Source organism: Sphingomonas phyllosphaerae (assembly GCF_029623345.1).
Classification (GTDB): Bacteria; Pseudomonadota; Alphaproteobacteria; order Sphingomonadales; family Sphingomonadaceae; genus Sphingomonas; species Sphingomonas phyllosphaerae_C.
The window spans coordinates 108,487-164,246 of record NZ_JAPYKH010000005.1; the positions used below are offsets into that span (position 1 = coordinate 108,487).

Sequence of the window (55,760 nt, forward strand, 5' to 3'; positions counted from 1 at the left end):
CCTCGCTCAGCGGCATCCGGTGCGAGATCAGGAACTCGGTGTCGATCTTGTCCTCGAGGATCGCCTGAAGCAGCGCGGGCATGTAATGCTGGACGTGGGTCTGGCCGGTCTTGAGCGTCAGCCCCTTCTCCATGAAGGCGCCGAGCGGCCATTTGTCGACGAACCCGCCATACACCGCCGGCATCGAGACGCGGCCGCCCTTGCGGCAGGCGATGATCGCCTGGCGGTTGGCATGCGCGCGATCGGTGCCGAGGAAGGTCGACGCCTTGATCTGGTCAAGCACGTTGTCGACGTAGAAGCCGTGCGCCTCGAGACCGACCGAGTCGATCACCGCATCGGGGCCGATCCCGCCGGTCATCACCATCAGCGCCTCGTAGACCGCGGTCTCCTCGAAGTTGATCGTCTCCGCGCCGAACCGCTTGGCGAGCGCAAGCCGATTGGGGAAATGATCGATCGCGATCACGCGCTCGGCGCCCATGAGGAAGGCCGATTGCACGGCGAACAGGCCGACCGGGCCGCAGCCCCACACCGCGACGGTGTCACCCGGCTCGATGTCGGCGTTCTCCGCGGCCATCCAGCCGGTGGGCAGGATGTCCGAGAGGAACAGCACCTTATCGTCCTCGATCCCGTCGGGGATGACGATCGGGCCAACGTCGCTGAACGGCACGCGGACATATTCGGCCTGGCCACCGGCATAGCCGCCGGTCATGTGGCTGTAGCCGAACAGGCCGGCCATCGGCTGGCCGTACAGTTCCTGCGCGATGTCCTGGTTATCTGCGGGGAGGCCGTTGTCGCAGGCGGAATATTGGTGCTTCGAGCAATGGTAGCAGCTGCCACATGAGATAGTGAAGGGCACGACCACGCGCTGCCCCTTCTTGAGGGTCGACTTGGGCCCGATCTCGACCACCTCTCCCATGAACTCGTGGCCGAGCACGTCGCCCGACTGCATCGTGGGGATATAGCCGTCGTAGAGGTGCAGGTCCGAGCCGCAGATCGCGGTAGAGGTCACCTTGATCACGCAGTCGCGCGGGTTGACGATCCCGGGATCGTCGACCGTGTCGACGCGGACGTCGTGCTTGCCATGCCAGGCGATCGCCTTCACAGCCCCATCTCCTCATATTGCTGGCGGTTCATCGCGGGGGTGGCGATCTCGCCGGTCTCGAGCAGCTGCTTGAGCCGGCGCAGGTCGCGGCGTGCCTGGATCGCGGGTTCGCGCTGAAACATCTTGGCGATGAGCTTGCCGATCACGCCGCCGGGCGGATCATACAGGATCGTCGCCACCACGACGGTGCCGCGCGCACCCGCATCGTGAAACTCGACGCGGCCGGAATTGGGCACTTCCGCGCCCTCTTCGCTGGTCCAGGCGAGCAGGCGGTGCTCTACCTCCTCGGTTATCCGCGCATCCCACTCGACCGTCCCGCCGGCGGGAGCCTTGACCACCCAGTGCGAGCGGCGCTGGTCCAGCACGTCGATCCGCTCGACATTCTCCATAAACCCGGGGAGGTTCGCAAAATCGCGGAAGTGCGCATACACCTCCGCGACGGGTCGGTTGATCGTCACCGCGCGCGCGGTGATCTGCGTTCCCGTCGCCTCCGGGACCGATCCCTTGGCGCGCTGTATCGCGTCGCGCTGCTTGGAGGTGGCGAGGGGGGCGTCGTCGTTCTGCTGGTGAAGCAGCTGGTCTGCCATCGAACGGGCTCCTTAATGCCTGCTGCTCCACCAAGCGCGCGCTGTCGTGATCCGTTCCTCGCGATTCCAGCTGGTTAACCTGGCTCAATGACCTTGGCTCAAGGGTTGCCCTTGCCGCCGTGCGCGCCCACCGCGGTACCGGTGGAGAAGCTGGTGCCGTCCTCGGCGAGTGCGACGTACAGCGGAGCCAGCTCGGCCGATTGGCCGGCGCGGCCGAGCGGTGTGTTTTGGCCGAACTCGCCCATCTTGCCCGGCAGCTGGCCGCCCGCGACCTGGAGCGGGGTCCAGATCGGTCCGGGCGCCACCATGTTGACGCGAATGCCCTTCTTCGCGAGCTGCTTGGCCAGCCCCTTGGTGAAGATCAGGATCGCGCCCTTGGTGGAGGCATAATCGAGCAGCTCGGGTTCGGGATCATAGCTGTTGACCGAGCCCGTGTTGATGATCACCGAACCCGGCGGCATCGACGGAATCGCCGCCTTGGCGATGCGAAACATCGCGAAGATGTTGGTCTCGAACGTCCGGACCATCTGCTCGTCGCTGATCTCGGAGATATCCTCCTTGCTCTGCTGGTAGGCGGCGTTGTTGACGAGCAGGTCGAGTCCGCCGAGCCCCCGCACCGCATCCGCCACTAGCTTGGTGCAGGCGCGCTCGGTCCGGATATCCGCCGGCAGCAGCACCGCCTTGCGCCCGGCCTGCTCGATCAGCGCCTTTACCTCCTGCGCGTCGGGCTCCTCGGTGGGATAGTAATTGATCGCAACGTCCGCGCCCTCGCGCGCGAAGGCGATCGCGGCAGCGCGTCCCATGCCGCTGTCGCCGCCAGTGACGAGCGCGCGTCGCCCGGCTAGCTTGCCCGAGCCGCGATAGCTGGTCTCGCCGCTATCAGGGCGCGGGTTCATCTTCGACTGGAGCGCCGGCCAGGGCTGGCGCTGCTCGCGGAAGGGCTGGTTGGTGTATTTGGTGCGCGGGTCGCTGAGCTTGGCGGGACCGGACGGCTGCGCGCCGCTGCCCTGCGCCGCCGCGGTGGTGGCGGTGAAGGCGAGGCCGGCGGCGGCACCGCCCAAGATGGTGCGGCGCGTCGTGCCCTGATCGTCCATGTCGCTGATCTCCAGAGAGTATTCCCGTCGAACGGGTGAGCGGCTTGGAGGTTCAGGGGGCAGGGCGACGACGCGCGAATGTTGCGCATGTTGCGTCGCTGGCGCGTTTGAACATGGGGCGATTTGCGGCAGGGGGACGTCGATCATGTCAGGAGCGGCCGCCAGGATAGCTCGATCCCCGCCAAGTAGCGGAGTGTGAGATCCTCTCGGCGCGCGGGAGGATCTGGCGCGCGGCCGAGCTTAGCTCGCCCTCCTCACGGCCCGTTCGCTGCCAGCTCCGCAAGCCATGCCTTGGCCGTGCCGTCCGAGGGCGCGCGCCAGTCGCCGCGTGGGGACAAAGCGCCGCCGGCCGACACCTTCGGCCCGTTGGGGATCGCCGAGCGCTTGAACTGGCTCGTCTGGAAGAAGCGGACGAGGAAGCGCTCGAGCCACAGCCGCACCGTGTCGAGTTCATAAGCGGTGCGCGCGGTCTCGGGGTAGCCGATCGGCCAGCGTCCCTGCTCGGCGTCGCGCCACGCGTGCCAGGCCAAGAAGGCGATCTTCGACGGCGCGAGCCCGTGGCGGATCACGTAATGCGCGAAGAAGTCGTTCAGCGCGTAAGGCCCGATCTTGCTCTCGGTGCTCTGCAGCTCGTCGCCCGGTACCAGCTCGGGCGAGATCTCCTGCGACAGGACGGCGTCGAGCACCGCGTTGGTCGGCGCGTCATACTGCCCGGTCGCGATCGCCCAGCGGATCAGGAACTGGATCAGCGTCTTGGGCACCCCGGCGTTGACCGCATAATGGCTCATCTGGTCACCGACGCCATAGGTGCACCAGCCCAGCGCCAGCTCGCTGAGGTCGCCGGTGCCGACCACCAGCCCGTCGCGCTGGTTGGCGATGCGGAACAGATAATCGGTGCGCAGCCCCGCCTGGACGTTCTCGAAGGTGACGTCATACACTGGTTCGCCGCGCCCGAAGGGATGGTCCATGTCCGCGAGCATCCGCGTCGCGGCGGGGCGGATGTCGATCTCCTCGGCGGTGATGCCGAGCGCGTCCATCAGCTTCCAGGCGTTGCTCTTGGTGCCCTCGCTGGTGGCGAAGCCGGGAAGGGTGATGCCGATGATGTCCGCGCGTGACCGTCCGAGCCGGTCGAGCGCCTTAGCCGCGACGATCAGCGCGTGCGTGCTGTCGAGCCCGCCCGACACGCCGATTACCAGCCGCCGGGCGTTCGCCGCGACCAGCCGCTTGGCGATGCCCTCGACCTGGATGTTGAAGGCCTCGTAGCAATCCTCGTCGAGCTTGGCGGGATCGTTGGGCACGAACGGGAAGCGGCGCAGCTCGCGCTCCAGCCCGACGTCGGTGAAATCGGGCCGGTGCGCGAAGCCGATGCGGCGGAAGCGTGTCTCGGGATGGCCGAGCAGCGCGGCGCTGTCGTTGAACGTGCCGTTGCGCAGCCGCTCTAGCGCGAGCCGCTCGAGATCGACGTCGGCGATCACCAGCTCGGCCTCGTGCGCGAACCGGGTCGATTGTGCCAGCAGCTCGCCGAGCTCGTGGACCGTGCCCTGGCCGTCCCAGGCGAGGTCGGTGGTGCTCTCGCCCGGTCCCGCGGCGGAATAGACATAGGCGCACATCGCGCGCGCCGACTGCGACGCCGACAGCATCATCCGCTCGCGCGACTTGCCGATCACCACGTTCGAGGCGGAAAGATTGGCGCACACCAGCGCGCCGGCGAGCGCGCCGAGCGTCGAGGGCGGGGTGGGGGACCAGTAATCCTCGCAGATCTCGGCGTGCACGACGAAGCGCGGCAGATCCTCCGCGGCGAAGATCAGGTCAGTGCCGAACGGCACCTCCTCGTCGCCGACGCGGATCGTCAGCCCGGCCAGCCCGGCGCCGCTCGCGAACCAGCGCTTCTCGTAATATTCCCGGTAGTTGGGAAGGAAGGTCTTGGGCACCACGCCGAGCAGGCGCCCGCGCGCGATCGCCAGCGCGCAATTGTACAGCCGGCCCTCGCGCTCGAGCGCGGCGCCGACCAGCAGCACGGGGCGCAGCTCGACCGAGGCCGCCACCACGCGTGCGATCGCGTCGCGCGTGGCGCGCTGTGACGCCGCCTGGAGGTGGAGGTCGTCGATCGCGTAGCTGCTGAGGTTGAGCTCGGGAAAGACGACGAGATCGACCGCGTCCGCGTGCGCGCGCCGCGCCAGCGCGATCGTCTGCTCCGCGTTGAAGGCGGAGTCGCCGACGCTGGCGGGCGGGGTGGCCGCGGCGACACGCAGCAGGCCGTGGTGATGGATCGAGCGGAAGGGCGGGTTCATGCCACTGGCCTAGCCGCCCGCGCGTCGCCTCACCACCCGGTGCATCTTAACTTCTCTCAGTCGCCGCACCGCGCTAGGCTGGTGGACGCGATGAACCCAGCGCTAACCTCGGCGAGCGACCCGACTTTACTGTTCGCGCATGGCGGCGAGATGGGCCAGCGGATCCTCGCGCACGACTGGTCGGGTTCGCCGCTCGGCCCGATCGCCGGCTGGCCCGGCGAGTTGCGCAACGCGTTGGCGCTGGCCCTGCCTGCGCGGGTCGAGATCGTGATGTTCTGGGGCCCTGACTATGTCGCGCTCTACAATGACGCGTACGCGCCGACGATCGGTGCCAAGCACCCGCACGCGCTGGGACAACCCGGCCGGGTGGCGTGGAGCGAGCTGTGGGACGATCTCGAGCCGCTGCTCGCGCACGTGCGCACCACCGGCGAAACCTTCGCGGCCAAGGACCGCCCGTTCTACATCGAGCGCGCCGGGCTGGGCGAGACGGTCTTTTTCGACGTGAGCTACTCGCCGGTGCCGCTGACCGACGGCAGCGTCGGCGGGGTGCTGTGCATCGTCTCCGAGACCACCGCGCGGGTGCGCGCCGCGCGCGCGATGGCGGAGGACCGCGAGCGGCTGCGCGAGATGTTCGACCAGGCGCCCGGCTTCATCGCGGTGCTGCGCCAGCCCGGCCATGTCGTCGAGCTGGCCAACGCGTCCTACCGCCGGCTGGTGGGCGGGCGCGATGTGGTCGGCCGCGCGCTCGCCGAGGCGGTGCCCGAGGTGGCGCAACAGGGGTTGCTCGAGAAATTGGACTCGGTGGTGGCGACGGGTGTGCCCTACCGCGGCAGCGACGTGGCGCTGCTGCTGCCGCGCAACGGCGGCGCGGCGGAGGAACGGCGGCTCGACTTCATCCTCCAGCCGATCACCGATACGAGCGGTGCCGTAACCGCTGTGTTCGTCGAGGGGATCGACGTCACCGGGCGTCATCGCGCCGAGCGCGCCCTTGCGCTGAGCCGCGACTCGCTCGAACTCGCCACCGAGGCGGGCGAGATCGGCACCTGGAACTATGACCTCGCGAGCGACCGTTTCACCTGCTCGCCGCGGACTTGGGGCATGTTCGGGATCAGCCCCGGCCCGCCGCAGGCGCTCGCCGAGTTTGGCGAGATGCTCCATCCCGAAGATCGGGCCCGCGCGCGCGCGGCTTTCCTCGCCGCGATCGATCCGGCGCGACGCGAGCGCTACGACATCGAGTATCGCACGCGCCCGGCCGCGAACGGCTCGTTCCGCTGGCTTGCGGTGCGCGGACGCGGGCTGTTCGAGGGGGAGCGCTGCGTGCGCGCGATCGGCACCGTGATCGACGTGACCGCGCGCAAGCGCGAGGCCGACGCGCTGCGCGAGAGTGAGGCGCGCTTCCGCATGCTCGCCGACAGCCTGCCCGCTCTGGTGTGGCTGACCGACGCCGAGCTGAACCTCACCTTCGCCAGCGAGGGCTTTCGCGCGATCCTCGGTGTCGCGCCCGACGAGGTCGTCGCCGGCGGGTGGCTCTCGCTGCTGCCGAGCGAGCTGCGCGCCGCGGCGGCGCGGCGGCTGGTCGAGCGCCAGCGCGCGCGCGACCCGCTGAGCGGCGACTATCGCCTGCTCACCCGCGCGGGCGGCGAGCGCTGGGTCCATGCCGAGGCGCGCCCGCGCTTCCTCGGCGGCACCTTCCTCGGCTATGTCGGCTGCGCGATCGACGTCACCGAGGCACATCTCGCCGGCGAGCGGCTCGAGGCACGGGTGGAGGAGCGCACCGTCGAGCTCACTCGCCAGATCGCCGAGCGCGAGAAGGTGGAGGAGACGCTCCACCAGCTCCAGCGGCTCGAGGCGATCGGCCAGCTCACCTCGGGCGTGGCGCACGACTTCAACAACCTGCTCACCGTGGTGCTCGGCAACGTCGAGATGGTGTCGCGCGCTGCCGCGCGTGGGCCGCTGACGCCGCGCGCGCTCGAGCAGCTTGATCACATCCGCGTGGCCGCCGAGCGCGGCGCGACGCTGACCGCGCAACTGCTCGCTTTCTCGCGCCGCCAGCGACTCGAGGCCAAGGTGGTCGACCTCAACGCCGCGGTGACCGGGCTGGTGCCGCTGCTTGAGAGCACGCTGGGGCGCTCGATCGCGATCGAGGCGGCGGTGTGCGACCAGCCCTGGCCCGCGATGGTCGACCCGACCCAGCTCGAGCTGATCCTGCTCAACCTCGCGATCAACGCGCGCGACGCCATGCCGGGGGGTGGCACGCTGCGGGTGAGTACCGCCAACGTCACGCTCGGCGCGCCGGTGCGGCCGGAGGAGCCGTCCGCGGGCGATTACGTCCGGGTCGCGGTGAGCGACACCGGGACTGGCATGACGCCCGACGTGCTGGCACGCGCGTTCGAGCCCTTCTTCACTACCAAGGAGGTGGGCAAGGGCTCGGGGCTGGGGCTGGCGCAGGTGTTCGGCTTCGCCAAGCAATCGGGCGGCGGGGTGCGGATCGACACGCGGCCGGGCGAGGGCACGCGCGTCTCGGTCTACCTGCCGCGCGCCGCCGTGGCACCGAGCGAGGCGCCGGTAGGCGAGCCGCGCGACGGTGGCGGCTCGGTGGCAGGACGGCGCGTGCTGGTGCTCGACGACGAGGATCGCGTGCGCGAGATCACCGCCGACGCGCTGCGCGACGCCGGCTGCGGCGTGGTCGAGGCGGCGGACGGCGCCGCCGCGCTCGAAGCGCTCGACGCCGATCCCGCGATTGAGGCGGTGGTGGCGGACGTCGCGATGCCGCTGATGACGGGGGTGGAGTTCGCGCGCCGCGCGCGCCAGCGCCGACCGACGCTGCCGGTGCTGTTCGTCACCGGCTATGCCGACGCCGAGGAACTCGCCGACGTGCCCGCGCCGCAGGTGATCCGCAAACCGCACACGCGCGCCCAGCTTGTCGAGCGCCTCGCCGCGCTGCTCGCGCCCGCGGAGCTGTCCCAAGGCTGACTGACCGGTTCAGCGATCATTCTATCATCCCGCGCTAGGCCGTGCGCATGATGGGGCCGGCTGGTGCGCCGGCGAGTGAGAGTACGGGTCATGATCAAGGCGTTGGTAGTGGGACTGCTGGTGAGCGCCGGAGTGGTGCCGGCTGCGTCGGCGCAGCAGGGCACGTTGCGCGACGCGATGCGCGCGCGCATGCAGGCGCGGGTCGAGGCGCGCGGTGACGCGCCGCGCGGGCCTGGGCCGCAGGCGCAGGCGCCCCGCGCCGAGTGGAATCGGCCCGACCGACCCGAGCACGTCGACACTGGCGGCTTGGCGCGCCGCGAGCAAGGCGGCAGCGGCCGTGGCGGCGACCGTGCGGGCTGGGGCGCGCCGCCCGCGCCGGCGCCAATGCCGCGTCCCGACGCGCGCCCCGGTGGCTGGGGCAATGGCGCCGTTCCCGCCGAGGTCCGCGGCGACGTCGACCGCTCACGTGCCGAGTGGCGCAGCGGGCGCGACCGGTCGCCCGGATGGGACCGGCGCGACGACGCGCGTACGCGCGCCGACGGCGATTGGCGCAGCGCGCGCCGCGACGGCGGCTGGGAGCAGCGCGGTCGAGACGACAGCGCCCGGCAGCGGCGCGATCGCGGCAACTACGCCTGGGGCAATGGCTACAACCGCGGCTATAACGGAGGCTGGGGCGGCCGTGACGACCGCGCGCGCTGGGACCGCGACTGGCGCCGCGACCAGCGTTTCGACTGGAGCGGCTACCGCAGCAGCAATCGCTCCGCCTATCGCCTGCCGCGCTATTACGCGCCCTATGGCTGGGGCGGCGGCTATACCCGCTTCGGCATCGGCGTGCGGATCGCGCCGACCTTGTTCGCACGCAGCTATTGGATCGACGATCCCTCTGCGTATCGCCTGCCCGACGCCTATGGGGCATACCGCTGGGTGCGCTATTACGACGACGCGCTGCTGGTCGACCTCGACAGCGGCCAGGTGGTGGACGTGATCTACGACATCTTCTGGTGAGCCGGACGCGGCGCGCAGCGGGTTGCGCGCCGCGTCGAGCCGCGCGATGGACCCGCCATGGCCCTGACGACCCTTCCCCCGGGCGGCCCCTCCGCCGCGCGCGCCGCCATCGGCGCGGCGGTGGCGGCGAAGCTCGACGCCGATCCCAGGATGCAGCGTCTGCCGAGCGAGCAGGTCGCGGCATGGCGCTGCCTCGACTTCCTCGACCGGGCATGGTGTGACTGGCTCATCCAGGTCATCGATTCGAACCGCCGCCCGTCGTCGCTGCTAAGCGACCGCGGCGACCCGAACAACCGCACCAGCGAGAGCTGCGACATGGATCGTTTCGCCGACGGCATCCGACAGGTCGACGAGTCGATCGCCGCGTTGCTCGGCATCGCGCCCGAGTTCGGCGAGACGATGCAGGGACAGCGTTATGCGCCCGGCCAGCTGTTCCGCACGCACCACGACTATTTCCACGAGGGCGAGAGCTACTGGCCGCGGATGCGTGAGAATGGCGGGCAGCGCACCTTCACCGCGATGATCTACCTCAACGAGGTGGAGGAGGGTGGCGCGACCTGGTTCCCGCAGGGTGGACTGCGTGTGTCGCCGCGGCGCGGGATGTTGCTCGCCTGGGACAATATGAACCCGGACGGCAGCCCCAACACTGCCACGCTGCACGAGGGCATGGCGGTGGTGGAGGGCACCAAATATGTCGTCACCAAGTGGTTTCGCGAGGAGCCCTGGGGACGGGCCGCGCGCGCAGCGGCGGAAGCTGCCGCGGCCGCCGCGGCAGCGTCGACGGGCACGCCCGCCTCTGCTAAGCGGTGACATGCTCCAGGCCAGCCCCGGTTTCTCGCTCAGCACCCGTCCGCGCGCGATCGCGCGCTGGCTCTACTGCGTCGCCGCGCTGATCGTCGCGATGGTGGTCGTCGGGGGTGTCACCCGGCTGACCGAGTCGGGGCTGTCGATCACCGAGTGGAAACCGATCTCGGGCGCGATCCCGCCGCTCACCACCGCGCAGTGGCAGGCCGAGTTCGCCAATTATCAGCGCATTCCCGAATATCAGCAGCTCAACCGCGGCATGACGCTGGACGGCTTCAAGGCGATCTTCTTCTGGGAATATGCGCACCGGCTGCTGGGGCGCGTGATCGGGCTTGCCTTTGCGCTGCCCCTGATCTGGTTCGCGGTGAAGCGCCAGGTGCCGCGCGGCTATGGCTGGCGGCTCGGCGCGCTGCTCGCGCTCGGCGGGCTGCAGGGCGCGATCGGCTGGTGGATGGTCGCATCGGGGCTGTCGGTGCGCACCGACGTCAGCCATGTGCGGCTCGCGGTACATCTCGGCACCGCTTTGTTCATCCTCGCGGGGATCGTATGGACCGCGCGCGACCTCGTCGCGCTCGCCGACAACCCGCTGGCGCGCCCGGCGCCGCTGCGCGCGCTGCCCGCGCTGGCGCTCGCCCTGCTGGCGGTGCAGATCGTGTTCGGCGCGTTCACCGCGGGGCTCGACGCCGGCTACGCCTTTGCGAGCTGGCCGCTGATGGGCGACGCGCTGTTCCCCGCGGGTGCGCCGATGGTCACGCCAGCGTGGCGCAACGCGGTCGACAATCCGATCGTGGTGCAGTTCATCCATCGATGGTTCGCCTTCGTCGCGGCGGCGGGACTGCTGCTGCTGGCGCATCGCGCACGGCAGTCGCGCGCGCACCGCGCTGCGGCGGCGGTGGCGCTGCTGGTGGCGACGCAGATCGCGCTCGGCATCGCCACGCTGCTCAGCGGCGTGGACCTGCCGATCGCGGTGGCGCATCAAGCCAATGCCGCACTGCTGCTGATCAGCGCGGTAATGGCGGCCCATGCCGTGAGCCGCAATCGCGCCTAATCGGGTACGGGTATCGATATACCCGTCGACAAAGGCCCGGAAACCTTGACTTCGCGAGGCTGTGGCGGCAATGGCCGTCCATCGACGCGCAGGCCCGGCGGGGCGGCGCGTCTTTTCTATTCGAACGCGAACAGAGGTCACAGGCACCATGAAGGCGCTGATGAAGACCACCAAGGCGGCCAAGCCGCACGAGGTGGAGAAGAAGTGGCACATCGTCGATGCCGAGGGCCTGGTGGTCGGTCGTGCCGCGGTGGTGATCGCCAACGTGCTGCGCGGCAAGCACAAGACCAGCTTCACCCCGCACGTGGACTGCGGTGACAATGTCATCGTGATCAACGCCGACAAGGTGCGCTTCACCGGCAACAAGCTGGGCGACAAGGTCTATTACAAGCACACCGGCTACGCCGGCGGCATCAAGGGCGTCACCGCGGCCAAGGTGCTCGAGGGGCGCTTTCCCGAGCGCGTGCTCGAGAAGGCCGTCGAGCGGATGATCCCGCGCGGCCCGCTGGGCCGCCAGCAGATGCGCAACCTGCGCATCTACAAGGGCACCGAGCACCCGCACGAGGCGCAGAGCCCCGCGGTGCTCGACATCGCCGGCATGAACCGCAAGAACAAGGTGGGCGCATAATGTCCGACAACCGCCAGTCCCTTTCCGACCTCGGCGCCGCGCTCCAGGAGCAGCGCGAGACCCAGCAGGACGGCGCCGACGCGTCGGCCGAGGCCTATCTCGCCGGCAGCATCGAGCCGCCGGTCCAGCGCGCCCCGCTGCGCGCGCAGGAGATCGACAAGCAGGGCCGTGCCTATGCGACCGGTCGCCGCAAGGACGCGGTCGCGCGCGTGTGGCTCAAGCCGGGCTCGGGCAAGATCACGATCAACGGTCGTGACCAGGAGATCTATTTCGCGCGGCCGACGCTGCGTCTCGTCATCAACCAGGTGTTCGGGATCACCGAGCGCGAGGGTCAGTATGACGTGGTCTGCACCGTCAAGGGTGGCGGGCTCTCGGGCCAGGCCGGCGCGGTGAAGCATGGCATCAGCCAGGCGATCACCAAGTACGAGCCGGTGCTGCGCGCGCCGGTGAAGGCGGCGGGCTTCCTCACCCGCGACAGCCGCGTCGTCGAGCGCAAGAAGTACGGCCGCGCCAAGGCGCGTCGCAGCTTCCAGTTCTCGAAGCGCTAAGCGGGGGCGTGGGTTGGTGCTCCTGCGCATGCAGGGGCGCAACGCCACAAGCACCAGCCTTCGTTGCCCTGGGTTCCTGCGGTCGCAGGAACACGGAGCGACAAAGACAATCCAGGCAGGGCGGTCCGGCGACGGGCCGCCCTTTCCGCATCTGGCGGATGTCACTTCGGTAACAGCGGCGTGACAGCGCGCGTCACCGATCCGTCGTCAAGCTGACACGCAACAAGTGGAGAGAGGTCGGACATCACCGTCGCCCGATTTCGGGTTCAACGAAGGTAACGCGCTGACATGACAGCAGTGATGACGACGGCCGGGGTCGCCCAGGCCTATGATCGCTGGGCTCCGATCTACGACCTCGTGTTCGGGCCCGTCTTCCGCCAGGGCCGCGCCAGCGCGATCCGCGCCGCGGACCGGATCGGCGGCCGCATCCTCGAAGTGGGGGTCGGCACCGGCATCTCGCTGCCGGGCTATGCGCGCACCAGCCGGGTGACCGGCATCGATATCTCCGAGGATATGCTCGACAAGGCCCGCGCGCGCGTCCGGCGGCAGAACCTCCACAACGTCGACGCGATCCGCGTCGGTGATGCCGAGGCGCTCGACTTCGCCGACGAAAGCTTCGACGTCGTCGTCGCGCAATATGTCGTCAGCGCCGTGGCTAACCCGAACCGCGCGCTCGATGAATTCGCGCGGGTCTGCCGGTCGGGCGGCGAGATCATCATCACCACGCGGGTCGGTGCCGAGAAGGGCATGCGCGGGACGATCGAGAAGACGCTGATGCCGGTGACCAGCCGGCTCGGCTTCCGCACCGACTTCCCGTTCGCGCTCTACGAGGATTGGATCGCGGGACGCGACGATGTCACGCTGACCGAACGCCGCGCGATCCCGCCGCTCGGCCATTTCTCGCTGGTGCGCATCGCCAAGCTCGACCGGGAGGAGCAGTGATGCCGACGATCCGCAAGCTCCGCTTCGAGGACGAGCAGGGCAATCCCGGCTTCCGCGCGCAGCTCAAGGAGCAGCGCTGGGACGACCATCGCTTCTACCACCACAATCTGGTCAACCAGAGCCTGCACTTCGTCAGCGCCTGCACCTTCCTGGTGGCCTATGCTTTGCTGTTCGTTGACGCCGCGCTCGCGAGCCTGCTCGCCTGGGGTGTGGCGATGACGAGCCGCCAAGCCGGGCATTTCTTCTTCGAGCCCAAGGACTATGACCACGAGAACGGGGTCAGCCACGAATATAAGGAAGAGGTCAAGGTCGGCTACAATCTCACGCGCAAATATGTGCTGATGGGGTTGTGGCTGGCGATCCCGGCGGTCCTCGTGGTCGAGCCGACGTTGTTCGGGCTGCTCGAGCGTCCCGAGGGGCTGCTCGACTGCCTCCGCCATGTCGGCTTCGGCTGGCTGTGCTTCGGCGTGGCGGCGATCTTTTTCCGCGTGACTCAGTTGTGGATCGAGCGCGACTTGGAGACGGGGATCGTCTGGGCGACCAAGATCGTCACCGATCCGTTCAGCGACTTCCGCCTCTATCGCACCGCGCCTGCGCGGCTGCTCAAGGGCGAGCGTAGCGAGGATCATCACGCGGCGGCGTGAGGCCGCGATCGTGCCGACTGTCTCCGCTTCAGCGCTGTTTCCCGGCGCACGTCGGGGGCCAATCGGGAGACGCCGGTGAGACCCACCATGTCCTTCCCAGCTGGGCCCCGGCTTTCGCCAGGGAACGACGACCGGAGGGGCTGAGTCTCATCGCCCCAGCCGCACCCGCAGCGACTCGCGCAGCGCCATCCGGCGTAGCTGCTTGTCGCTGACCGCAGGGCCGCTCCACCAGCCGTCCGCGTGCATCACGCGCGCGGCGGTGACGAAGCGGCGGACGATCTCGTCGAACAGCGCCTCGCCCATGTCGAGGCTGAAGATCAGCCGCCCGGTCCCAACCCAGCTCAGCGCCAGCCCTTCGGCGCGGAGGTAATATTGCAGCATCCAATTGTAGCGCGACGGCCGCGTGTAGAGCACGGTCCAGATCGTCGACAGGTTGGCGACCGCGACCGGCAGGTCCTCAGCGGCGAGCGCGGCATTGAGCTGCGTGGCGCGCGCGTCCCACTTGGCATCGAGCCCGTCGTACAACGCCTGCATCGGGCGTGTCTCGAGCCGGCGCAGGAACGAGTCCATCGCCGCCATGACATAGGGATGCGCGTTGAAGGTGCCGCGCGCAAAGCAGATGTCGACGGGGCGGTCGTCGCGCCAGCGCTTCATCAGCGCGGCGCGTCCGGTCAGCACACCGACCGGCAGCCCGCCGCCCAGCGTCTTGCCCCAGGTGATCAGGTCGGGCGCGACCCCGACGCGGCGCAGCAGGCTGCCCGGCGCGAGCCGGAAGCCGACGAACACCTCGTCCGCGATCAGTACGATGTCGTTGGCGCGGCAGGTCTCAGCGAGGCGGTGGAGCCAGCGCGCATAGCCGTCGAGGTCGGTGCCGGCGCGGCGCGCGCTGTCGACCAGCTGGCTGTCCGACGGCGCGCCCGCGTTGGGATGGAGCGCCTGGAGCGGGTTGACCAGCACGCAGGCGATGTCCTTCCGGGAGGCGAGCACGCGCAGCGTCTCCTCGCTCATCTCGGCCAGCGTCAGCGTGTGGTCGGCGGGCACGGGGTTGCCGATGCCGGGCTGCACGTCACCCCACCAGCCGTGATAGGCGCCGGCGAAGCGCACCAGCCGGCGCTTGCCGGTGTGATAGCGCGCCAGCCGCACCGCCTGCATCACCGCCTCGGTGCCCGACATATGGAACGATACTTCGTCGTGCCCCGACAGCGCCCGCAGCCGGCGGACGTTGTCGGCCACGACCGGGGGGTAGGCGCCGAGCAGCGCTCCGAGCGGCTCGGCGGTGGCGACCGCCTCGCGCAGCGTCTCCTTGTAGAAATCGTTGCCGAACAGGTTGACGCCGTAGGAACCGGTGCAATCGATCAGCCGGTTGCCGTCGAGGTCGATCAGCCAGGCTCCCTCTGTCCGCGCGACGAAGGCGCCGACCGGCAGCTTGGCGCGTACCACCTCGGCGAAGGGGAAGGGGACGCGGTAGCGGCCGGTGAATTGCAGGTCGGAGAGGCCCGCGCGCGTCTCGGCGGTGAGCGCGAGCGTCTGCGGGAAGCGTGCGGCGTAAAGTTCGCTCAGCCGGCGGAAGCCGTCGCGCCGTCGCGCCGCGACCGCGTCGGCACAGCCGTCGGTGCGGAAGAAGCGTTCCTCCGGGTGGCTATAATAGGGAATCTGTCCTGCCACCCGCTTGGCTATGCGGACGTGCCCGCCAAGCGATGGGTGCTTGGCACGCGACAGCCGCAGCCGCTCGCGCCCCTTGCTGACCGCGAACAAGGTGGTGGCGACCGCGCCGGCCACCGCGACGAACGTCTTCTTCTCCATGCCTCCCCACAGACCCTCACGATGACGCAGGTGTGACAATGCGCTCGGCTTTCCTCCGCCTGCTGCTGCAGGAGGACCTCAACTTCCTGCTGACCAACCGCATCCCGCGGCGCTGGGCGACCAAACTGGTCGGCCGCATCGCCGCGATCGAGCATCCGCTGGTGGCGCGACCCGCGCTGGCGGCATGGCGCTTCTTCTCGGATGTCGATCTCTCCGATGCCGCCAGCACCGAGTTCCGCTCGCTGCGCGACGGCTTTATCCGCCGCCTGCGCTCCGGTGCGCGCGCCTATGACCGTGATCCGGCGACGCTGGCGAGCCCGTGCGACGCGATCCTCGGCGCGCACGGCCGGATCGAAGGGGACCGCGTCTATCAGGTCAAGGGCTTCCCCTACCGGCTGGGCGAGCTGGTGCCCGATCCTGCGCTGGTGGAGCGCTTTCGGGATGGCTGGTACGTGACGCTACGGCTCACCGCAGCGATGTATCACCGCTTCCACGCTCCCGCCGACTTGACGGTGGAGGGCGTGACCTATCTCTCGGGCGACTGCTGGAACGTCAACCCGATCGCGCTGCGGCGGATCGAGCAGCTGTTCTGCCGCAACGAGCGCGCGGTGATCCAGGCAAGCGCCGGCGGGCGGCCGCTGCTGCTGGTGCCGGTCGCGGCGATCCTGGTGGCGAGCATCCGGCTCGGCTTCCTCGACGTCGAGACCGTGCTGCGCGAGCAGGGCAGCGCACGCGTGGCCTGCGACGCGCGCATCGGGAAGGGAGAGGAGATGGGCTGGTTCGAGCACGGCTCGACCATCCTGCTGTTCCTGCCGCCCGCGGCGCGGCTGCGCGACGGGCTGCGGCTCGGCGACACGATCCGCGCGGGGCAGGTGCTGGCGGATTGGTGAGGCGGGGGGCGGGTTGCCGCTTTAGCTTTTCCTGCTGGCGCCATCCTGAGCTCGTCTCAGGATCCACGGTGCCGCGTACCCAACGCCAAGGAGTGCGCGGATCGGTGGATCCTGAATTAAGTTCAGGATGACGGAAAATAGTGAGAGGGAGGAGGGTAGCCCGCCCCCTCTCTCACCCGACCCGATCCGCCACCAGCGCGTCCACCACCGACGGGTCCGCCAGCGTTGAGGTGTCGCCCAGCGCGCCAAGGTCATTCTCCGCGATCTTGCGCAGGATCCGGCGCATGATCTTGCCCGACCGCGTCTTGGGCAACCCGGGTGCGAACTGGAGCGCGTCCGGCGTGGCGATCGGTCCGATCTCCTCGCGCACCCATTGCCGCAGCGCCGCGCGCAGCTCGTCGGACGGCTCCTCGCCGGCGTTGAGCGTGACAAAGGCGTAGATGCCCTGGCCCTTCACCTCGTGCGGCATGCCCACCACCGCCGCCTCGGCGACGCTGGCATGCGCCACGAGAGCGCTCTCCACCTCGGCGGTGCCCATGCGATGGCCGCTGACGTTGATCACGTCATCGACCCGGCCGGTGATCCAGTAATAGTCGTCCGCGTCGCGGCGGCAGCCGTCGCCGGTGAAATACTTTCCCGGGTAGGTGGTGAAATAAGTCTGGAAGAAGCGCTCGTGGTCGTTCCACACGGTCCGCATCTGCCCCGGCCAGCTGTCGATCAGGCAGAGGTTGCCCGCGGTCGTGCCCTCCAGCACCTTGCCCTCGGCGTCGACGATCTGCGGCTGGACGCCGGGCAGCGGCCTGGTCGCCGAACCGGGCTTGAGATCGGTGGCGTAGGGCAGCGGCGAGATCAGGATGCCGCCGGTCTCGGTCTGCCACCACGTGTCCACCACGGGGCAGCGCGAATCGCCGACGACGCGATGGTACCAGTTCCACGCCTCGGGGTTGATCGGCTCGCCGACGCTGCCGAGCAGGCGCAGCGAGGCGCGGCTGTGGCGGGTCACCCACTGGTCGCCCTCGCGCATCAGCGCGCGGATCGCGGTGGGCGCGGTGTAGAGGATATTGACGCCGAGCCGGTCGACCGTCTCCCACAGCCGGCCATGGTCGGGGTAATTGGGCACGCCGTCGAACATCACCGTGGTAGCGCCATTGGCGAGCGGGCCGTAGACGACATAGCTGTGGCCGGTGACCCAGCCGATATCGGCGGTGCACCAGAATATCTCGCCGTCGCGATAGTCGAAGACCTCCTTGAAGGTCTTGGCGACCCAGACGAGATAGCCGCCGGTAGTGTGGAGCACGCCCTTGGGCTTGCCGGTCGAGCCCGAGGTATAGAGGATGAAGAGCGGGTCCTCGGCGCCCATCGGCTCGGGCGCGCAATCGTCATCCACGCCCTCCAGCGCGTCGTGGAGCCAGACGTCGCGACCTGCGGTCATCGCCACGCCGCCGCCGGTGCGGCGGATCACCAGTACGTGCTCGACGCCAGGGCAGTGCGCCACCGCCTTGTCGACGTTCGCTTTCAGCGGAATGCGCTTGCCGCCGCGGCAGCCCTCGTCGGCGGTGATGACGATCCGGGAGTCGCAGTCCTGAATGCGGTTGGCGAGGCTGTCGGGCGAGAAGCCGCCGAACACGATCGAGTGGATCGCGCCGATCCGCGTGCAGGCCAGCATCGCCGCGGCCGCCTCGGCAATCATCGGCAGGTAGAGCGTCACGCGGTCGCCGCGACGCACGCCGAGCGACTTGAGCACGTTGGCGAAGCGGCACATGTCGCGGTGCAACTCGCGATAGGTCAGCGTGCGGGTCTCGCCGGGCTCGTCGCCCTCCCACACGATCGCGACCTGATCGCCGCGGGTGGCGAGGTGGCGGTCGACGCAATTGACCGAGACGTTGAGCTCGCCGTCAGCGTACCAGCGGATGCGGAAGTCGGCCTCGTCGAACGACGTGTCCTTTACCTGGGTGAAGGGTGTGATCCAGTCGACCCGCTGCGCCTCGTCGCGCCAATAGCCTTCGGGATCGGCGACCGAGCGGCGATAGGCCTCCTCATAGCCGGCGCGGTCGATGCTGTCGGGCAGGCCCGCCGGCGCGGGGTGACACGTCTCGCTCATCGCTCGTACTCTCTCCTCGATCCTTGTCGTCGCCGCGCTGGCCTCAGCCCTCGGGCGGCAGCGGCGGCGTCTCGTCGCCCAGGTTGAGCCCGTGGCGCATCAGCATCGGCACGTTGGCGACCGCGAACAGCATCGTCACCGGGATCACCACCCACACCTTGTAGATCGCCCACAGGTCCCAGCCGCGCTGGGCGCCGTACAGCGAAGCGGCGCCGCGCCACACCGCCTCGTTGGCGATCGCCATGGCGATGAAGAACAACACCCAATTAAGCGTCAGACGGTGCCAGCCGCGCTCGCTCAGCCCGGGATAGCTCGACCCTATCAGCTGCTGGAGCAAAGGACGCCCGGTCGCCGCGCCGAAGCCCAAGGTGGCGGCGAGCAGCGCGTAGACGATCGTCGGCTTGGTCTGGATGAAGCGCGGGTCGCGGAAATACATCGTCAGCCCGCCGAACACGATCACCAGCCCGGCCGAAATCAGCAGCATCGGCGGCACGCGGCCGAGCTTGGCCTTGGCAATCACCAGCGCGACCACGCTCGCCAGCACGAAGGCGGCGGTGGCGACGATCACGCGCGCGAGCAGCAGCGCCTCGACCCGCCCGAGGTCCGACAATGCTGGCGTCACCGCCGCGACGAGCCGCCGCGCGCTCTCGCCCGGCAGTAGGAAGTTGACCGCGAAGAACACCGCGAGCGGGCCGTAATCGACCAAAGCGCGTGCGCCCGCCGACTCCTTCGGCGTCGCGCTCACTTGCGCGGCCCCGTGTCGACGCCGGCGATGATGCGGCTGACCTCGCGCGCGTCGAACGGGCGCAGGTCGTCCATCTGCTCGCCGACACCAATGGCGTGGATCGGCAGGCCGTAGCGCTCCGCCGCCGCCACCAGCACGCCGCCGCGCGCGGTGCCGTCGAGCTTGGTCATGACGAGCCCGGTGACCCCCGCCACCTCCTTGAACACCTCGATCTGGTTGAGCGCGTTCTGCCCCGTGGTCGCGTCGAGCACGAGCAACACGTCGTGCGGCGCGGCGGGGTTGAGCCGGCCGAGCACGCGACGGATCTTGGCGAGCTCGTCCATCAGCTCGCGCTTGTTCTGGAGCCGGCCGGCGGTGTCGACGATCAGCACGTCGGTGCCGATCTCGGTCGCCTTCTTCACCGCGTCCCACACGATCCCGGCGGCATCGCCACCCTCGGGACCGGTGACGATCGGCACGCCGATCCGCTCCGCCCAGGTACGAAGCTGGCCGATCGCGGCGGCGCGGAAGGTGTCGCCCGCGGCGAGCATCACCTGATAGTCCTGCTCCAGGAACAGATGCGCCAGCTTGGCGATCGTGGTGGTCTTGCCCGAGCCGTTGACGCCGATCACCAGTACCACCTGCGGGCGCGGGAAGGCATCGATGCCGAGCGGCTTGGCGACCTGCGCCAGCACCTTCTCCACTTCCTCGGCGACGACGAGGCGGATGCCGAGCTCCTCCATGTTGCGCTCGAACGTGCCCTCGGCGAGCCGCGCGCGGACCCGGCCCGCGGTCTCCGGGCCGAGGTCGGAGCCGATCAGCGCCTCCTCGACCTCGTCGAGCGTATGCTCCTCGAGCCGCGCGCCGCCGAGGCCGGCGAGGTTGCCGACCAGCCGGTCGGAGGTGCGGCGGAAGCCGCCCAGCAGCTTGTCGTGCCAGCTCGTGCTCATGCGATGGTTCCGGTGAGATGGTCGGGCGCGGCGGCGACGATCGCGACGTCGTGCACGCTGCCGACGGGGAGGGGGGCGGCGAGGCGGACCTCGCTGAAGTCGGGGGCGTGGCCGCGGTCGCCAGGACGCTCGACCAGCACGCGCTGCACCGTGCCGACCTGGCGCACGAGCCGGCGCGCGAGCCGCGCGGCCGAGGCCGCGCGCAACGTCGCGGCGCGGGCGCGTGCGACTTCCGGCTCGACCTGCGGCATGCGCGCCGCCGGCGTGCCCGCGCGCGGCGAGTAGGGAAAGACGTGAGCGTGGGAGATGTCGGCCTCGTCGACCAGCGCGAGCGTGTTGGCGAACATCGGCTCGTCCTCGGTCGGGAAGCCTGCGATCAGGTCGGCGCCGATCGCGAGTTCGGGGCGCGCGGCGCGCAGCCGCTCGACCAGCGCGAGCGCCTCGGCGCGGCGGTGCCGCCGGCGCATGCGCTTGAGAATGAGGTCGTCCCCCGCCTGCAGCGAAAGGTGGACGTGCGGCATCACCCGCGGCTCCTGCGTGAGCAGCGCGAACAGCGCGTCGTCGATCACGTGCGGGTCGAGCGAGGAGAGGCGGACTCGCTCAAGCCCGGGCACGCCGGCGAGCAGCCGCTCGACCAGCGCGGCGAGGCCGGCGCCTCGGTCGTCGTAGCTGGCGAGGTCGACGCCGCTCAGCACCACCTCGCGCTGCCCCGCCTCGACCAGCGCCGCGACGCGCGGGACGATCTCGGCGATTGCGTCGCTGCGGCTTGCGCCGCGACCCTGCGGGATGGCGCAGAAGGTGCAGGCATGGTCACAGCCGTTCTGCACGCCGACGAAGGCGCGGGTCTGCGCGCGCGGCCGCGGCGCATTGCCGCGCGCGCTACCCCAGCTGGCCGGCAGCAGCTTGGCGGCGTTGGGTACGAGGCGGTCAACTTCGGGCATGGCGGCAAAGGCGGCGCGATCCATTTCGGCAGCGCAGCCGGTGACGACCAGCTCGGCGTGCGGCAGGCGACGCCGCAGCCGGCGCACCGCGGCGCGCGTGTCGCGCATCGCCTGGTTGGTGACCCCGCAGCCGTTTACCACCACCACCCCCGCGTCGGCGAGCTGGCGGATCGCCTCGCTCTCGGCGATGTTGAGGCGGCAGCCGAGCGTCACGACCTCGGGCTGGGGAACGGCGGACATGGCGCGCGATCTAGGGGGCGCGGCGGGCGAAGTCGACCCTATGGTGTGTCGGGCGGAAACACGATCTGCCCCGCATCGCGGGTAGGGCGAGCGCGGCGCGCCAGCGCGGTGGTGGAGGGGGCTCGCCACGAAGCACTACGCCCGCGGAGGTCCCCCTCCACCCCCGACATCACCGGCGGTCAGCCTCCGCGCGAACGGGGAGGATCACGATGTGCTCACCCCCGCGGTGCCATCACCTCGATCACTCCCGCCGCGACATGGGCGGTGACCGGCGTGTGCGCCAGCACCTCGCCGTCGATCGAGATCGGCAGCGGCGGGTCGCTGCGCACGCGGATCGACGTGCCCGAGAAGGTCACCACCTCGTGGTGGCGCTCGTCGCGGCCGAGCCAGCTCGCCGCCCAATTCTTTACCAGCCGGCGCTTGTAATGACCCGTCACCACCTGGACGACGATCTTGCCCGAGTCGACCGCGGCCTCGTCCACCAGCCAGGTGCCACCATGGTACGGGCCGTTCGAGATCCGCACCTCGACCGCCTTGAGCTTCTGCTCGCCCTTGCCGTCACCCGCGTCGACGTAGAGCGTGAACGGGCGAAAGCGGGTCAGCTGATAGCCCGCCCAACCGAGATAGCCGAGCCGCCCCGCCACCTTCTTGAGCCGGTGCGGCACCGTCTCGGCGATCTGCGGGCTCAGCCCCATCGCGGCGCAATTCGCGAAATAATCGTCGTCGATCATGCCGAGATCGATCCGCCGCGGCGCGCCGGTGCGGAACACCTCGATCGCGCCATCAATGTCGAGCGGCAGGCCGAGCGTGCGCGCGAAGCTGTTGGCGGTGCCGAGCGGCAGTACGCCGAGCATCACGTCATGCCCGACCATCAGGTCGACCAGCCCGCTGATGGTGCCGTCCCCGCCGCCGAGGATGAGCAGGTCGGGCTTCTTCTCCAGCGCCTTGCGCACGGTGCGGTCGAGGTGCTCGGGATTCTTGACGGCGTGCGGCTCGACCTTGAACGGCAGCTCGCGCAGGCGCCGGCAGGCGCGGCGGAACAGCTTGCGCCCGCGCCGCGACTTGGCGTTGACGACGAGCGCGGCGGAGCGGATCTCTCTCATATGCGGGCTAACGCGCGAGCGGGCGTTCCGCTGCCGTAACGCTTGCATGGCGCGTCCGATTGCGGGAAAGCCGCTGGCATGCACGCTGCCTATCCCGCGCTGCGCCTGCGCCGCACCCGCGCCGCCGGCTGGAGCCGCCGCCTCCACGCCGAGCATATCCTCACCCCCGCCGACCTGATCTGGCCGATGTTCGTGACCGACGGCGAGCAGGTCGAGGAGCCGATCGCGACATTGCCGGGTGTGTCGCGCTGGTCGATCGACCTCGCGTTGGCGCGCGCCAAGGAGGCGCACGATCTCGGCATCCCGTGCCTCGCGCTTTTCCCCAACACCCCGCGCGACCGCCGCAGCGACGACGGTGCCGAGGCGCTCAACCCCGACAATCTGATCTGCCGCGCGACACGCGCGATCAAGGATGCCGTGCCTGACCTCGGCATCCTCACCGACGTCGCGCTGGATCCTTATACGGCGCACGGCCATGACGGCGTGATCGACACCGCGGGCTATGTCCGCAACGACGATACGGTCGAGCTGTTGGTCGGGCAGAGCCTCAACCAGGCGCGCGCCGGCGCCGACATCATCGCGCCGAGCGACATGATGGACGGTCGGGTCGGCGCGATCCGCGCCGCGCTTGAGCGGGACGCGCACGTCAACGTCCAGATCATGGCCTATGCCGCCAAATATGCCTCGGCCTATTACGGCCCGTTCCGCGACGCGGTCGGCACGCGCGGGTTGCTCAAGGGCGACAAGACCACCTATCAGATGGACCCCTCCAACCGCGAGGAGGCGCTGCGCGAGGTCGCGCTCGACCTCGCCGAGGGCGCGGACAGCGTGATGGTCAAGCCCGGCCTGCCGTATCTCGACATCGTCCGCGCGGTGAAGGACGCCTTCGCGGTGCCGGTGTTCGCGTACCAGGTGTCGGGCGAGTACGCGATGATCGAGGCGGCGGTGGCCGCCGGCGCGGCCGACCGCGACGCGATGGTGCTCGAGACGCTGCTGGCGTTCAAGCGCGCGGGTTGCGCGGGCGTGCTGACCTATCACGCGGTGCACGCGGCGCGGCTGCTCGGCGCGTGATCGTCACAGAACGCCTGATCCTGCGCCCGGCCGAGCCGCGCGACCGCGCCGCGCTCCACGCGATGTGGGCAGACCCGCGCGTGATGGCGGATCTCGGACCGGTGAAGAATGAAGCCGCGAGCGACGCGGCGATCGCGCGGCACGCCGGCTACCGGACGGATCATGGATTGGGGTTCGGCGCGGTCGAGCGCCGCGACGCGGGCGAGGTGATCGGCTTCTGCGGGCTCAAGCCCGGCGCGCCGACAGCCCCGATCCGCGGAGAGCTCGAGATCGGCTGGATGCTCGCGCATGCCGCCTGGGGGCAGGGCTATGCGAGGGAAGCCGCGGCGGCGTGGCTCGACTGGGCCTGGGCTCACCGCGCCGAGTCGCGCGTCGTCGCGATCACCGCGGCGGCCAACACCGCGAGCCAGCGGCTGATGGAGCGGCTGGGCATGCACCGGTTGGCCGAGGGCGACTTCGATCATCCCGATTTCGCCGCCGACGACCCGCGCCGCGTCACCGTGACCTACGCGATCGACCGTCCGCGATGATCGAGACCGAGCGGCTCACCCTGCGCGGCTGGCGCGCGGAGGATGTCGAGTCCTTCCACGCGATCGCGCAGGACGCCGAGGTGATGCGCCACATCGGCCCGCCCGAGACGCGGCGCGAAAGCCGCCGCTTGTGGCGCCGCATGGCGGCGGCGCAGGCACGCTACGGCCATTGCTTCTGGGCGGTGGAGCGCCGCGCCGACCAGGCCTTCATCGGCCTGTGCGGACTGCTGCCGCTGCCGCGCCCGGTGCGAGGCGAGGTCGAGATCGGCTGGCGGCTCGGCCAGGCGCACTGGGGCCAGGGCTATGCGCATGAGGCGGCCTCCGCCTGCCTCGAATGGGCGTGGGAGCATCTCGACGTGCCGGCGATCGCGGCGGTGACCGTGCCCGGCAACACGCGCAGCCGCCTGCTGATGGAGCGGCTCGGCATGACGCGCGTGATCGGCGGCGACTTCGACCATCCCGAGCTGGATCCGGGCGATCCGCTGCGGCGCCATCTGCTCTATCGCATCGCCCGGCCGACGCGTGGCTGAGCCGCGGTCGGGACGCGGCGGCGTGGCGCCGCTGTTCGTCGCGACCATGCTAACGGGCTCGTTCCTGCTGTTCCTCGTGCAGCCGATGATCGCCCGGCTGGCGCTGCCGCGGCTCGGCGGCGCACCGGCGGTGTGGAACTCGGCCATGCTGGTCTACCAGGCGCTGCTGCTCGGCGGCTATGGCTACGCCCACCTGGTCAGCCGGCTCGCGCCGCGGCGCCAGCACGCGATCCATCTCGCGCTGCTGCTCGCCGCCTGTGCCTTCCTGCCGATCGGCCTGAGCGACCGCGCGTTGCCCGCCGACAACGAGCCCGCTTTGTGGGTGCCGTACCTGTTCGCGCTCTCGATCGGGCCGCTGTTCTTCGCCGTGTCGTCGCAGGCGCCCCTGATGCAGCGCTGGTACGAGCTGGCGCGGCCGGGCACCGACCCGTACCCGCTCTACGCCGCCTCCAATCTCGGCAGCTTCGCCGGGCTGATCGCCTTCCCGCTGCTGGTCGAGCCGCTGCTGCCGGTGACGCAGCAGCGCTGGCTGTGGAGCGGCGGCTATTTGCTGCTGGTCGCGCTCGTGCTGCTGTGCGCGACCCGGCTGCCGCCGCGCGCCACCTCCGCCGCCGACATCGCGCCGGCCGCGCCGGCGCCGCCGCGGGGGCGCGTGCTGCTCTGGGTTGTGCTCGGCCTGGTGCCCTCGGGCATGATGCTGGCGACCTCGACCTTCATCAGCACCGACCTTATCGCGATGCCGCTGCTGTGGGTAATCCCGCTCGCATTGTACCTGCTCAGCTTCTCCATCGCCTTTGCGGCGCAGCGCTGGCTCGCGGACTCGCTGACGCGCGCGGCGCCGGTAACGATCCTGCTGTTCGGCGGCATCATGATGGGCGGCTTCGCCAACAGGGCGACCGCGAGCACGCTGATGGCGCTGCTGCTGCTATTCATGATTTCGGTGGCGCTGCACACGCGCCTGTACCGGCTGCGCCCCGAGCCGGCGCGGCTGACCGGCTTCTATCTCGCCATGTCGGTCGGCGGCGCGCTGGGCGGGGTCTTTGCCGGGCTGGTGGCGCCGACCTTGTTCGACTGGACCTGGGAATATCCCATCCTGATCCTCGCCGCGGGTGCGCTGGTGCCGCAGGCGCCGCTCGCTGCCGGACTGCGCGCGCTCTGGGCGCGGCGCGGGGCACGCTGGGCCGCCGTCGCGGCGATCGCGCTCGCGCTGGCGGTGGTGGCGGGTGCGTTCGCGCATGAGGCGGGCGGGTTGCGCACGGTGCGCTACACCGGCGCGACCTTCGCGGTGGTCGCCGCGGTTGGCCTGCTGACGCTCGGCGCGCGCGCGCCCTATCTGATGGTGCTGGCGAGCGCGCTGCTGCTGTTCGGCGGGTTCCGCTCGCTGTCACTCTCGCTCGAGCCCGGGGCAAGGCTGCGCAGCTATTTCGGTGTCTACACGCTGGTGGAGGAGCCCCGCCGACGCACCCTGGTCCACGGAACGACGCTGCACGGCGTCCAGCTCACCGGCACGGCCGCGCGCGAGCGCACGCCGACGAGCTATTACACCCCCGCCACTGGGGTGGGTCGCGCGATGCGGGCGGTGCCGCTGTTGTTCGGCGACACGGCGAGGATCGGCGTGGTCGGGCTCGGGACCGGGACGCTCGCCTGCTACGCGCGGCCCGGTCAGCGCTGGCGCTTCTACGAGATCGACCCGGCCATGGCCGAGCTCAGCCGCACGCACCGCTTCACCTTCCTAGCGGATTGCATGCCGGACGCGGCCATCGAGTTGGGTGATGCGCGCGTGTCGCTCGAGCGCGCCCCGACGGCGAGCCTCGATCTGCTCGCGCTCGACGCTTTCTCCTCGGACGCGGTGCCGATGCACCTGCTGACGCGCGAGGCGTTCGCGGTCTACGCCCGCGTGTTGGCACACAATGGCGTGCTAGCGGTGCATATCTCGAACCGCTTCATCGATCTCGGACCCGTCGTCGCAGCGGCAGCGCGTGCGGGGGGGTGGCGCGCGCTCATCCTCAACCATGTTCCGGCCGACGGGGAAGAGGAGGGCACGCCCTCCTCCTGGATCGTGCTGACGCGCGATCCGTGGACGCAGGCACTGCTCGCGGGTGACGATGGCGACTGGCACATGCTGCGCCGGCGCCCGGGCTTCGCGCCGTGGACCGACGATTATGCGACCATCCTTCCGCTGCTGCGATATTGAGCGGGCGAGGCATTGCGAAGAACTGGCCCGCCCTCTCGCGTCATCCTGGACTAGGTTCAGGTTCGACCTTTCGGCACATGCCGGCCGCCGGGCACGCCGGCCGGTAGAGCCTTGGACGAGGTTAGGATGGCGCTGGCCAATAAGCTCACGCGAACTTCGCGCTTCGCGCCCGGGTCAGCCGCTCGGCAGCGAGGCGGCGAGCGCGTCGATACGGCGGGTCTGGGTCGCGGCGGTGGCGCGCGCCGCATCCAGCGCCTGCTCGAGCGCGGGATAAGCGGGCTGCAGCGCCTGCGCGCGTGCCGCGGCGAGTTCCTCGAGCTGGTTGAGCGAGTCGGCGTAGGCCGAGCGCAGCGAGTCGAGCTCGGCGATCGCGGTCTGCGCGTCGAGCCAGCGCTCGCTGCCGGCCGCCGCGCGCCGGGCCGCGGAGGCCCGAGTGGCGGCGCGCTCGGCCGCGACGTCGAAGTCGCGCGCCGCGCTGGCGCGCGCCGCAGCGATGGTACCGAGCCGCGCGTCGAGCCCAGGATCGGCAGCGACCGGCGACGGCGGCGGCGTGGCGGGCTCCTCGAAGCCGAGCTTCTCGACCGGTCGCGGCGCGAGGGAAGGATAACCGCTCATGTCGGCGCCGCAGCCGGCCAGCGACAGCAAAGCAGCGGCTATCAGCGGGAGGGTGGCGAGCGGCGACGGGGTTCGCGGAAAACGTGGCATGCGATCTGCGTAGAGGCGCGAAAAACTTACCGCAACGCTCTTGCGCCCCCGACCGGCGGCGTCTAACAGCGCCGCTCCATTGCGCGCCCGTAGCTCAGCTGGATAGAGCATCAGACTACGAATCTGAGGGTCGGACGTTCGAATCGTTCCGGGCGCGCCAATGGATGCCCACCGCGAGGTGGGGCAGACGGTCGGCTTCATGCCATGCCGCGATGCGCCCGTAGCTCAGCTGGATAGAGCATCAGACTACGAATCTGAGGGTCGGACGTTCGAATCGTTCCGGGCGCGCCACCGTTCACCGCCGCAGCGCGGGCGGGAGCGGGTCGGTGTTGACCCGTCTTCGTCGCATTCGGGGAACCCCGGCGTCAGGCGCCGCTGACCTTCTGGCCGCTACTGTCGGACCCGGTCGCGTCCATCTTCTTCGTCGCCGCCTTCTTCGCGCCCGTCCCGGTATCGCCGCCGCGTCCGGTGCCGAGACTGCCGCGCGCGCCGGCACCGACGTTTGTGGTGATCGCACCCGGACTACCGCCCGCGCCTTTCTGTGCCATCGTCCGTCTGCTCGCTCCGTCACACCAAGAACGACGACACTCACGAAGCAGTTCTGAGCGAAAACAATGATCTGAGTAGGCAACCTCGAGCGAAGCTCAGCAAGGTGGCGCGCTCGCGTGTGGTGGCGGAGAGGGTGGGATTCGAACCCACGGTGAGCGTGAACCCACGGCGGTTTTCAAGACCGCTGCCTTAAACCACTCGGCCACCTCTCCGCAGGCCACCCGCTTAAACGCGACGCGGCGGCGAGTGCAAGCGCTCGCTCGATTTGCGGTTTCGTGCGCCGACCCGCTGTGCCAGTAGGTCCCGACCATGACAGCGGTCGCAACGCTCGCCCGCGGCATCGCCGCCACGCTCCTCCTGCTCGCCGCGCCGGCCTCCTCGGGGCAGGGTGTCGCGCCGTCGGCGGCCGATGCCGAGGCATCGGGCTTTCAGGCCTACCTGGCGCAAGTTCGCGCGCGCGCCGTTGCCGGCGGGGTGCGCTCAGCTACAGCGGACAGCGCGCTCGCCGGGCTCACCTTCAATCCGCGCGTGGTCGCACTCGACCAGCAGCAGCCCGAGGCGCGCCCCAACGCACCGGTGCCGCTGTTCGCGCCGTATCGCACCGCGCACGTCGACACCGCGCGAATCTCACGCGGGCGCGCCGCTTACATCGCCAACCGTGCCAGGCTGGCGCGCGTCGAGGCGGAAACCGGCGTGCCCGAGCAGATCATGGTCGCGATATGGGGGCATGAGACCAATTACGGGTCCTACACCGGCAATTTCGACTTGCTGCGCAGCCTCGCCAGCCTCGCCTATGAGGGGCGTCGCCGTCCGCTGTTCGAGGGCGAGCTGATCGCCGCGCTCAAGATGATCGATCGCGGCGTGCCGCGGTCGCAGCTGGTCGGCAGCTGGGCGGGCGCGATGGGCAACCCGCAGTTCCTGCCCTCGGTTTACCTCCGCCTTGCGCGCGACGGCGACGGCGACGGTCGGATCGACATCTGGAACTCCTCGGCCGACACGCTCGCGTCCATCGGCAATTACTTCACCCAGGCGGGCTGGCGCGCGGGCGAGCCGTGGGGCGTCGCGGTCAGCGTCCCCGCAGGCTTCTCGCGCGCGAGCGTCGCCAACCGGCTGGTCTCGCCGCGCTGCCCGCGCGTGTTCGAGCGGCACAGCGGCTGGCGCAGTATGGCGGAGTGGCGCGCGTTGGGGTTGGCGCCGCTCGGTGGGAGCTGGCCCGGCGATCAGGTGCAGGCGGTGCTGATCGAACCCGACGGTCCCGGCGCGACTGCCTATCTGCTGACCAGTAATTATCGCGTCATCCTCGACTATAATTGTTCCAACTTCTACGCTCTGTCGGTGGGCTTGCTCGCCGACGCGATCGCGCGCTAGGGCGCGAGCCTCGACGCGCATCAACGCTTTTCCCACGCCTGCCATCGAACCGGATCCCGCCCCATGACCAAGCTGCTGACCGTTCTCGCGCTGCCCGCCGCCGTCCTCGCGGTCGCCTATCCCGCCATGGCGGCGGCGCCGCAGTTCGACACGCCTGCGCCGGTCGCCTTCATGGAAGACCTGTCCTCGGGCGCGGTGCTCTACGCCAAAGATGCCGACCGCCGCATGCCGCCCGCGTCGATGGCGAAGATGATGACGGTCTATACCGCCTTCCAGATGATCAAGTCGGGCGACCTCAAGCTGTCGACCGAATATGAGGTCCGGCCCGAGACCTGGAAGCGCTGGCACGGGCCCGCGGCCGGGTCGACCATGTTCCTCTCGGTCGGCGAGCGCGTGTCGGTGGCGAACCTGCTGTACGGCATCGTCACGCTGTCGGGGAACGACGCGTGCGTCGTGCTCGCCGAAGGTGCGTCGGGCACGGAGCAGGCCTTCACCGAGCGCATGAACGAGAACGCCCAGAAGCTCGGGCTGACCAACAGCCATTTCGGCACCTCGAACGGCTGGCCCGACGGCGGCATCACCTATGTCACCGCGCGCGACCTCGCCAAGCTCGCTGCCGCGACGATCACCGAGTTCCCGCAGCTCTACAAGCAGTTCTACTCGCGCCGCGATTTCACCTGGGGCAAGACGATGGGCGCGGGCGCCGCGATCACCCAGGCCAATCGTGATCCGTTGCTGGGCCGCGTCGCCGGCGCGGACGGGCTCAAGACCGGCCACACCGACGAGGCGGGCTATGGCTTCACCGGCTCGGCCGAGCAGAACGGGCGCCGGCTGGTGATGGTGGTCGCGGGGTTGACCAGCTTCAACCAGCGCGCGCAGGAATCCATCCGCTTCATGGAATGGGGCTTCCGCGCCTGGCAGGCGCGCCCGGTGGTGAAGGCGGGCAAGTCGGTCGGCACCGCCGCGGTGCAGCTGGGGGATGCCAGCGAGGTCGAGCTGGTTGCGCCCAAGGCGCTGGCGGTGACCGTGCCCTCGGGCACGCGCCCGCAGCTCTCCGGCAAGATCGTTTATGACGGTCCAGTGAAGGCACCGATCAAGCAGGGCGCGCATATCGCGGATCTCGTCGTCTCCGCACCCGGTCTGCCCGAGCAGCGCATGCCGCTGGTGGCGGCGCGCGACGTCGGCCAAGCGGGCTTCTTCGGGCGCGCCATGGCGGGCCTGCGCGGCCTGTTCTGATGCCGCGGGGGCGCTTCCTCAGCCTGGAGGGTGGGGAAGGGGCCGGCAAGTCGACCCAGGCGCGCGCGCTTGCCGCGGCGCTGCGTCAGCGCGGCGTCGACGCCGTCGTAACGCGCGAGCCCGGCGGCAGTCCGGGCGCCGAGGCGATCCGCGCGCTGCTGCTGGAGGGCGAGCCGGGTCGGTGGAGCGCGCGCGCCGAGACCTTGCTGTTCGCCGCGGCGCGTGCGGATCATGTCGAAAAGGTGATCCGGCCGGCGCTGGACGCGGGTCGTTGGGTAATCTGCGACCGCTTCGTCGACTCGACGCGGGCCTATCAGGGCGTGGCCGGCGGGATCGACGACGCCGACGTGCTGGCGCTCCATGCCTTCGGCAGCGAGGGACTGCTGCCGGACCGCACCTTCCTGCTGACGCTACCACTCGCGCTCGGTGCCGAACGGGCGGCACGACGGGATCGCGGCGAAAGCGATCGTTTCGCCGCGCGCGGGTCTGACTTTCACGCCGCCGTCGCCACCGCCTTCGAGCGTTTCGGCGCTGCCGAATCCGAGCGCTTCCGCTCCATCGACGCCTCGCAGCCGCCCGAGGCGGTGACCGCCGCGATCCTGGCCGAGCTGGCGGACTTGGTGCCGTGACCACGCTACGCGGCCATCGCGCCGCGATCGACGCCTTCAGCGCGGCGCTGCGCGGCGGCAATGTCCATCATGCCTGGCTGCTCGCCGGTCCCGAGGGGGTCGGCAAGGCCACGTTCGCACGCGCCGCCGCGGCCCGACTGCTCGCCGAAGCGATGAGTCCGGGACAGCTCGCTCCCGGTCTCGCCGTCCCGCTTGAGCATCGCACCGCCACGCTGCTCGCCGCGGGTTCGCACCCCGACTATCGCGAGCTGCGCCGCCTGCCGAAGAAGGACAAGGAGGACGAGCTGGCGCGCTCGATCACGGTCGACCAGGTGAGGGCGCTCGGCCCGTTCCTCGGCACGATGCCGTCGCTGTCGCCCCGCCGCGCGATCGTGATCGACGCCGCTGACGATCTCGAGCGCCCCGGCGCCTCCAATGCGCTGCTCAAGAGCCTGGAGGAGCCCCCCGCGGGGACAGTGTTCCTGCTCGTCAGCCACGCGCCCGGGCGGCTGCTCGCCACGATCCGCTCGCGCTGCCGGGTGCTGCGCTTCGAGCCGCTCGGCGACGAGGACATGGCGGCCGTGCTACGCGCAGCGCTGCCCGACGCTGATCCCGATGAGGTCGCCGCACTCGTGAGTGCGGGCGACGGGTCGCCTGGGCGCGCGCTCGGCTATGCCGGGCTCGATCTCGGCGCGATCGAGCAGACGTTGGGCGAAATCGCGCGCGACGGCGACCCAACGCTGACGCGTCGCGGTGCGCTCGCCAAGTCGCTCGCGCTCAAGGCGGCGCAGCCGCGCTACGAGGCGTTTCTCGACCGCGTGCCGACGCTGATCGCATGCGCCGCGGCGACCCGCGTCGGCGCCGACCTGCGCGCCGCGCTCGACGGCTATGACGAGGCGCGCTCGGTCGCCGCCGCGGCACGCGCGCTGTCGCTTGACCAGCAGGGCACCGTCTATGAGCTCGCCGGCATCGTCGCGCGGCTGGCATCGCGCGAGGGAGAGCGTTAGGAGGCGCGGCATGGGCGACCCCTTCTATATCACCACCGCGATCAGCTATCCCAATGGCCGCCCGCATATCGGCCATGCCTATGAGGCAATCGCCGCCGACGCGATCGCGCGCTTCCAGCGCCAGGCCGGACGCGACGTGCGCTTCCAGACCGGCACCGACGAGCACGGGCTCAAGATGGTCCAGACGGCACGCGACCGCGGCGTCGAGGTGCGTGCGCTCGCGGACGAGATGTCGGGCTATTTCAAGGCAATGTGCGACAGACTTGCGATCAGCTACGATCGTTTCATTCGCACCACCGACGCGGATCATCACCGCGCCAGCCAAGCGATCTGGCAGGCGATGGCGGACGCCGGCGACCTCTACCTCGACCGCTACGAGGGCTGGTATTCGATCCGCGACGAGGCCTTCTACGACGAGAAGGAGCTGGTCGACGGGGAAGGGGGGGCGAAGCTGTCGCCGCAGGGCACGCCGGTGACCTGGACCGCCGAAGAGACATGGTTCTTTCGCCTGTCCAAATACCAGCAGCCGCTGCTCGACTTCTACGCGGCGAACCCGGACTTCATCCGCCCCGAGGCGCGGCGCAACGAAATCCTGCGCTTCGTCGAGGGCGGGCTGTCCGACCTGTCGGTGTCGCGCACCAGCTTCGACTGGGGCGTGGCGGTGCCGGGCAGTCCGGGCCACGTCATGTACGTCTGGGTCGACGCGCTGACCAACTATCTCACCGGGGCCGGCTATCCCGACGGCGAGCTGCGCTACTGGCCGGCGGACCTGCATCTGATCGGCAAGGACATCGTGCGCTTCCACGCGGTCTACTGGCCGGCGTTCCTGATGTCGGCCGGGATTGCGCTGCCTAAGACGGTGTTCGGCCATGGCTTCCTGCTCCATCGCGGCGAGAAGATGTCGAAGAGCCTCGGCAATGTCGTCGATCCGCTCGATCTCGCCGAGGCGTTCGGGGTCGACGGGCTGCGCTATTTTCTGCTGCGCGAAGTCAGTTTCGGCCAGGACGGCAGCTACTCGGCCGAGGCGATCGTCATGCGCGTCAACGCCGAGCTGGCGAACGCGTTCGGCAATCTGGCGCAGCGGACGCTGTCGTTCATCGCCAAGAACCTTGGCGGCGCCTTCCCGGACGCCGGCCGCGCCGACGAGGCCGACGCGCAGCTGATCGAGGAGGTGGTCGTCGCCTGCGCCGCGCTACGCGCGGGGTTCACCGACCTGCTGCTCAGCCAGGGAGTCGAGGCATGGCTGCGCGGCGTCTTCGCGTGCAACCAATATATCGACGCGCAGGCGCCCTGGTCGCTGCGCAAGACCGACCCCGAGCGGATGCACGCCGTGCTGCGCACGCTGGTGCGCGCGATCCGCACGCTCGCGATCGCGATCCTGCCCGTGGTGCCCGAGGGCGCGGGAAGCGTGCTCGACCAGATCGGCGCTGACGAGCGCGACCATGCCGCGATCGACGACGACGACTGGTATCAGCGCCGTTTCGACGCCGGTGGGGTGATCGCACCGCCGACTCCGGCCTTCCCGCGGCTCGAACTGCCCGCCGCGACGGAGCCCGCCTGATGCTCGCCGACAGCCACTGCCACCTCAATTACGAGGGCCTGTTCGAGCAGCAAGCCGCGGTGCTCGAGCGCGCGCGCGCGCGCGGCGTCACCGCGGTGCTCAACATCGCCACGCGCGAGCGCGAGTGGGACGCGGTGCTCGCCACCGCCGAGCGCGAGCCCGACGTCTGGGCGAGCGTCGGCATCCATCCGCACGAGGCGGACCAGCACCCGCACATCGACACCGCGAAGCTGGTCGAGCGCGCGCGCCACCCGCGCGTGGTCGGCATCGGCGAGAGCGGACTCGACTATCATTACGACCATTCCGACCGCCAGCGGCAACAGGCGAGCTTCCGCGCGCATATTGCCGCGGCGCGCGAGAGCGGCACGCCGATTATCGTCCACACCCGCGACGCGGAGGAGGATACGGCCGCGATCCTGCGCGAAGCGATGGAGCAGGGGGCTTATACCGGCGTGATCCATTGCTTCACCGCCAGCGACCGGTTCGCGGATCAGGCGCTCGAGCTCGGTATGTTTATCTCGATCTCCGGCATCGTCACCTTCCGCAACGCCGAGGCATTGCGCGCCACCGCGGCGCGGATCCCGCGCGAACGTCTGCTGATCGAGACCGACGCGCCGTTCCTCGCGCCTGTGCCGCATCGCGGCAAAAACGGCGAGCCTGGCTTCGTTGCCGATACCGCCGCCTTCCTGGCCCGGCTCCGCGGCGAAGATGTCGAGGAATTTCAGCGCTATACCGCTGAAAACTTCTACGCACTCTTCAGCAAAGCGCGGCCGGCGTGAAGGTTCGCATCCTCGGCTCGGGCACGTCGTCGGGGGTTCCGCGGATCGGAGGCGACTGGGGCGACTGCGATCCGGCCGAGCCGCGCAATCGCCGTACCCGCTCCTCGCTACTGGTCGAGCATGACGGCGTGCGCGTCCTCGTCGACACCAGCCCTGACATGCGCGCGCAGCTGCTCGCAGCTGAAATCGGGCAGGTCGACGCAGTGATCTGGACGCACCAGCACGCCGATCATGTCTTCGGCATCGACGACCTCCGCCAGGTCTATCATGCGCTCGGCCACCCCGTGCCGGGCTATGCGCGCGAGGGCTGCGCGGCGGCACTGCGCCAGCAGTTCGCGTATGTCTTCAAGGGTGCCGGCGGCTATCCGCCGACCGTCGAGCTCGCGCTGCTGCCCGATCGGCTCGGCATCGGCGGCCTGACGGTCGAGGTCGTCGACCAGCCGCACGGCTCGATCAGCTCGGCCGGGCTACGCTTCACCGCGGCCGGGTACTCGATCGGCTATGCCACCGACATCAGCGGCATGACCGCGGCGATGCGCGAGCTGTACCGCGGCGTCGACGTCTGGATCGTCGACGCGCTGCGTCGCCGGCCGCATCCGACTCATCCCGATCTCGCCACCGTGCTCGGCTGGGTCGAGGAACTGCGCCCGGCGCGGACGGTGCTGGTCCATATGGATCAGTCGATGGACTATGCCGGACTGCGCGCCGAGCTGCCCGGCGGCGTCGAGCCTGGCTATGACGGCTGGGAGGTTACGGGGTGAGCGAGCGTCTGGGCGCCGCCCTGATACTGCTGCTCGTGCTGGTGCTGCCGCTATCCGCGCTGGTTACCCGACGCATGCCGGGGCAGACGATGCTCCGCTACGCGCTGGCATGGGGTGGGCTCTTCATCGCCTTGTTCGCGATCGCCACATACTTTACATAATACATATTATCGATTTCGCTCATGCGCGGCCGCTCGTGGCAACGAGGAGATGCTGGCGTCCACTAGCGCCTACTTGCGGGCGTCCCGAGCATTGTGGCAGCGCCTTACCGTAACGATGGCGGACGTACCGGTGATGGGATTACGCCTGATGGGTGTCGCCTTTGTCGCGTTTCTCGGTGCCGTTGTCGCGCTCGATCGATATAGCGCGGCGGGTTTGCAGATCGCACGCGACGAATGTCGACGTCAGGGCATATTGCGCATCTATGACCGGGAACTTTGGCAAACACTTGTGAAACATGCCGAAAAGCGCCGGCGGCTGACCAAAACGTCCCGCGACATGCAGCCCGACGGACGCTTCGATCGCACTATCTATCAACTACATCTCGACGGCAAGCTGGTGGCCGAGTTGCATCTACTTCGCTTCACGCCGGTCTCCGTCAGCTCCAAACTCGGCCTTCCTCACCGCTTGAACGTCTACACCTGTGCCTGGAACGAACGACGCGATCAGTTCATGGCGCTAGCGCCGTTATTCACATGACGCATTCGACCTTGTCATGACGCACCGGGTTGCCGACGCCGCTACGTACAAACCCGTCTTCGTCCGAGCGGCGATCATTCCGCATGGATATTAGCCTCCCCACGCGCGCTATGTCGGTTTCGCAACCAGCATGAGGGCTGACATGGACGCCGCCGCAGTCTTCACAACGCTCGATCTCGAGCTCAAGCCAGATCCCGCACGTACGGTAATCCGGCCGTTCAGCTTCGACTATCCGGAGGCGTTCGCCGCGGGCAAGCCGAGCCGCGCGAGCGCGGTAGCCGCGCGGCTGATGGCGCTCGACGAGCCGATGCGGCAGCGCATGCTCGGGCTGCTCCACGAAGCGATGCGGCCGCGCCATCGCCGCGTCGACCAGGTCTTCCTGCGTCGCTTCGACGAGGTGCGCGAGGCGATCGGGATCGCTGTCGATGCCGAGTGCGATAGGCTGCTGGTCGGCGCCTATTTCAGCCAAGAATATGCCTTCGAAAGCGCGGCGCTGTTCAACCCCTCGATCGTCGCCGTGCCCGACCAGGATCCGAGCGACGACCAACTCTCCTTCCTGCTCTCGCTGCGCGGCGTCGGTGAGGGTCATATCTCCTCGGTGACGTTCCGCTCCGGAAGCTGGGACGGCGGCACCCGCCTCACGGTCGACCCGCCGAGCCCGCAGGGCGTGCCGCCGCGGATCGAGCGCGACGACGACGCGGGCTGGGTCCGGCTGCGCTCTGACGACAGTGAGGACATCTCCGAGACCGTGATCTTCCCGATCCTGCCGAGCCAACGCAGCGGCGTGGAGGACCTGCGCCTCGTCCGCTTCACCGATCGCGACGGCACGCAGAGCGTGATCGGCACCTATACCGCGTTCGACGGCCGTGTCGCCCGCGCCGAGTTGCTGCGCGGCATCGACCTGCGCACGTATGAGATGCGCCCGCTCACCGGCGCGATGGCCGGCTACAAGGGTATGGCGCTGTTCCCGCGTCGGATCGGTGACGACTTCGTGATGCTCGGCCGCCAGGACAATGAGAATATCTGGCTGCTCCGCTCCGACGATCTGCACCACTGGGAACGCGGCGAGATCATCATGCGACCGGAATATCCCTGGGAATTCGTGCAGATCGGCAATTGCGGCTCGCCGATCGAGCTCGCCGAGGGCTGGCTCGTGTTCACGCACGGCGTCGGGCTGGTGCGCGGCTATTGCGTCGGCGCCTGTCTGCTCGACCGCGACGACCCGAGCAAGGTGCTGGCGCGCACCCCCTCCCCGCTGCTCTTCCCGAGCGCCGAGCAGCGCGGCGGCTATGTGCCGAACGTCACCTACAGCTGCGGCGCGCTGCTGCACCGGCGCCGTATCCTGTTGCCCTATGCGATTGGCGACGAGCACACCGCGTTCGCCACCGGGAGCGTCGACGATCTGCTCAGCGTGATGCGCTGAGAACATTGCCACCGTCTCACCGCTATGCTTCACTAAGGTTTGTTTCGTGGGGGAAAAGCGATGCGGGTGGGCGTCGGGAGCGCGTTATTAAGCGCTGTGATGTTGTTCCTCGCTGGCGCGGGCGAAACGGCTGTGCAGGCACGACAGGCAACGCCCGCGGACGCGCCCGAGCGTGCCGCCGATGCGCGCGACAAGATGATCTGCAAGCGTTTCGTCCGTACCGGTTCGCTGGTCGATGGCTATCGCTCGTGCAAGACCAAGTGGGAATGGGAGCGCGAGCGCGAAAATCTGCGGCAGCAATCCGTCACTGACTCGTGTCGCGACCGCGCCAACGGTGCCGCCTTGTGCAGCTGAGACGATCCGCCCTCGCGCTACTCCTCGCGTCGCTTCTCGCTGCGCCGGCGGCATCGCAGAATCCGGCACCCGAGCCGGCACCGCGCTATGAGCGGATTTCGCTGTGGCCGAACGGTGCGCCGGGTGTCGGGAAGCGCCGCGCCGAGGCCGAGGTGGCGCGCGATTACTGGGTCCGCAACATCCACGACCCATCGCTGATCCCCTTCCCCGCACCCGCCGCCAAGCGCAACGGCGCCGCGATCGTGATCCTGCCGGGCGGCGGGCACAAGCTGCTGGTTTGGACCAACGAGGGCACCAAGGTGGCGACGGCGCTCAACCGCGCCGGCATCACCGCTTTCGTACTCAAATATCGGCTCGCGAACGAGCCCGGCTCGACCTACACGGTCGAGGGCGATGCTGCCGATGACACGCGCCGCGCGATCCGGTGGGTGCGCGCCCACGCCGCCGTGTACGGCATCGACCCGGCGCGGGTCGGAGCGATGGGCTTCTCCGCGGGGGGCGAGCTTGTCACCCAGGTCGCCGATCATCCAGAGCCAGCGGGGCGACCGCGGACCGACGCGATCGACTCGCTCTCCGCCCGGCCCGACTTCCAGGTGCTCGTCTTCCCCGGTCCGCGCGGCGTGCCGGCACCGGCGTCGGCGATCACGACCGCGCCACCGGCCTTCCTCGTCGCCGGCAGCCGCGACGACTGCTGCGCGGCGCCCACCGTCGCCTTGTACGAGCAGCTGCGCCGCGCCGGCATTTCGGCCGAGCTGCACATGTATGCCGACAGCGGCCACGCCTTTAATCTCGACGAGTCCGAGCGGCTCTCGATCCTGCACTGGCCCGATCGGCTGTACGACTGGCTGGCCGACGGCGACTGGCTCTCGCGGCGAGCGGATAAGCGCTAAGCGGCGTTGCGTCGCACCGCGCCGTCGCTACGCTGGCGACGAAGGGGAAATCATATGCGCTACCTGCTCGCCGCGACCGCGTTGTCGCTCGTCGCCACACCCGCGCTCGCCGCGCCCGACTATGCGGCGGCGATCGACGCCGATTATGACAAGTCGCTCGGCGCGATGTGGGACGACTTCCACCGCAATCCCGAGCTGTCGTTCAAGGAGGTGCGCACCGCGGCGAAGATGGCGGCGGCGCTGCGCGCGGTGTCCGGCATGCAGGTCACCGAGAAGGTCGGCGGCACCGGCGTGGTCGGCGTGCTGCGCAACGGCACCGGCCCGGTGGTGCTGGTCCGCGCCGACATGGACGGGTTGCCGGTCGAGGAGAAATCAGGGCTGCCGAACGCGAGCACGGTGCGCCAGGTCGGCGTCGATGGTGTCGAGGCGCCGGTGATGCACGCCTGCGGGCACGACACGCATATCGTCGGGCTGCTCGCCACCGCGCGCCGGCTCGCCGCGCTCAAGGATCGCTGGACGGGCACGGTCGTGTTCGTTGTCCAGCCCGCCGAGGAACGCGTCGGCGGCGCGGCGGCGATGCTGCGCGACGGGCTCTACACGCGCTTCCCCAAACCACAGTATGCGCTGGCCTATCACTCCAACTCGGAAGGGCTGGCCGGGACCGTCTCGGCCTCCGAGGACATCCAGTACAGCTCGTCCGACAGTGTCGACATCACCGTGCCGGGGATCGGCGCGCACGGCGCCAGCCCGCACACCGGCAAGGACCCGGTCTATATGGCGAGCCAGCTCGTCATCGCCTTGCAGGGATTGATCAGCCGCGAACGCCAGCCGCTCCGCCCCGGCGTGATCACGGTCGGCAGCTTCCACGCCGGGCTCAAGCACAACATCATCTCGGACGAGGCCAAGCTGCAGGTGACCGTCCGCGCCAACGACGAGGCCACGCGCAAGCAGCTGCTCGCCGGGATCGAGCGGGTCGCACGCGGTATCGGCGAGCTCAACGGCATGCCCGCCGACAAGATGCCGGTCGTCAAGGTGATCGAGGGCACGCCGACGACGATCAACGATGCCGCGCTGGCGCGCCGGCTCAACGGCGTGATGGCGGCGACGCTCGGCGCCGAGAAGGTGATCCCGTTCCAGCAGAAGGGCATGGGGGCGGAGGATTTCGCCGCCTTCGTCCAGCCCGAGCTCGGCGTGAAGGGCTATTATTTTGCAGTGGGCGGCACCCAGCAGGCGGTGTTCGACGCCGCCGCCAACGGTGGCCCGCCGGTGCCCTCGCATCACTCGCCCCTGTTCAAGGTCGACCCGCGTGCGGTGGTGACCACCGGCGCCACTGCGATGACCGCGGCGGTGCTGGATCTGCTCAAGCGGGGCCAAACCGTCGCGAGCTGAGGGGAGCAATCGTCACCGCGGACAACAATGCCCGAGGGCTAGTTGCGGCGCTTACGATCGGGACTCCATCGTTCGCGGAAGCACGACAACGATAACACACGGGAGAGGATGATGCGTTTTCCCTTGGCCGCGCTCGTCTCGCTGGCTGGCCTCGTGCCGGTCGGGGCCACGGCACAGGCGACGATGAACCATGTCGCGATCAACGTCACCGATCAGGCGCGGAGTGTTGCTTATTACGAAGAAGCGTTCGGGCTCAGCGAGATCCCCGCACCGCTCGGCGCCGCGCCGGGCGGACCGCGCTGGTTGCGGCTGGGCAATGGAGTCGAGCTGCACATCCAGGCGATCAAGGTGCCTTTCACCCCGCCCCCACGCATCATCCACTTCGCCCTCACAGTAAGGGACCTCGATCCCGTCCTCGCCTTTCTCAGGAAGACCGGCCGCACCTGGACCGACTATGCCGGCACGGTCGGCGCGATCAAACATACGCGCACCGATGGCGTCCGCCAGATCTTCACCCAGGATCCCGACGGCTATTGGGTAGAGGTCAACGACGCAGCCAACCGCCCGCCGCGCTGACGCTGGCCGCGCGCGCCGTCCGCTGCTAGCGCGTCGACATGAGCGAGCAGCGAACGAGCGCCGAAATCGATCGGTTGGTGGCCATCATGGCACGGCTGCGTGGCCCCGGCGGCTGCGAGTGGGATCGCGCGCAAACTTTTGCGACGATCGCACCCTACACGATCGAGGAGGCGTATGAGGTCGCCGACGCGATCGCCCGCGGCGCGATCGACGAGCTGCGCGACGAACTCGGCGACCTGCTGCTCCAGGTGGTGTTCCACAGCCGCATTGCCGAGGAAGACGGCGCCTTCGCGCTGGCCGACGTCGCCGCCGCGATCAGTGACAAGATGGAGCGCCGCCACCCGCATATCTTCGGTGACCTGGCCGAAGGCGGCCATCACCTGTGGGAGGAGGTCAAGGCCGCCGAGCGCTCCGACAAGGGGGCGGCAGGGGCGCTCGACGGCGTCGCAACGGCCCTGCCCGCCTTGATCCGCGCCGAGAAGTTGCAGAAGCGGGCGGCGCGCACCGGCTTCGACTGGCCCGACGCGAGCGGTTCGCGCGCCAAGGTCGACGAGGAACTGGCCGAGGTGGAGGCCGCACGCAACCAGGCCGAACGCGTCGAGGAAATCGGCGACTTGCTGTTCGCGGTGGTGAACTGGGCACGGCACCTGGGGGTCGATCCGGAGGAGGCGTTGCGCGCCGGAAACGCCAAGTTCGAGCGGCGCTTCCGCGCGATCGAGGCGGCAGGCGGCGCAGGTTTCGCGGCGCTGCCGCTCGCGGAGAAAGAGGCGCTGTGGCAGCGGGCGAAGGCGGGTTAAGGAGCGGACAGCGCCTCGAGACGAGGCTTCGACCGGCTCAGCCGCTCCTCAGCGCGGAAGGATGCGCTCGTTCGTTCTACGCCGCACCGCTCGCGCTGAGGAAGCGCTGAGCTTGTCGAGGCGCCGTCTCGCAGCAACGCCGCTAGGCAAATCCCTCACCCGTGCCGCGCCAGAAAGCGCTCGTGCACCGCGGGCGCCATCCGCACCTCGTAGCGCACGCGGTCACCCTCGACGTGCTGGTCGAGCACCTCGCCGTTGGCATGGAGCCATGCCGCCCCGGCGCCGTCGCCCGCATCGAGCGCGATGGCATAACGCTGGTGGCCTTGCGTCAGCAGGTCGGCGACGTGGCGAGTCAGCTCGTCCACCCCCTCCCCGCTCAGCGCCGACAGCGCTACCACGTCGTCGCGCCGCGCCGCTTCGTCGAGCAGCTCAACCCGCGCCTCGCCGTGAAGCAGGTCGAGCTTGTTCCAGGCCTCGATGAGCGGTGTCGTCTCGCTCACGCCGACATCGGCGAGCACGCCCTCCACGTCGGTCTTCTGCGCCGCGGTATCAGGGTGCGCCACGTCGCGAACGTGGATCAGCAGGTCGGCCGAAACCACCTCCTCCAGCGTCGCCTTGAACGCCGCCACAAGCTGGGTCGGCAACTCCGAGACGAAGCCGACCGTGTCCGACAGGATCGCCTTGTCGATACCGGGCAGGCTGATCTGGCGCAGCGTCGGGTCGAGCGTGGCGAAGAGCAGATCCTCCGCCATCACGTGCGCGCCGGTAAGCCGGTTGAACAGCGTCGACTTGCCCGCGTTGGTATAGCCGACCAGCGCGATCACCGGCCACGGCGCGCGCTGTCGCCGCTCGCGGTGGAGCCCGCGCGTGCGGGTCACCTGCTCCAGCTCGCGCCGCAGCCGCGCCATGCGGTCGCGGATCAGCCGACGGTCGGCCTCGATCTGGGTCTCGCCCGGGCCGCCGAGGAAGCCGAAGCCGCCGCGCTGGCGTTCGAGGTGGGTCCAGCTGCGCACCAGGCGACCCGATTGATAGTCGAGGTGCGCGAGCTCGACCTGAAGTCGGCCCTCGGCGGTCGCGGCGCGCTCGCCGAAGATCTCGAGGATCAACCCGGTTCGGTCGATCACCTTGGTCTCCAGCGCGGTCTCGAGGTTGCGCTGCTGGATCGGGGTCAGGCTGCCGTCGACGACGACCAGCCCCGCTTCCTCCATCCGCGCGCGCGCGGCGAGCTCCTCGATCTGGCCGGCGCCCATCAGCGTCGCGGCGCGCGGGGTGCGGATGCGCAGCGCGACCCGGTCAGCGACGACGACGCCGATCGCCTCGGCGAGGCCGGCGGTCTCCGCCAGCCGCGCCTCGGCGTCGCGCGACGACCCGCCGAGATCGGGATAGACGACGATCGCGCGCGCACCGCGGGAGAATTCGTCGCGGTCGCGCTCGAAGCCAGTGCTCATGCGCCCACTCTCACTCTTCCTCGCCCGCCGCCTGCTCCTCGGCCAGGTTGAGCGGCCGCGACGGCTGGATCGTCGAGACCGCGTGCTTGTAGACCAGCTGCGACATGCCGTCGCGCTGGAGCAGCATGCAGAAGAGGTCAAAGCCCGCGATCGCACCCTGCAGCATCACGCCGTTGACGAGAAACATCGTCACCGGGTCTTCTGACTTGCGCACCGCGGAGAGGAAGATGTCCTGCAACAGCTGCTTTTTGCCGCCCTCGCCGAGCTGGGCGACGATGCTTCCGACGTCGATCGCGCCAGCGGGCATGATGGTGGAGATGGCGTGCTTGTAGATCAGCTGCGACTGGCCGTCACGCCGCAGCAGCACCGAGAAATTGTCGAACCAGGTGACGATGCCCTGGAGCTTGACGCCCTTGACGAGGAACATCGTGACGGGGGTCTTGGACTTGCGCAGCGCGTTGAGGAACAGGTCCTGGAGCGAGGTCTGCTTTTCGGCCATTGGAGGGTCCTTGTTCTTGGCGGGAGGTTCCCCGCAGGGTGCACCGTTGCCGGCGTCGGAAGGATCGCGCTGTAAAGCGGCAGGGCTAAGTTAGGGTTCCCGCGCCGACGCGTCTAGGTGGGAGCGGTGGTGGGCGGCGGACGATCAGCAGCACCTCCACCCGTTCGCCTCAAGCACGCTCTGAGCGCAGTCGAGAAGCGCACGGTCTTGAGGTCGGCGCACGGCTTTCCTCTCGACACGCCGCCTCGGCAAGCTCGACGGCCGCTCGAGGCGAATGGGGCGGGGGGTGCGGGTGTCTCTAACCTATCTGTTCACCGCCAGCAGGCGTCGAGAGCAGCCGGACGCTGGGCACGCCCCCTTTCCTCCCTATTCCTCCCGCGTCTCGGTGATCCCCAGCAGCTTGAGCTTCCGATGCAGCGCCGAGCGCTCCATCCCGATGAAGCTCGCGGTGCGCGAGATATTACCCGAGAAGCGCCGGATCTGGACGCGCAGATATTCGCGCTCGAAGGTTTCGCGCGCCTCACGCAGCGGCGCGCCCATGATCGCCGTCGCGCCCGGGCCGGCGTCGTGGCCGCCGAGCACCTCGGCGGGGAGCAGGTCGAGGTCGATCCGCCCGATTCGGTCGCCGGGCGCGAGAATGATGGTCCGCTCCACCACGTTGCGCAGCTCGCGCACGTTGCCGGGCCAGTCGTAGGACTGGAGCGCGACCAAGGCGTCGGTCGCAATCTCGGGCACCGGCACGCGGCGCTCGGCGGCGTAATGCGCGACGAAATGCTCGACCAGCGCGGGGATGTCCTCGCGCCGCTCCGCCAGCGGCGGGATCGTCACCGGCACCACGTTGAGGCGATAGTAGAGGTCCTCGCGGAAGCGACTTTCGGCGATCTCCAGCGAAAGGTCGCGCGCGGTGGCGGAGACGACGCGCACGTCGACCTTGACCACGCGCGTGCCGCCGACGCGGGTGAAGCTCTGGTCGGTGAGCACGCGCAGGATCCGCGCCTGCGTTGCCTGCGGCATGTCGGCGATCTCGTCGAGGAACAGCGTCCCGCCGTGCGCCTGCTCAAGCAGGCCGGTGCGGACGAGGTCCCCGCCCTCCTCCACGCCGAACAATTCCTCTTCGACCCGGTCGGGGCTCATGCCCGCCGTGCTGACAATCACAAAATTGGCGTGGGCGCGCTGGCTCCAGCCGTGGAGCAGGCGCGCCGCGACCTCCTTGCCCACGCCCGCCGGCCCGACGATCAGCACGCGGCTGCCCGTGCCCGCGACTCGCTTGAGCGTCGCACGCACCGCATTGACCGCGGTCGAGCTGCCGGTGAGATCGGTACCGCGCCCCGACGCCGCGCGCAGGCTCTTCACCTCGGCGCGGAGCCGCTCGGTCTCGGTCGCGCGCTCGACCATCAGCAGCAACCGCTCGGCCTGGAACGGCTTTTCGATGAAGTCGGCAGCACCCTTGCGGATCGCCGCGACCGCGGTGTCCAGCGTGCCGTGGCCCGAGATCACCAGCACCGGGATCGAAGGATCGCGGCGCTTGATTTCCTCGAGCAGGTCGAGCCCGTCGAGCCGCGAACCCTGCAGCCATACGTCGAGCAGCACCAGGCTGGGGCGACGCGTCGCGATCGCCTCCAGCGCGGCATCGCTGTCGCCCGCCATGCGGGTCTCATAGCCCTCGTCCTCGAGCACGCCGGCCACGAGTTCGCGGATGTCGAGTTCGTCGTCCACGACTAGGATGTCGATCGCCATAACTGTCTAGATCCGATTCCTGGTCAAAGCGGCGATCGTGCGATCGTCGTCGGTGGAACCCGCGCCGGGCGGGAGAGAATCCTCGGCCGCGAGCGGAGCGAGCAGCGACGCGTCGAAGGACAGCGTCACCACGGTACCGCCGCCCGTGCGGTCGGCGAAGGTCATCGTGCCGAAATGCTCCTCCACGATCTTCTTGACGATGGCGAGCCCCAGGCCGGTGCCGCGGGCGCGCGTCGTCATATAGGGCTCGACGATGCGGTCGCGCTCGAGCGGCAGGCCGACGCCGGTGTCGGCCACCTCGATCACGACACGGCCCTCTCCTTCTCGCAACGTCATCGTCACCGCGCCCTCGCTGATGTCGGCGGCCTCGACCGCCTCGACCGCGTTCTTGACGATGTTGGTGAGCGCCTGGCCGATCTGGCGGCGGTCGCACACCAGGGTCGGCGCGGGCTCGTCATGCTCAAGCACGAAGCGGATGCCCGGATGTGCAACCTCGTGGAGGAACATCGTCTGGCGCGCGATGTCGACCAGCGCTTCCTCTCGAAAGACGGGCTTGGGCATGCGCGCGAAGGAGGAGAATTCGTCGACCATGCGGCGCAGGTCGCCGACCTGACGGACGATCGTGTCGGTCAGTCGCGCGAAGGTGGTGTCGCCCGCCTCGATCTTGCTGCCGTAGCGGCGTTGCAGCCGCTCGGCGGCGAGCTGTATCGGCGTCAGCGGATTCTTGATCTCGTGCGCGATGCGCCGCGCCACGTCGGCCCAGGCGGCGCGACGCTGGTCGGTGAGCTGCTGCGTGATGTCGTCGAAGGTGATGATCGGCCCGGTGCCGTCGCGCGCGATCCGCGCCGCGAAGGTGCGCATCTCGCCCTGCACGTTGTGCTGGACGTTGGCCTCGCGCGCGCCCTGGTCGAGCATCGCGTCCAATTCAGGCGCGACCGCCCGCAGCACGCGACCGACCGGCGGCGCGTCGAGCCCGAGCAACGTCTGCGCCGAGCTGTTGACCAGCCGGATCGTGCGATCCTGCGAGTCGATCGAGATCACCCCCGCCGACACGCCGGACATCACCGCCTCGATCAGCGCGCGCCGGTTCTCGAGCTGGGTATTGGCGGTCACCAGCGCGGTGTTCTGCGTCTCCAGCCGCGCGGTCATGCTGTTGAAGGCGGTGGCGAGCGTGCCGACCTCGTCGCGGGCGGGGGTCTCGAGCACGCGTGCGGAAAGGTCGCCCTCGCCCACCCGGCGTGCGGCGTCGACCAGCTCGCCGACCGGGCGCACCAGCCGGTCCGCCACCGCCAGCGCGATCCACACCGCGACGCCGACGATCAGCAGCGAGACGATCAGCAATGCGGCATTGAACAGGAGCTGGATCGAGCGCGCGCGCGCGATCAGCTGGCGATAGTCGTTGAGCACCGCGCCGCCACGGTTGAGCTGGTTGGCGAGCTGCGGGTCGAACACGCGCGCCGAGTAAAGATAGGTGTGCGGCTGATAGTCGAGCCTGGTCAGCACGCCGACGCGGTCGCCCGAGCGCACCACCACCGACGCCGCCCCGCCCTCGATCTGGTCGATCATTGGCATGGTGACGACCCGCTCAAGCTGTCGGTCGTACGGATTGACCAAGGCACGGGTGCGCAGCTCGCCGTCCTGCCCGCGCTGGACGATCAGCGCCTCGGACAGGTTGCGGAGGTACAGCTGATAAGCGAGACCCGCGGCGAACCGCTTGCTCTCGATCGGGTCGGCGCGGAGATAGTCGGCGAGGTCGCCCGCCATCGTCATCGTCTCGCGGCCGACGCGGTCCGACTCGTTGCGATAGCTCTCCTGCGCCACCGAGGCGGCGTTCTCGAACATGCCGCGAGCGCGATCCGAGTACCAGAATTGGACACCGTACTGGAACAGCAGCGACGCGAAGATCGTCACGAGAAGCGCGGGCACCGCGGCGACGAGCGAGAAGAGCAGCACCAGCCGGACATGAAGCCGCCCCTCCCCGCCCACCGGCGAACGCGCGGCACGATTGAGCGCAATCCGGCGCCCCAGCAGGATCATCAGCGCGATGCCGGCGACCAGATTGGCGACGAGCAGCAGCGCGACGACCGGCGGCTCGATCAGCGCGGCCGAACCGCCCTCGCTGCGCACAGAGAAATAACTACCCACGCCGATCGCGACCGCCACCGCGAGCACCGCTAGCTCCAGCGCCGGCGTCACCGTCGGCCGCCGACGGGCGGGCGACGTGGTGGAAGAGGAGGGAGTGACTCCCGCGATCATCGCTCCTCCGCTACAACATCGGTGTTGCACAGAGAACACATATTTCGGGAGCTTATGGCTCGTCCGATCCCGCCGCCCGCGCGCCCGGACTGATCCCGAGCGCGTCGAGCCGCTTGCGCAGCGTGTTACGGTTGAGCCCGATGGCGCGGGCGGCGCGCAGCTGGTTGCCGCCGTGCCGCGCCAACATCGCCGCAATCAGCGGCCGCTCCGCCGCGCCGATGACGCGATCGTAGAGCGACCCATCGTCGAGCGCGCCCGGCTGCTCGCGCGCCAGCCGCTCGATCATCGCACGGACCGCCGCCTCGATGCCGGGATCGGGCAGCGCCTCGGGCAGGCCGGCGCCGGAAGCGGGCACGGCACCGATCGTCGCCACCACCTCGGCCGCGCCTATCCGGTCGTCGCGCGACAATGCAGCGAGCCGGCGCATGAGATTTTCCAGCTCGCGGACGTTGCCGGGCCAGTCGTGCGCCTCCAGCGCGGCGAACGCCTCGGCAGCGAGCGTCTTGCGCGGCAGCCCCGCCTCGGCGGCGCGCTCGAGGAAGTGGCGCGCGAGCTCCGCGATGTCACCGCGGCGCTCGCGCAGCGCGGGCAGCGCGACCGGCACGACGTTGAGCCGATAATAGAGATCCTCGCGGAACTGCCCGCCCGCGACCGCCTGCTGCAGGTCGCGGTTGGTAGCGGCGACGATCCGGACGTCGGCGCGGATCGTGCGCGCGCCGCCCACGGTGGTGAACTCGCCCGATTGGAGCACGCGGAGCAGCCGCGTCTGCGCCTCGATCGGCATGTCGCCGATCTCGTCGAGGAAGAGCGTGCCGCCCGCGGCCTGCTCGAAGCGGCCGGCGCTGCGCTGCGCCGCGCCGGTGAAGGCGCCGCGCTCGTGCCCGAACAGCTCGGCCTCGATCAGCTCGCGCGGGATCGCCGCCATGTTGATCGGCACGAACGGCGCGGCGCGCCGTGCGCCGAGATCGTGGATCGCGCGCGCAACCAGCTCCTTGCCCGTGCCCGACTCGCCCGAGACCAGCACGGTGAGATCGTTCGAGATCACCCGCGCGATCACGCGGTACACGTCCTGCATCGCGGGCGAGCGCCCGATCAGCGGCAGCTGCTCCTCCTCGGCGGCTTGGTCCTCCGCCGCCGCGCCACCGCGCTTGAGCGCCGCCGCGACCGTGCGGGTCAGCGTGTCAAGGTCGAACGGTTTGGGGATATAGTCGTACGCGCCCGCCTCGGTAGCGCGCACCGCGGTGGTCAGCGTGTTGCGCGCGGAGAGCACGATCACCGGCATGTCGGGTCGCTCGGTGGCGAGCCGACCGGCATGGTCGATGCCGTCGCCGTCCGGGAGCACGACATCGGTCACCAGGACGTCGGGCGGGTGGGTGCGCAGCTCGCGCGCCATGTCGGCGAGGCTGGCGGCGGTGCGCACCGCGTGACCGGCGCGGCGCAGCGCGTGCGCCACCACGGTGCGAACCGCGTCGTCGTCGTCGACGATCAGGACCTTGCCGCTGGTCATGCGGCGCGCGGCAGCAGCAGGCGGAAGACGGTGTGGTGCGGCTGGCCCTCGCGCGCATATTGCACGATGCCGCCCATGTCGCGCACCAGCTTGTCAACCAGCGCCAGCCCCAGCCCCTTGCCCTCGGGTCGCCCCGACACGAACGGGTCGAAGAGATGGTCGGCGATGTCGTCGGGCGCGCCCGAGCCGGTGTCGATCACGCACAGCTCGATCGGCAACGCGACCCGCTCGCGACCCTTGCCCGTCGCCACGGTGATGCCGTGACGATAGGCGGTGGTGAGCATGATGCGCCGCTCGCCGCGTTCACCCAACGCCGCGGCGGCGTTCTTGAGCAGGTTGAGCACCACCTGAAGCAGTGCGTCACGGTTGCCGAGCACCGGCGGCAACGACGGGTCATAGCGCTCCTCGATCGGAATATCGCGCGCGAACCCCGCCAGCGCCACGCCGCGCGCGTGTGCGAGCAGCGGGTAGATGTTGAGCGGCGCCACCTCGCGCGGCCGGGTGTCGGTGAAATCCTCCATATGGTCGATCAGCGCGGCGATCCGGTCGACCTCGGTGATCACCAGCCCGGTGAGCTCATCGGGCGCGGCGCCGTCGGCGATCAGCTGCGCCGCACCGCGGATGCTCGACAGCGGGTTCTTGATCTCATGCGCCAGCATCGCCGCCGCCCCGACCGCGGCGCGCGCCGCCGCGGCGCGGTCGCCCGATACGCCGAGCCGGCGCGAGGCGGCGGCATGGTGGAGCGTGATCGTACGCCACCCCGGCTGGTCGATCACGGCGGCCTCGACCAAGTCGACGCGCACCCGCGCACCGCCGCGCGTCTCCAACTCGATGTCGAAGGCGGCGAAGGCGTGACCGGCACGGCGAGTCTCCGAATCGGTGACACCGAGCAGCTCGGCGACGGTCTGCCCACGCATCGCTCGCTCGGACAGGTTGAGCAGCGTCTCGGCCTCGGCGTTGGCGCGCTCGACTCGGTCCTCCGGGTCAACCACCAGCACCGCGACCGGCAGCGCGGCGAGCAGCTCCGCCTCGCTCGGCCCGCGCTGCGTCGACCTCACGCGGCGTCCCGCATCCGGTGCGGCGCGTAGAAGTCGGCGAGCATCACCTTGACCCGCTCTGGGTCGGGCTCCTGGTTCACCGCGTTGCGGAACTCGGCCGAGCCCTGGATGCCCTTGGTGTACCAGCCGATGTGCTTGCGCGCCATGTTGACGCCGGTGATGATGCCATAGTGACTCAGCATCATGTCGTAATGCTCGCAAATTACGGCATATTGTTCGTCGAGCGTCGGGTCGGGCCGACGTTCGCCGGTGGCGAACCAGTGCATCACCTGCCCGAGCAGCCACGGTCGCCCATAAGCACCGCGGCCGATCATCACGCCGTCTGCGCCGGACTGCGCCAGCGCCGTCTCGGCGTCGTCGATCCCGCAGATGTCGCCGTTGACGATCACCGGGATCGTCACCGCCTCCTTGACCGAACGGACGAAGCCCCAATCGGCGCTGCCCTTGTACATCTGGTTGCGGGTGCGACCGTGGACCGTAACCATGCGCACGCCGAGGTCCTCGGCGATGCGCGCGAGCTCGGCGGCGTTGAGGCTGTCGTGGCACCACCCCATGCGCATCTTGAGCGTCACGGGCGCGTCGACCGCGCGGACCACCTCCTTCACGATCGCCGCGGCGAGCCCGAGGTCGCGCATCAGCGCCGAGCCGGCGTCACCGTTGGTCACCTTACGGACCGGGCAGCCCATGTTGATGTCGATGATCGCAGCGCCCTTGTCGCGCGCCAGCCGCGCCGCCTCGCCCATCTCTAGCGGCGTGCAGCCGACCAGCTGCATCGACACCGGCTCCTCCGAGACATGCCACATCGCCTTCTGCAGCGACTGGCGTGTTTCGCGGATCGCCGCCTGGCTTGCGATCATCTCGGTGACATTGAGCCCCGAGCCGTAGCGCCGCACCAAAGTACGGAACGGCTGGTCGGAGACGCCGGTCATCGGCGCGAGCACGACCGGCTGGTCGACGCTCACCTCACCGATGCGGATCGGCGTGAGCCGGGGAGAAAGAGGCTGATTCATCGCTGCTGCTCGAAAAATAGGCAGGTAGTCGACCCGGACCGCTCTGGCAAGCTCGACGCGGAGCAGCTAGGGCGCGCCGCCATGACCACGGTCGCCCTCATCGTCGCCGCCGGCAGCGGCTCTCGCAGCGGTAGCGCCGCGCCCAAGCAATATGCGTCCGTCGGCGGCCGACCGATGGTCGCGTGGAGCCATGCCGCGCTCTCGGCGCATCCCGCAGTTGACCGGGTCATCGTCGTCATCGGCGAGGGCCAGCAGGCGCAGCTCGCGGCGGCGGTACCCGGCGCCGAGTGGGTCACCGGCGGCGCCGAGCGGCGCGACTCCGTGCGCGCGGGACTTGACGCTGCCGCGGGCGCGATGCGCGTGCTGGTGCATGACGCCGCGCGCCCCTTCGTACCGCTTGCGGTGATCGACCGGCTGCTGGCCGCGCTCGACCACGCGCCCGGCGCGATCCCGGTGCTGCCGGTCGCCGACACGCTGGTTGCGGCGGATGGTGCCACGGTCGCGCGCGAGACGCTCGCGCGCGTGCAGACGCCGCAAGCGTTTGACGCCGCCACACTGGCGCGGGCGCACGCGGCATGGGAGGGCGGTGCCGCGACCGACGACGCGCAGATGGTGCGCGCGCTCGGGCTGAGCGTGGCACAGGTCGAAGGGGACATGATGCTCGACAAGATCACCTACCCCGCCGATTTCGCCGCCGCGGCCGCGCGCGTCGGTGTGGAGACCCGCTCGGCGAGCGGCTTCGACGTGCACCGGCTCGAGGACGGCGAGGAACTGTGGCTCGGCGGCGTGCTGATCCCGCACCACCAGGGTCTCTCCGGACATAGCGACGCCGACGTCGCGCTTCACGCGATCACCGACGCGGTGCTCGGCACGATCGCGGCGGGCGACATCGGCACGCACTTCCCGCCAAGCGATCCGCGCTGGCGCGGTGCCGAATCGGGACAGTTTCTCTCGCACGCGCGCTCGATGGTCGAGGCGCGCGGCGGGCGGATCACCTTCGTCGACCTCACCCTGATGTGCGAGGCGCCCAAGATCGGCCCGCATCGCGCCGCGATGCAGGTTCGGATCGCGGAACTTCTCGGGCTCTCGACCGATCGGGTCAGCGTGAAAGCGACCACCACCGAGCGACTCGGCTTTACCGGACGCGGCGAGGGCATCGCCGCGCAGGCGGTCGCGACCGTGACGCTGCCGGGCGGGTTCGTCGCATGAACCGTCTTCCCTCGCTCCCCGTCGTGCTGGCCGGCGTCGCGCTCCTCGCCGCGCCGCCCGCCGCCGCACAGGACCGCTGCCTGTCAAGCACCGACGCCGAGTCGATCGCGCTGGTCGCCATGCCCGAGATCATCCGCGACGCCGGCCGCGTCTGCGCTGCGCTGCCCGCCTCCAGCCTGCTGCGGAAGTCGGACAGCGCCCTGCTCCAGAAATACGATCGCGAGGCTGACCGGGTCTGGCCCGCGGCGCGCACCGCCATCGCCAAGCTCAGCGACCCGGCAGTGGAACTGCTGCTGTTGAGCGACTATGCGCGCCCGATGCTGACCTCGCTCTTCGCGCCGCAGATCACCGGGCGGATCCAGCCCGGCGACTGCGGGACACTCGACCGGCTGGTGACGCTGCTCGAGCCGCTGCCGGCGCGCAACACCGCGGGCATCGTCGTCGCGACACTGCAATATCTCAAGGCCGAGAAGAACAAGGGCAAGCGCGACGCCATCCCCGACCTGCCGGTCTGCGCCGCGGCGACCGCGCCGTGAGCGACGAGGTCCTTCCCCAGCAGCTGGTCGACGCGGCGCGCCGCGTAATCGAGGCCAATCGCGCCGCCGGGCGCCGCGTCGCGGTGGCGGAGAGCTGCACCGGCGGGCTTGTCTCCGCCGCGCTGACCGAGATCGCGGGCTCGTCCGACGTGTTCGACGCCGGCTTCGTCACTTATTCGAACGAGGCCAAGCAGCGCCAGCTACGGGTGAGCGGCGACGTGCTGGACACCTTCGGCGCCGTCTCGATCGCGGTGGCGTGGAGTATGGCGCAAGGCGCGCTGGCGCAGTCCACGGCGGACGTCGCGGTGGCGATCACCGGCGTCGCGGGTCCGGGCGGGGGGACCGAGAAGAAGCCGGTCGGCACCGTGGTGTTCGCCCGCGCCGAGCGCGCCGGCGACCCGGCCAACGTGGTCGCCGACAAGCGTTTCTTCGGCGATCTCGGGCGCGCCGGGGTGCGGCTTCAGGCCGCGTTGTGCGCGCTCGAGCTGCTGCTGCCCGAGCCCGAGGAAGAACCCGCCGACGAGTCGCCGTAGAGCGCACGCGCGCGCTCCTCGAACGCGCCGATCATCTTGCGCAGCGCGACGCCGAATACCTGCCCGGCGAGCATCTCGAACATGCGGTTTTTGAAGGCGAAGTCGACAGTGAAGTCGACGAGCGAGCCGCCCTCCCCGTCGGGGCGGAAGCGCCAGTCGTTGTGAAGGTACTTCAGCGGTCCGTCGACGTACTCGACGCGGATCGTGTCCGGCCGCATCTTCGCCACCTTCGAGGTGAAGGTCTCGCGCAGTCCCTTGAAGCCGACGATCATGTCCGCCAGCGTCTCGCTGTCGCCGTCGCGGCGCACACGCATCGCGGTCACCCACGGCAGGAACTCCGGGTAGCGGCGCACGTCCGCGACCAGGTCGAACATCTGCTCGGGGCTGTAGGGCAGCCGGCGGGTCTCGCTATGCTTGGGCAAGCTTGGCCTCGCGCGCTGCCCGCATCTTCGCGAAATCGTCGCCGGCGTGATAGCTCGAGCGCGTCAGCGGCGACGATGCCACCAGCAGGAAGCCCTTGGCGCGCGCGATCGCGGCGTAAGCGTCGAACGCCTTGGGGGGCACGAACTCGGCGACCTTGGCGTGGCGCGGGGTCGGCTGGAGATACTGGCCCATCGTCAGGAAATCGATGTCGGCCGAGCGCATGTCGTCCATCACCTGATGGACCTCGAGCCGCTCCTCGCCGAGCCCGAGCATGATGCCCGACTTGGTGAAGATGGAGGGGTCGAGTTTCTTGACGCTCTCCAGCAGCCGCAGTGAGGCGTAATAGCGCGCGCCGGGCCGGATCGTCGGGTAGAGCCGCGGCACGGTTTCCAGATTGTGATTATACACGTCTGGACGCGCCGCGACGATGGCCTCCACCGCGGCTTCGTGCTTGTTGCGGAAGTCGGGTGTGAGGATCTCGATCGTCGTCGTCGGATTGGTGCGACGGATCGCGTCGATCACCCGAACGAACTGCCGCGCGCCGCCATCCGGCAGGTCGTCGCGGTCGACGGAGGTGACGACGATATGCTCCAGGCCCATCTGCGCGGCGGCGTCGGCGACATTCTGCGGCTCCATCGGGTCGACCGCGCGCGGCATGCCCGTCTTGACGTTGCAGAAGGCGCACGCGCGCGTGCAGGTGTCGCCGAGGATCATCACGGTCGCGTGCTTCTTGGTCCAGCACTCCCCGATGTTCGGGCAGGCGGCCTCCTCGCACACGGTGGTGAGGCTCTTCGAGCGCATCAGCGCGCGCGTGGCGGCGAAGCCCTCGCTGGTGGGCGCCTTGACGCGGATCCAGTCGGGCTTGCGCTGGCGCGTCGGAGCCGAAAGCGGAGTCATCTCGTTCATGCCGTCGCAGATAGCGGCTGGCCGTCTTCGAAACAACGGAAGGGTATCTGACAAATGAGCAAGTTTAACGATATGGTCGAGGGCTATTATCGCTTTCGCGGCAACGAGTGGCTGGAGGAGCGCGAGCGCTGGACCGAGCTCGCCGCAGGGCAGTCGCCCAAGGTGATGGTCGTCGCCTGTTCGGACAGCCGGGTCGATCCCGCCACCATCTTCGGCAGCCGTCCCGGCGAGGTCTTCGTCGTCCGCAACGTCGCCGCTTTGGTGCCGCCGTTCGAGAAGGGGGGCGGGCGCCACGGTGTCTCGGCCGCGCTCGAGTTCGCGATCACCGTGCTGCAGGTCGAGGAAGTCCTGGTGCTCGGCCACGGCGCGTGCGGCGGCGTCAAGGCGGCGCTGTCGGGCGACCTCAAGGGCGCGGAGCCGGGCTATGGCGGGTTCGTCGCGGACTGGATCGACCTGCTCGACGACGCGCGCGAGAAGGTGATCCACGAGCACGGCCAGGGGCCTGAGGGTCAGACCGCGCTGGAGCAGGAGGGCGTCAAGGTCTCGCTTGCGAACCTGATGACCTTCCCGTTCGTGCAGGAGCGGGTCGAGGCGGGCAAGCTGCGGCTGCACGGCGCGGTGTTCGCGATCGCCGACGGCAAGCTGCGCGTGTTGCAGGACGACGGCCACTTCGAGCCGGCGTGATCAGGTTAGGGGCGTACGCGTGAGTGGGCGCCCCCACCCTCTTCTGTTCCCCGGCGGAGGCCGGGGTCCAGTTCGGGGCCGTTGATGAAACTCTCCACGGCTCTCTCAACTGGGCCCCGGCCTTCGCTGGGGAACAGGCACTAGCTGAACGCTCTCACCCCGCCTTGGGCGCCACCAGCGCGTCCTTATCCTTCGGCAGCTCCGCGGTCACCTTGATGTTCAGCTCCTTCAGCTGCTTGGCCGAGACGAAGCTGGGCGCGCCCATCATCAGGTCCTCGGCCTTCTGCGTCATCGGGAAGACGATCACCTCGCGGATGTTGGGCTCGTCGGCGAGCAGCATCACGATCCGGTCGATCCCCGGCGCCGACCCCCCGTGCGGCGGTGCACCGAACTTGAACGCGTTGATCATGCCCGCGAAATTGGTGTCGACGTCGGCCTTGGTATAGCCCGCGATCTCGAACGCCTTGTACATGATGTCCGGCCGGTGGTTCCGGATCGCACCCGACGAC

Annotated in this window: 53 protein-coding genes, 3 tRNA genes and 1 pseudogene (2 of these 57 only partly in view); 34 read left to right on the forward strand and 23 right to left on the reverse strand. The window is 69.6% G+C overall.

Features of this window, described 5'->3' with window-relative positions; all coding sequences use genetic code 11:
• The 4 genes from QBJ89_RS06940 to QBJ89_RS06955 form a co-directional block, all read right to left on the reverse strand.
• On the reverse strand, window positions 1–1,102 hold the 5' portion of the coding sequence (locus QBJ89_RS06940) for a zinc-dependent alcohol dehydrogenase (protein ID WP_277979798.1). It extends 77 nt beyond the left edge of the window; the window shows 1,102 of its 1,179 coding nt (coding positions 1–1,102); it begins with the start codon at window positions 1,100–1,102; its stop codon lies off the left edge, out of view.
• Complete coding sequence (locus QBJ89_RS06945) at window positions 1,099–1,689, reverse strand: SRPBCC family protein (RefSeq protein WP_277979799.1); 591 nt, start codon at window positions 1,687–1,689, stop codon at window positions 1,099–1,101. The genes QBJ89_RS06940 and QBJ89_RS06945 overlap by 4 nt, the downstream gene beginning before the upstream one ends.
• Window positions 1,690–1,787: 98 nt before the next feature.
• Window positions 1,788–2,783 (reverse strand): SDR family oxidoreductase, encoded by a 996-nt coding sequence (locus QBJ89_RS06950; RefSeq protein ID WP_277979800.1) that lies wholly within the window; start codon window positions 2,781–2,783, stop codon window positions 1,788–1,790.
• A gap of 254 nt (window positions 2,784–3,037) precedes the next feature.
• Window positions 3,038–5,074, reverse strand: coding sequence for an NAD(+) synthase (locus tag QBJ89_RS06955; RefSeq protein WP_277979801.1), 2,037 nt, complete (start codon window positions 5,072–5,074; stop codon window positions 3,038–3,040).
• 90 nt (window positions 5,075–5,164) lie between these two features.
• Here QBJ89_RS06955 and QBJ89_RS06960 point away from each other — a divergent pair, with 90 nt between their 5' ends.
• The 8 genes from QBJ89_RS06960 (at window position 5,165) to QBJ89_RS06995 (ending at window position 13,666) form a co-directional block, all read left to right on the forward strand.
• Window positions 5,165–8,047, forward strand: coding sequence for a PAS domain-containing hybrid sensor histidine kinase/response regulator (locus tag QBJ89_RS06960; RefSeq protein WP_277979802.1), 2,883 nt, complete (start codon window positions 5,165–5,167; stop codon window positions 8,045–8,047).
• A 90-nt stretch (window positions 8,048–8,137) separates the two neighbouring features.
• On the forward strand, window positions 8,138–9,052 hold the full coding sequence (locus tag QBJ89_RS06965; protein WP_277979803.1) for an RcnB family protein: 915 nt from the start codon (window positions 8,138–8,140) through the stop codon (window positions 9,050–9,052).
• Between the two features lie 57 nt (window positions 9,053–9,109).
• Window positions 9,110–9,862, forward strand: a complete 753-nt coding sequence (locus QBJ89_RS06970; protein ID WP_277979804.1) for a prolyl hydroxylase family protein — start codon at window positions 9,110–9,112, stop codon at window positions 9,860–9,862.
• Window position 9,863: 1 nt separating this feature from the next.
• Window positions 9,864–10,904 (forward strand): COX15/CtaA family protein, encoded by a 1,041-nt coding sequence (locus tag QBJ89_RS06975; RefSeq protein ID WP_277979805.1) that lies wholly within the window; start codon window positions 9,864–9,866, stop codon window positions 10,902–10,904.
• A gap of 148 nt (window positions 10,905–11,052) precedes the next feature.
• Window positions 11,053–11,532 carry a 50S ribosomal protein L13 gene (rplM, locus tag QBJ89_RS06980; RefSeq protein WP_277979806.1) on the forward strand — a complete coding sequence of 160 codons (480 nt, stop codon included), beginning with the start codon at window positions 11,053–11,055 and terminating at the stop codon, window positions 11,530–11,532.
• Complete coding sequence (gene rpsI / locus QBJ89_RS06985; RefSeq protein ID WP_277979807.1) at window positions 11,532–12,080, forward strand: 30S ribosomal protein S9; 549 nt, start codon at window positions 11,532–11,534, stop codon at window positions 12,078–12,080. The genes rplM and rpsI overlap by 1 nt, the downstream gene beginning before the upstream one ends.
• Window positions 12,081–12,380: 300 nt before the next feature.
• Window positions 12,381–13,022: a class I SAM-dependent methyltransferase gene (locus QBJ89_RS06990; RefSeq protein WP_277979808.1), complete on the forward strand. Its 642-nt coding sequence runs from the start codon at window positions 12,381–12,383 to the stop codon at window positions 13,020–13,022.
• A complete protein-coding gene (locus tag QBJ89_RS06995; RefSeq protein ID WP_277979809.1) occupies window positions 13,022–13,666 on the forward strand; it encodes an Mpo1-like protein in 645 nt (214 codons plus the stop codon). The genes QBJ89_RS06990 and QBJ89_RS06995 overlap by 1 nt, the downstream gene beginning before the upstream one ends.
• A gap of 147 nt (window positions 13,667–13,813) precedes the next feature.
• On the opposite strand, the gene QBJ89_RS07000 is transcribed toward QBJ89_RS06995, so the two are convergent.
• Window positions 13,814–15,469: an aminotransferase class III-fold pyridoxal phosphate-dependent enzyme gene (locus QBJ89_RS07000; protein ID WP_277979810.1), complete on the reverse strand. Its 1,656-nt coding sequence runs from the start codon at window positions 15,467–15,469 to the stop codon at window positions 13,814–13,816.
• Between the two features lie 38 nt (window positions 15,470–15,507).
• On the opposite strand from QBJ89_RS07000, the gene asd reads away from it, so the two are divergent.
• Window positions 15,508–16,359, forward strand: coding sequence for an archaetidylserine decarboxylase (asd, locus tag QBJ89_RS07005; RefSeq protein WP_277979811.1), 852 nt, complete (start codon window positions 15,508–15,510; stop codon window positions 16,357–16,359).
• A 172-nt stretch (window positions 16,360–16,531) separates the two neighbouring features.
• Here asd and acs read toward each other — a convergent pair whose 3' ends face one another.
• The 5 genes from acs to QBJ89_RS07030 form a co-directional block, all read right to left on the reverse strand.
• Window positions 16,532–18,460, reverse strand: coding sequence for an acetate--CoA ligase (gene acs, locus QBJ89_RS07010; RefSeq protein WP_277979812.1), 1,929 nt, complete (start codon window positions 18,458–18,460; stop codon window positions 16,532–16,534).
• A gap of 43 nt (window positions 18,461–18,503) precedes the next feature.
• Complete coding sequence (locus tag QBJ89_RS07015) at window positions 18,504–19,205, reverse strand: inner membrane-spanning protein YciB (protein WP_277979813.1); 702 nt, start codon at window positions 19,203–19,205, stop codon at window positions 18,504–18,506.
• Window positions 19,202–20,134 (reverse strand): signal recognition particle-docking protein FtsY, encoded by a 933-nt coding sequence (gene ftsY / locus QBJ89_RS07020; protein WP_132907957.1) that lies wholly within the window; start codon window positions 20,132–20,134, stop codon window positions 19,202–19,204. The genes QBJ89_RS07015 and ftsY overlap by 4 nt, the downstream gene beginning before the upstream one ends.
• On the reverse strand, window positions 20,131–21,315 hold the full coding sequence (locus tag QBJ89_RS07025) for a MiaB/RimO family radical SAM methylthiotransferase (protein WP_277979814.1): 1,185 nt from the start codon (window positions 21,313–21,315) through the stop codon (window positions 20,131–20,133). Before QBJ89_RS07025 ends, ftsY begins: the two co-directional genes overlap by 4 nt.
• Before the next feature lie 215 nt (window positions 21,316–21,530).
• Entirely contained in the window at window positions 21,531–22,418 is an 888-nt protein-coding gene (locus QBJ89_RS07030; protein WP_277979815.1) for a diacylglycerol/lipid kinase family protein, read from the reverse strand.
• Between the two features lie 78 nt (window positions 22,419–22,496).
• Here QBJ89_RS07030 and hemB point away from each other — a divergent pair, with 78 nt between their 5' ends.
• The 4 genes from hemB to QBJ89_RS07050 are packed head-to-tail and all read left to right on the forward strand — an operon-like array spanning window position 22,497 to window position 26,743.
• Window positions 22,497–23,489, forward strand: coding sequence for a porphobilinogen synthase (hemB, locus tag QBJ89_RS07035; protein ID WP_277979816.1), 993 nt, complete (start codon window positions 22,497–22,499; stop codon window positions 23,487–23,489).
• The gene (locus QBJ89_RS07040) at window positions 23,486–24,019 is read left to right on the forward strand and encodes a GNAT family N-acetyltransferase (RefSeq protein ID WP_277979817.1); all 534 of its coding nucleotides are present in this window, start codon (window positions 23,486–23,488) and stop codon (window positions 24,017–24,019) included. The genes hemB and QBJ89_RS07040 overlap by 4 nt, the downstream gene beginning before the upstream one ends.
• Window positions 24,016–24,549 (forward strand): GNAT family N-acetyltransferase, encoded by a 534-nt coding sequence (locus QBJ89_RS07045; RefSeq protein WP_277979818.1) that lies wholly within the window; start codon window positions 24,016–24,018, stop codon window positions 24,547–24,549. The genes QBJ89_RS07040 and QBJ89_RS07045 overlap by 4 nt, the downstream gene beginning before the upstream one ends.
• 46 nt (window positions 24,550–24,595) lie before the next feature.
• Window positions 24,596–26,743: a spermidine synthase gene (locus tag QBJ89_RS07050; protein WP_277979904.1), complete on the forward strand. Its 2,148-nt coding sequence runs from the start codon at window positions 24,596–24,598 to the stop codon at window positions 26,741–26,743.
• A 174-nt stretch (window positions 26,744–26,917) separates the two neighbouring features.
• Here the strand turns inward: QBJ89_RS07050 and QBJ89_RS07055 are convergent, their stop codons facing one another.
• A complete protein-coding gene (locus tag QBJ89_RS07055) occupies window positions 26,918–27,448 on the reverse strand; it encodes a hypothetical protein (protein WP_277979819.1) in 531 nt (176 codons plus the stop codon).
• Window positions 27,449–27,531: 83 nt separating this feature from the next.
• On the opposite strand from QBJ89_RS07055, the gene QBJ89_RS07060 reads away from it, so the two are divergent.
• Both QBJ89_RS07060 and QBJ89_RS07065 read left to right on the forward strand, forming a co-directional pair.
• Window positions 27,532–27,608: transfer RNA gene (locus tag QBJ89_RS07060), tRNA-Arg, on the forward strand.
• Window positions 27,609–27,662: 54 nt separating this feature from the next.
• Window positions 27,663–27,739: transfer RNA gene (locus QBJ89_RS07065), tRNA-Arg, on the forward strand.
• A 74-nt stretch (window positions 27,740–27,813) separates the two neighbouring features.
• Here QBJ89_RS07065 and QBJ89_RS07070 read toward each other — a convergent pair.
• The gene (locus QBJ89_RS07070; RefSeq protein ID WP_277979820.1) at window positions 27,814–27,996 is read right to left on the reverse strand and encodes a hypothetical protein; all 183 of its coding nucleotides are present in this window, start codon (window positions 27,994–27,996) and stop codon (window positions 27,814–27,816) included.
• 123 nt (window positions 27,997–28,119) lie between these two features.
• Window positions 28,120–28,209, reverse strand: a tRNA-Ser gene (locus tag QBJ89_RS07075).
• 97 nt (window positions 28,210–28,306) lie between these two features.
• Here QBJ89_RS07075 and QBJ89_RS07080 point away from each other — a divergent pair.
• From QBJ89_RS07080 to mazG, 15 genes are all read left to right on the forward strand, one after another.
• Complete coding sequence (locus QBJ89_RS07080) at window positions 28,307–29,365, forward strand: lytic murein transglycosylase (protein WP_277979821.1); 1,059 nt, start codon at window positions 28,307–28,309, stop codon at window positions 29,363–29,365.
• A gap of 63 nt (window positions 29,366–29,428) precedes the next feature.
• Entirely contained in the window at window positions 29,429–30,601 is a 1,173-nt protein-coding gene (locus QBJ89_RS07085) for a D-alanyl-D-alanine carboxypeptidase family protein (protein ID WP_277979822.1), read from the forward strand.
• Window positions 30,601–31,230, forward strand: coding sequence for a dTMP kinase (gene tmk / locus QBJ89_RS07090; RefSeq protein ID WP_277979823.1), 630 nt, complete (start codon window positions 30,601–30,603; stop codon window positions 31,228–31,230). The genes QBJ89_RS07085 and tmk overlap by 1 nt, the downstream gene beginning before the upstream one ends.
• Window positions 31,227–32,216, forward strand: coding sequence for a DNA polymerase III subunit delta' (locus QBJ89_RS07095; RefSeq protein ID WP_277979824.1), 990 nt, complete (start codon window positions 31,227–31,229; stop codon window positions 32,214–32,216). Before tmk ends, QBJ89_RS07095 begins: the two co-directional genes overlap by 4 nt.
• Window positions 32,217–32,226: 10 nt before the next feature.
• Complete coding sequence (gene metG, locus QBJ89_RS07100; protein ID WP_277979825.1) at window positions 32,227–33,777, forward strand: methionine--tRNA ligase; 1,551 nt, start codon at window positions 32,227–32,229, stop codon at window positions 33,775–33,777.
• Entirely contained in the window at window positions 33,777–34,556 is a 780-nt protein-coding gene (locus tag QBJ89_RS07105) for a TatD family hydrolase (protein ID WP_277979826.1), read from the forward strand. Before metG ends, QBJ89_RS07105 begins: the two co-directional genes overlap by 1 nt.
• On the forward strand, window positions 34,553–35,317 hold the full coding sequence (locus QBJ89_RS07110; RefSeq protein WP_277979827.1) for an MBL fold metallo-hydrolase: 765 nt from the start codon (window positions 34,553–34,555) through the stop codon (window positions 35,315–35,317). Before QBJ89_RS07105 ends, QBJ89_RS07110 begins: the two co-directional genes overlap by 4 nt.
• On the forward strand, window positions 35,314–35,478 hold the full coding sequence (locus QBJ89_RS07115; RefSeq protein WP_277979828.1) for a hypothetical protein: 165 nt from the start codon (window positions 35,314–35,316) through the stop codon (window positions 35,476–35,478). The genes QBJ89_RS07110 and QBJ89_RS07115 overlap by 4 nt, the downstream gene beginning before the upstream one ends.
• Window positions 35,479–35,593: 115 nt before the next feature.
• On the forward strand, window positions 35,594–36,016 hold the full coding sequence (locus tag QBJ89_RS07120; protein ID WP_277979829.1) for a hypothetical protein: 423 nt from the start codon (window positions 35,594–35,596) through the stop codon (window positions 36,014–36,016).
• A gap of 142 nt (window positions 36,017–36,158) precedes the next feature.
• Entirely contained in the window at window positions 36,159–37,439 is a 1,281-nt protein-coding gene (locus QBJ89_RS07125) for a glycoside hydrolase family 130 protein (protein ID WP_277979830.1), read from the forward strand.
• A 60-nt stretch (window positions 37,440–37,499) separates the two neighbouring features.
• Complete coding sequence (locus tag QBJ89_RS07130; protein ID WP_277979831.1) at window positions 37,500–37,793, forward strand: hypothetical protein; 294 nt, start codon at window positions 37,500–37,502, stop codon at window positions 37,791–37,793.
• A complete protein-coding gene (locus tag QBJ89_RS07135) occupies window positions 37,784–38,683 on the forward strand; it encodes an alpha/beta hydrolase (RefSeq protein ID WP_277979832.1) in 900 nt (299 codons plus the stop codon). The genes QBJ89_RS07130 and QBJ89_RS07135 overlap by 10 nt, the downstream gene beginning before the upstream one ends.
• A 54-nt stretch (window positions 38,684–38,737) precedes the next feature.
• Window positions 38,738–40,072, forward strand: a complete 1,335-nt coding sequence (locus tag QBJ89_RS07140) for an amidohydrolase (protein WP_277979833.1) — start codon at window positions 38,738–38,740, stop codon at window positions 40,070–40,072.
• A 111-nt stretch (window positions 40,073–40,183) separates the two neighbouring features.
• The gene (locus QBJ89_RS07145) at window positions 40,184–40,648 is read left to right on the forward strand and encodes a VOC family protein (protein ID WP_277979834.1); all 465 of its coding nucleotides are present in this window, start codon (window positions 40,184–40,186) and stop codon (window positions 40,646–40,648) included.
• A 38-nt stretch (window positions 40,649–40,686) separates the two neighbouring features.
• Complete coding sequence (gene mazG, locus QBJ89_RS07150; RefSeq protein ID WP_277979835.1) at window positions 40,687–41,445, forward strand: nucleoside triphosphate pyrophosphohydrolase; 759 nt, start codon at window positions 40,687–40,689, stop codon at window positions 41,443–41,445.
• Between the two features lie 155 nt (window positions 41,446–41,600).
• On the opposite strand, the gene hflX is transcribed toward mazG, so the two are convergent.
• The 7 genes and pseudogenes from hflX to dusB form a co-directional block, all read right to left on the reverse strand.
• Window positions 41,601–42,893 (reverse strand): GTPase HflX, encoded by a 1,293-nt coding sequence (hflX, locus tag QBJ89_RS07155; RefSeq protein WP_277979836.1) that lies wholly within the window; start codon window positions 42,891–42,893, stop codon window positions 41,601–41,603.
• A gap of 10 nt (window positions 42,894–42,903) precedes the next feature.
• Window positions 42,904–43,467: pseudogene (hfq, locus tag QBJ89_RS07160) on the reverse strand (RNA chaperone Hfq); the annotation flags it as partial.
• Between the two features lie 291 nt (window positions 43,468–43,758).
• Window positions 43,759–45,129 carry a sigma-54-dependent transcriptional regulator gene (locus QBJ89_RS07165; protein WP_277979837.1) on the reverse strand — a complete coding sequence of 457 codons (1,371 nt, stop codon included), beginning with the start codon at window positions 45,127–45,129 and terminating at the stop codon, window positions 43,759–43,761.
• A gap of 6 nt (window positions 45,130–45,135) precedes the next feature.
• A complete protein-coding gene (locus tag QBJ89_RS07170; RefSeq protein ID WP_277979838.1) occupies window positions 45,136–47,385 on the reverse strand; it encodes a sensor histidine kinase in 2,250 nt (749 codons plus the stop codon).
• Window positions 47,386–47,437: 52 nt separating this feature from the next.
• Complete coding sequence (gene ntrC, locus QBJ89_RS07175; RefSeq protein WP_277979839.1) at window positions 47,438–48,892, reverse strand: nitrogen regulation protein NR(I); 1,455 nt, start codon at window positions 48,890–48,892, stop codon at window positions 47,438–47,440.
• Window positions 48,889–49,950 carry a two-component system sensor histidine kinase NtrB gene (locus tag QBJ89_RS07180; protein ID WP_277979840.1) on the reverse strand — a complete coding sequence of 354 codons (1,062 nt, stop codon included), beginning with the start codon at window positions 49,948–49,950 and terminating at the stop codon, window positions 48,889–48,891. Before QBJ89_RS07180 ends, ntrC begins: the two co-directional genes overlap by 4 nt.
• The gene (gene dusB, locus QBJ89_RS07185) at window positions 49,947–50,960 is read right to left on the reverse strand and encodes a tRNA dihydrouridine synthase DusB (protein WP_277979841.1); all 1,014 of its coding nucleotides are present in this window, start codon (window positions 50,958–50,960) and stop codon (window positions 49,947–49,949) included. The genes QBJ89_RS07180 and dusB overlap by 4 nt, the downstream gene beginning before the upstream one ends.
• Window positions 50,961–51,041: 81 nt before the next feature.
• Here dusB and QBJ89_RS07190 point away from each other — a divergent pair, with 81 nt between their 5' ends.
• The 3 genes from QBJ89_RS07190 to QBJ89_RS07200 are packed head-to-tail and all read left to right on the forward strand — an operon-like array spanning window position 51,042 to window position 53,238.
• Window positions 51,042–52,169, forward strand: a complete 1,128-nt coding sequence (locus QBJ89_RS07190) for a bifunctional 2-C-methyl-D-erythritol 4-phosphate cytidylyltransferase/2-C-methyl-D-erythritol 2,4-cyclodiphosphate synthase (protein ID WP_277979842.1) — start codon at window positions 51,042–51,044, stop codon at window positions 52,167–52,169.
• Window positions 52,166–52,705, forward strand: coding sequence for a hypothetical protein (locus QBJ89_RS07195; protein WP_277979843.1), 540 nt, complete (start codon window positions 52,166–52,168; stop codon window positions 52,703–52,705). The genes QBJ89_RS07190 and QBJ89_RS07195 overlap by 4 nt, the downstream gene beginning before the upstream one ends.
• A complete protein-coding gene (locus tag QBJ89_RS07200) occupies window positions 52,702–53,238 on the forward strand; it encodes a CinA family protein (RefSeq protein WP_277979844.1) in 537 nt (178 codons plus the stop codon). Before QBJ89_RS07195 ends, QBJ89_RS07200 begins: the two co-directional genes overlap by 4 nt.
• Here QBJ89_RS07200 and QBJ89_RS07205 read toward each other — a convergent pair.
• Both QBJ89_RS07205 and lipA read right to left on the reverse strand, forming a co-directional pair.
• Entirely contained in the window at window positions 53,166–53,660 is a 495-nt protein-coding gene (locus QBJ89_RS07205) for a type II toxin-antitoxin system RatA family toxin (protein WP_277979845.1), read from the reverse strand. The genes QBJ89_RS07200 and QBJ89_RS07205 overlap by 73 nt on opposite strands.
• Window positions 53,647–54,567: a lipoyl synthase gene (gene lipA / locus QBJ89_RS07210; protein WP_277979846.1), complete on the reverse strand. Its 921-nt coding sequence runs from the start codon at window positions 54,565–54,567 to the stop codon at window positions 53,647–53,649. The genes QBJ89_RS07205 and lipA overlap by 14 nt, the downstream gene beginning before the upstream one ends.
• A 54-nt stretch (window positions 54,568–54,621) precedes the next feature.
• Between lipA and QBJ89_RS07215 the strand changes: the two genes are divergently transcribed.
• Window positions 54,622–55,251, forward strand: a complete 630-nt coding sequence (locus QBJ89_RS07215; RefSeq protein ID WP_277979847.1) for a carbonic anhydrase — start codon at window positions 54,622–54,624, stop codon at window positions 55,249–55,251.
• A gap of 154 nt (window positions 55,252–55,405) precedes the next feature.
• On the opposite strand, the gene aspS is transcribed toward QBJ89_RS07215, so the two are convergent.
• A protein-coding gene (gene aspS / locus QBJ89_RS07220; RefSeq protein ID WP_277979848.1) for an aspartate--tRNA ligase crosses the window boundary here: on the reverse strand, window positions 55,406–55,760 show its end. The gene runs 1,469 nt beyond the window's last position; 355 of the gene's 1,824 nt are visible here — the last part of the coding sequence; its start codon lies off the right edge, out of view — the gene reads right to left on this strand; the stop codon is at window positions 55,406–55,408.

Coding starts and splice junctions, on each gene's coding strand:
- dusB (WP_277979841.1), bottom strand. CDS start 50,960: ATGAATCAGCCTCTTTCTCCCCGGCTCACGCCGATCCGCATCGGTGAG.
- QBJ89_RS07085 (WP_277979822.1), top strand. CDS start 29,429: ATGACCAAGCTGCTGACCGTTCTCGCGCTGCCCGCCGCCGTCCTCGCG.
- lipA (WP_277979846.1), bottom strand. CDS start 54,567: ATGAACGAGATGACTCCGCTTTCGGCTCCGACGCGCCAGCGCAAGCCC.
- QBJ89_RS06960 (WP_277979802.1), top strand. CDS start 5,165: ATGAACCCAGCGCTAACCTCGGCGAGCGACCCGACTTTACTGTTCGCG.
- QBJ89_RS07055 (WP_277979819.1), bottom strand. CDS start 27,448: ATGCCACGTTTTCCGCGAACCCCGTCGCCGCTCGCCACCCTCCCGCTG.
- QBJ89_RS07050 (WP_277979904.1), top strand. CDS start 24,596: ATGCTAACGGGCTCGTTCCTGCTGTTCCTCGTGCAGCCGATGATCGCC.
- hemB (WP_277979816.1), top strand. CDS start 22,497: ATGCACGCTGCCTATCCCGCGCTGCGCCTGCGCCGCACCCGCGCCGCC.
- QBJ89_RS07170 (WP_277979838.1), bottom strand. CDS start 47,385: ATGATCGCGGGAGTCACTCCCTCCTCTTCCACCACGTCGCCCGCCCGT.
- QBJ89_RS07195 (WP_277979843.1), top strand. CDS start 52,166: ATGAACCGTCTTCCCTCGCTCCCCGTCGTGCTGGCCGGCGTCGCGCTC.
- QBJ89_RS06995 (WP_277979809.1), top strand. CDS start 13,022: ATGCCGACGATCCGCAAGCTCCGCTTCGAGGACGAGCAGGGCAATCCC.
- mazG (WP_277979835.1), top strand. CDS start 40,687: ATGAGCGAGCAGCGAACGAGCGCCGAAATCGATCGGTTGGTGGCCATC.
- QBJ89_RS07215 (WP_277979847.1), top strand. CDS start 54,622: ATGAGCAAGTTTAACGATATGGTCGAGGGCTATTATCGCTTTCGCGGC.
- tmk (WP_277979823.1), top strand. CDS start 30,601: ATGCCGCGGGGGCGCTTCCTCAGCCTGGAGGGTGGGGAAGGGGCCGGC.
- QBJ89_RS07025 (WP_277979814.1), bottom strand. CDS start 21,315: ATGTCCGCCGTTCCCCAGCCCGAGGTCGTGACGCTCGGCTGCCGCCTC.
- asd (WP_277979811.1), top strand. CDS start 15,508: ATGCGCTCGGCTTTCCTCCGCCTGCTGCTGCAGGAGGACCTCAACTTC.
- QBJ89_RS07105 (WP_277979826.1), top strand. CDS start 33,777: ATGCTCGCCGACAGCCACTGCCACCTCAATTACGAGGGCCTGTTCGAG.
- QBJ89_RS07080 (WP_277979821.1), top strand. CDS start 28,307: ATGACAGCGGTCGCAACGCTCGCCCGCGGCATCGCCGCCACGCTCCTC.
- metG (WP_277979825.1), top strand. CDS start 32,227: ATGGGCGACCCCTTCTATATCACCACCGCGATCAGCTATCCCAATGGC.
- QBJ89_RS07120 (WP_277979829.1), top strand. CDS start 35,594: ATGGCGGACGTACCGGTGATGGGATTACGCCTGATGGGTGTCGCCTTT.
- QBJ89_RS07000 (WP_277979810.1), bottom strand. CDS start 15,469: ATGGAGAAGAAGACGTTCGTCGCGGTGGCCGGCGCGGTCGCCACCACC.
- QBJ89_RS06975 (WP_277979805.1), top strand. CDS start 9,864: ATGCTCCAGGCCAGCCCCGGTTTCTCGCTCAGCACCCGTCCGCGCGCG.
- rpsI (WP_277979807.1), top strand. CDS start 11,532: ATGTCCGACAACCGCCAGTCCCTTTCCGACCTCGGCGCCGCGCTCCAG.
- QBJ89_RS07140 (WP_277979833.1), top strand. CDS start 38,738: ATGCGCTACCTGCTCGCCGCGACCGCGTTGTCGCTCGTCGCCACACCC.
- QBJ89_RS06945 (WP_277979799.1), bottom strand. CDS start 1,689: ATGGCAGACCAGCTGCTTCACCAGCAGAACGACGACGCCCCCCTCGCC.
- ntrC (WP_277979839.1), bottom strand. CDS start 48,892: ATGACCAGCGGCAAGGTCCTGATCGTCGACGACGACGACGCGGTTCGC.
- acs (WP_277979812.1), bottom strand. CDS start 18,460: ATGAGCGAGACGTGTCACCCCGCGCCGGCGGGCCTGCCCGACAGCATC.
- rplM (WP_277979806.1), top strand. CDS start 11,053: ATGAAGGCGCTGATGAAGACCACCAAGGCGGCCAAGCCGCACGAGGTG.
- hflX (WP_277979836.1), bottom strand. CDS start 42,893: ATGAGCACTGGCTTCGAGCGCGACCGCGACGAATTCTCCCGCGGTGCG.
- QBJ89_RS06990 (WP_277979808.1), top strand. CDS start 12,381: ATGACGACGGCCGGGGTCGCCCAGGCCTATGATCGCTGGGCTCCGATC.
- QBJ89_RS07125 (WP_277979830.1), top strand. CDS start 36,159: ATGGACGCCGCCGCAGTCTTCACAACGCTCGATCTCGAGCTCAAGCCA.
- QBJ89_RS06955 (WP_277979801.1), bottom strand. CDS start 5,074: ATGAACCCGCCCTTCCGCTCGATCCATCACCACGGCCTGCTGCGTGTC.
- QBJ89_RS07190 (WP_277979842.1), top strand. CDS start 51,042: ATGACCACGGTCGCCCTCATCGTCGCCGCCGGCAGCGGCTCTCGCAGC.
- QBJ89_RS07130 (WP_277979831.1), top strand. CDS start 37,500: ATGCGGGTGGGCGTCGGGAGCGCGTTATTAAGCGCTGTGATGTTGTTC.
- ftsY (WP_132907957.1), bottom strand. CDS start 20,134: ATGAGCACGAGCTGGCACGACAAGCTGCTGGGCGGCTTCCGCCGCACC.
- QBJ89_RS07045 (WP_277979818.1), top strand. CDS start 24,016: ATGATCGAGACCGAGCGGCTCACCCTGCGCGGCTGGCGCGCGGAGGAT.
- QBJ89_RS07030 (WP_277979815.1), bottom strand. CDS start 22,418: ATGAGAGAGATCCGCTCCGCCGCGCTCGTCGTCAACGCCAAGTCGCGG.
- QBJ89_RS07145 (WP_277979834.1), top strand. CDS start 40,184: ATGCGTTTTCCCTTGGCCGCGCTCGTCTCGCTGGCTGGCCTCGTGCCG.
- QBJ89_RS06950 (WP_277979800.1), bottom strand. CDS start 2,783: ATGGACGATCAGGGCACGACGCGCCGCACCATCTTGGGCGGTGCCGCC.
- QBJ89_RS06965 (WP_277979803.1), top strand. CDS start 8,138: ATGATCAAGGCGTTGGTAGTGGGACTGCTGGTGAGCGCCGGAGTGGTG.
- QBJ89_RS06970 (WP_277979804.1), top strand. CDS start 9,110: ATGGCCCTGACGACCCTTCCCCCGGGCGGCCCCTCCGCCGCGCGCGCC.
- QBJ89_RS07070 (WP_277979820.1), bottom strand. CDS start 27,996: ATGGCACAGAAAGGCGCGGGCGGTAGTCCGGGTGCGATCACCACAAAC.
- QBJ89_RS07165 (WP_277979837.1), bottom strand. CDS start 45,129: ATGGCGATCGACATCCTAGTCGTGGACGACGAACTCGACATCCGCGAA.